The organism is Amycolatopsis coloradensis (assembly GCF_037997115.1).
Lineage (GTDB): Bacteria > Actinomycetota > Actinomycetes > Mycobacteriales > Pseudonocardiaceae > Amycolatopsis > Amycolatopsis coloradensis_A.
The window spans coordinates 7,166,875-7,223,955 of record NZ_CP150484.1; the positions used below are offsets into that span (position 1 = coordinate 7,166,875).

Here is a 57,081-nt window from a genome sequence, read left to right on the forward strand (position 1 = left end):
CGTGGTTCGACCGCCGTCTCGGCATGGACCGGCTCACCGGCTGGCACCGCTGGACCGGGTTCAGCCTGCTGTGGACGCTGCTGGCCCACTTCGTCTTCATCGTCTTCGGCTACGCGCAGGTGGAGGACAACGGCGTGGCCGACGAGTTCGTCACGATGGTGACCGAACTGGAGGGGATTCTGCGCGCGGTCGTCGCGTTCGCGCTGATCCTGCTCGTCGGCGCCGTTTCCGCCCGGTTCGCCCGCCGCCGTCTGGCGTACGAGACCTGGCATTTCCTTCACCTCTACACCTACGCCGCGGTCGTGCTGGCGTTCAGCCATCAGATCGCGCTGGGCGGATCTTTCGCGTCGTCGCCGGGGGCTCGGGCCTACTGGTGGGCGGTGTGGGGCGTCGCGCTCGGTTCCGTCTTCGCCGGCCGGGTGGTGCTGCCGCTGGCGCGTAATCTGCGTCACCGGTTGAAGGTCGTCGCCGTCGTCCCCGAATCGCGCGACGTCGTCTCGGTGTACATCTCCGGCAGGCACCTCGACAAGATGCCCGCACGGGCGGGCCAGTTCTTCCTGTGGCGCTTCATGACCCGGGATCGCTGGTGGCAGGCGAATCCGTTCTCGCTCTCGGCCGCGCCGGACGGCCGAACCCTGCGGCTGACCGCGAAAGCCGCCGGTGACGGCAGCGCGTCCCTGCGGTCGCTGAAGGTCGGCACGCGGGTGTTCGCCGAAGGGCCGTACGGCGCGTTCACCACGATGCACCAACAGAAACCGGACGCGTTGCTCGTCGCGGGCGGTGTCGGGATCACCCCGATCCGCGCGCTGCTGGAGGAGATCTCCGGCCACGTCGTGGTGCTCTACCGCGTCCGCGACGAACGCGACGCCGTCCTCCTGCCCGAGCTGACCGGGCTGGCGCGGGCGCGCGGCGCGGTCGTCCGGGTCCTCAGTGGACCGTCCGATCAGGCCGGTCCGGTCCTCGGCGCACCCAATCTGCGGCGGATGGTGCCGGACATCATCGACCGGGACGTCTTCGTCTGCGGCCCGCCCGGAATGACCTCGGCGACGCTGCGCAGCCTGCGGCAGCTGCGGGTGCCGTCCCAGCAGGTCCACGCCGAACGCTTCAGCCTCGCCGCCTGAGTCAGGGAGACCCGATCATGAAGAAGACCATCGTCGCCGCCACGGTCGCCCTTTCGGCCGCCGGCTTCCTCGGTGTCTGGCTGTACGAACCCGGTCCGCTCGGCTCGGAGACCGTGGCCGTCGCCGCGCCCGTGCCGTCCGCTGTGTCTAGTTCGGACGGTGGGGCGTCCGAAGGCGCCGAGCGCACCGTCGACGGTTCGGTGGAGAGCAACCGGTACGGCACCGTCCAGGTGCGGCTGGTGATCTCGGCCGAGGACAGGATCTCCGAAGTCCGGCTGCTGCAACGGCCGACCAGCGGCCGCGGGGTCGCCGCGATCCCGATCCTGCAGGAGGAGACGCTGACCGCGCAGAGCGCCGACATCGACACCGTCTCCGGGGCCACGTCGACGAGCGAGTCGTACGTCAAATCGCTGCAGGCGGCGCTGGACGCCAGATGAACCACATAGAACAGGTGATGGGGCTGCCGGTCTCGGTCGACGTCCGGGCGGGCGGTGACCTCGTCGACCACGCGATCGACGGAGTTTTCGGCTGGCTGCGGGAGGTCGACGCCCGGTTCAGTCCGTTCAAGGCCGGCAGCGAGGTCTGCCGCTACGACCGCGGCGAACTCGCGACTTCGGAACTGAGCGCCGACCTCCTGGAAGTCCTGTCGCTGTGTGATCACTACGAACGGTTGTCCGGCGGGGCGTTCACCGCCCGGCTCCCCGGGCGGCGGCTCGATCCGAACGCGGTGGTGAAGGGCTGGGCGGTGCAGCGGGCGGCGTCCCTGTTACTGGCCGAGGGCTTGGACGTGTTCTGTCTCAACGTCGGAGGGGACGTCGTCACCGCCGGCGAACCGGAACCCGGCCGCGCCTGGCGGGTCGGCATCCGGCATCCCGAACGGCCCGGCGCGGTCTGTGCCGTGGTCGAATCGTCCGGTGGCGCGGTCGCGACCTCGGCGGAATACGAACGCGGCGCGCACATCCTGGACGGCAGGACCGGGCGCCCGCCCGTCGGCCTGCTGAGCGTCACGGTCGCGGCCGACGACCTCGTCACCGCGGATTCCCTCGCCACGGCCGCTTTCGCGATGGGGACCGAGGGGATCGCCTGGGTCGCCTCGCAACCGGGGTGCCAGGTGCTGGTCATAGACGCGGAGCGGCAGGTGCACCGGTCGCCGGGGCTTCGGCTCGCTTGAACGGCGTGTCGGTTTAAACCGTTGGCCGGGCTTCGCGGGCTCAGGCAGACTGCGGCGTCATGACCTCTGTCGTACAGAACTTCTTCTTCGACTGCGCCGACGCCTACGAACTGGGCCGCTTCTGGAGCGGCGTCGTCGGCAAGCCCATGGCCGACGACGACGTGCCCGGCGATCCCGAGGCGATCATCGAGATGGACAACGGTGTCACGTTGTTCTTCGGGCAGGTCCCGGAGCCGAAGACGGTGAAGAACCGGATCCACCTCTGCCTCACGCCGGACATTCCGCGCGACGAGGAAGTGGAGCGCCTGCTGAAGCTCGGCGCGACCCTCCTGCACGACCGGCGCAATCCCGACGGCACCGGCTGGGCCGTCCTCGGAGACCCCGAAGGCAACGAATTCTGCGTTCTGCGCAGCGCCGCCGAAAAGGCCGCCACCTCGTGACGGACTACCTGACCGTCAACCGGGCGAACTGGGACGAACGCGCTCCGGCGCACGCCGCTTCGGCGGACTACGGCTACGACAAGTTCGTGGCGGATCCCACGCACCTCAGCGGCGTGGTCACCTTCGACCGGCCGCTGCTCGGCGACGTCTCCGGTGCCCGGGGAGTGCACCTGCAGTGCCATATCGGCACGGACACGCTTTCCCTTTCCCGCCTCGGCGCACGGATGACCGGCCTCGACTTTTCCGCGCCCGCGCTGGAGATCGCGCGACGGCTGGCCGCCGAGACCGGCGCCGGGATCGACTACCACGAGTCCGATGTGTACAGTGCCGCCGATGTGCTGGGCGCCGGGGAGTTCGACCTCGTCTACACGGGGATCGGCGCGCTCTGCTGGCTGCCGGACATCGCCCGCTGGGGACAGGTCGTCGGCGCGTTGCTGCGGCCGGGCGGGCGGCTGTTCATCCGCGACATGCACCCGATGCTGGGCACCCTCGACGAGACACAACCGCTCATCACGCCGCGCTACCCGTACTTCGAGCAGGCCGAACCGCTGGTGTTCGACGAACCGGGGACCTATGTGGACACCGACGTCTCGTTCCAGCACAACCGGACGCACGAATGGAACCACGGGCTCGGCGAGATCGTCACTTCGCTGCTCGACGCGGGGCTGACCCTGACGCGGCTGGTGGAACACGACAGCGTGCCATGGAACGCGCTGCCCGGGTTCATGACCCTGAACGAGGCGACCGAGGAATGGCGGCTGACCGAGGATCCGCGGCGGCTGGCGGCCAGTTTCACCATAGAGGCAGTGAAGGGGCGGCGGTGAGCATCGGGGGTCGTGAGTGGTAAGGACGGTTAGAACCGTCCTCACCACTCACNTGCTCTTCCGATCTAACCGTCCTTACCACTCACGAGACTTTGGAAGAATGTCCTCATGAGCGTCTCCCCTGAGAAACGGCCCCTGGTCGCCGTCGCCGCCCTGGGCGGCACCATCTCGATGGTCCCCGGCGACGGCGAGGACCACGCCGTCCCCCGGCTCACCGCCGCCGACCTGCTCGGCGACCTGGGCGAGAACCTCGAGATGGACGTCCGCGCGGAGACGCTCGCGGGGATTTCCAGCGCGTCGATGGATTTCGCGACCCTGATCAGGACAAGGGACTGGGCGGCCAAGGCCGTCGACGAAGGCGCCGAAGGTGTCGTCGTGGTCCAGGGCACGGACACGCTCGAAGAGACCGCGTACTTCTTCGAACTGACGTGGGCTTCCGAGGCGCCGATCGTGATCACCGGCGCGATGCGCAACCCCAGCCTGCCCAGCGCCGACGGCGCGGGGAACCTGCTGGCCGCGTTGACCGTCGCCGCCGATCCCCGCAGCCGGGGCCGCGGCTCGCTGGTCGCGTTCAACGACGACGTCCACGCCGCGCGCTGGGTGCGCAAGGCGCATTCGAGCCATGTCGAGGCGTTCTCCTCGAATCCCGCCGGGCCGCTCGCGCTGCTCAGCGAGGGCTTGGTGCACTACTTCCATCCGGTCGCCGCCCGCCCGGCGGCGTTGCCGCTGGAGAACGCGGACTTCTCCGGGCTGGTGCCGATCGTCGAGAGCGGTGTCGAGGACACCGGCGAACTCCTGGAAACGCTGGTCAAGGCCGGAGTGAAGGGCGTGGTGCTCGCCGCGAACGGCGCCGGGCACGTTTCGGCGGGGTCCGCCGACGTGATCGAGCGGGTCCTGCCCGAGGTGCCGATCGTGGTCGCCGGCCGCACCGGCGCCGGGCCGACGTTCCGCGGCACCTACGGCTTCCGCGGTTCCGAATCGGATCTGATCGCGATGGGCGTGACCATGGCCGGCTGGCTGGATCCGCGCAAATCCCGGCTCCTGCTGCACACCCTGCTCGCCACCGGCGCTTCACGAGACCGCGTCGAGGCCGAATTCCGGCTCCGGGGCGACCTCACCTGATTCGGCGTTTCGTCCTCTGAATGCGGTAGTTGCACGCGCAAGGAACGCATTCAGAGGACGAAACGCGGGAAGTGTCAGTCCCGGACCGGGCCGGAGACGGGGTCCAGGTGGTACGGCCGCATGGCGCGGGGCCGGTGCCGGTAGACGTGCACGCTGACGGCGGGATCCGGGCCGTCGTTGCGCACTTCGTGGACGTAGCCGGGACCGAAGACGCGAGACTGGCCTTCCGACAGCGAGTGCAGCTCGGTGACGGCCCGCCCGTCGGCGGCGCGCCGGGCGACGGTCTCGCTCAGCTTGCCGCTGACCACGGTGAACGCGCCCGCGGCGAATTCGTGGTCGTGCAGGTCGGTGCGCTGGCCGGGCAGCCAGCTCATCAGCCAGATCTCCTGCAGTTCGTCCGCGTCGACGAGCGCGGAAAAACGCTCCTCGGGGTCATAACGCAGCAGGTGCCGCCAGCGGTCACGGTCCGCGGCGAATTCGAGCGCGACGCGCACCGGGTGGCGCAGGGCGGGGTTTTCGGGAACGACGAGCGTGTTGTCCGGGACGGCGAACATGAAGATGTCCTCGCAGAAGGAAGAAGGAGTCGAGCTGGGCCGGGGCGGGGTTCACCGACAACAGCGACACGCGACCACGCCAAGACCCGAGCGGTCCCGCGACACAGTCATCCCACGTGCGAACATGCGCTCAGCGAACCAGCGCGGAGCCCGCCGGTCAACCGATCCCACTCCGTGGACGGCGCCTCAGGACCACTCGTGCTTCTGCGACCGTCCGAGCAGCTCGGCTCCCGCGCGCCGCGGGTCGACCCCTTCATGGCACACGCGGTGCATCGCGTCGGTGATCGGCATGTCGACACCGAGCCCCATCGCGAGTTCCCGGATCGACGTGCACGATTTGACGCCCTCGGCGACCTGACCGCCGGTGGCCGCGAGCGCCTGTTCCAGCGTCTCGCCCCGGCCGAGCCGCTCGCCGAAGGTCCGGTTGCGCGACAACGGCGACGAGCAGGTCGCCACCAGGTCGCCGACGCCGGCGAGCCCGGCGAAGGTCAGCGGGTCGGCACCCAGTTTCGCGCCGAGCCGGGCCATCTCGGCCAGCCCGCGGGTGATCAGGGTGGCCACGGTGTTCGCGCCGAGCCCGAGCCCGGCCGCCATCCCGCAACTGAGCGCGATGACGTTCTTGCACGCCCCGCCCAGCTCGCAGCCGACGACGTCGGTGTTGGTGTACGGACGGAAGTACTGGTTGAAGCTCGCCCGCTGGATCGCCTTGGCGTTGTCGTGGTCGGTGCAGGCCAGCACCGCCGCCGCCGGCTGCCCCAGCGCGATCTCCTTCGCCAGGTTCGGCCCGGACACGACCACGATCTGCCCGGCGTCGACGTGGGCGATCTCGGCGATGACCTCGCTCATCCGCTTGAGCGTGCCCAGTTCGACGCCCTTCGCGAGGCTCACCAGGATCGCGTCGGACGGCAGCAGACCGGACCACTCCGACAGATTGGTCCGCAACGTCTGGCTCGGCACCGCGAGCACCACGGCCTGCGCGCCGTCGAGGGCCTCGGCCGGATCCGCCGTCGCGGTGATCCGCTCCGGCAGTTCGATATCGGGTAAATAGGACGAATTGCGGTGCCGTTCCCGGATGTCGGCCGCGACCTCGGGCCGCCGGGCCCAGATGGTCACGTCCCGTCCGGCGTCGCCGAGCACCTTGGCGAACGCCGTCCCCCACGATCCGGCGCCGAGCACGGTCACCCGCTGGACCTCGGCCATCAGGCGTCGTCCTCCGGCTTCTTCGCGGGCGGTTCCTCCTGGCGGATCTCCGCGAGCAGCGCGGTGATCTCGGTCATCATCAGCTCGGTGACCTCGCGCAGCTTGGACGCGCTGCGGGTCGAACCGTTCTTGTAGGCGGAAAGATCCATCGGCTCGCCGACCAGGTGCGTGATCTTCTTGCGCGGGAACGGCGTGAACTTCTTCGTGTAGCCGTTGAAGATGTGGTTCGTGCCCCAGCGGGCGATCGGGATCACCGGCACGTCGGTCTCCAGCGCGAGCCGCGCGGCCCCGGTGAACGGCTTCTTCGGCCAGCCGTCCGGATCTTTGGTGATCGTCCCCTCCGGGTAGATCACGACGACCTTGCCGTCACGCAACGCCTGGTGGGCGGCCTTGAGGCTGTCGCCGGCGGCGGCCGAACCGCGGGAGACCGGGATCTGCCCGGCTCCGACGAAGATCTTGCCGAAGACCGGCGCCCTGGTCAGGCTCTCCTTGCCGAGGAACCGCGGCACCCGCTTCTGGCGGTGCACGAACACCGCGTCCACCGCCGGGTCCATGTGGGACACGTGGTTGAGCAGGAGCAGCGCGCCGCCTTCGCGGGGGATCCGCTCGGCGTTGCGGTAGACCCGCTTGCCGATGGCCGTCGCCGGGTAGAACAGTGCGGCGGCGATGCCAACCCAGATGCCGCCCTTCTCACGCCGGGCCAATTCGTCCTCCTCGAAGTCACACGTGTCGTCCCAGGCCATTGATCCTGCCGCGCGCGTACGAGCGCGGTCCAGGGAGGGTCGGGTAAGAATGCAGACGTGGACAGTGTGGGTATCGACCTGATCGTGCCGATGAAACGCCCCGCCCAGGGCAAGTCGCGGCTTCGCGGCGCGGTCGTGCCCGAGCGGCACCCCGAACTGGTGCTGGCGCTGGCCTACGACACGTTGTCCGCGGCGACCTCGGCGGACGGGGTCCGCCGGGTGCTGGTGGTCGCCGCCGACCCGGCGTCGGTGGCGGATCTCACCGAGCTGGGCGTCGAGATCGTCACCGAACCGTCGCGCGGCGGATTGAACGCGGCCCTGCGCCACGGCGAAGAGCTGCTGCGCCGGGACTCGCCGTCCGGTCTCGTCGGCGCGCTGCAGGCCGACCTGCCCGCGCTGCGGGCCGAAGACCTCACCGCCGCACTGGCCGAGGCCGCCGGACATCGGGCGTTCGTCGCGGACCGGCAGGGAACGGGTACGACCCTGTTGCTCGCGGGGGCGGGCCGCGCGCTGGCACCCCGGTTCGGCGCGGGTTCCGCGCGGGCGCACACCGCATCCGGTGCGACCCCGCTCACGATCGCCGCGGAATCGCTCAGGTCGGACGTGGACACCGCGGATGATCTCGCTCACGTTCGCACCCTGGGTGTCGGAAAGCGCAGTTCAACGCTGTTGGGAATACCCTGCGTGGTGATGTGACGAGAGTTCACCCTGGCGACCCGCGCGCGGCGCACATAATCGCCCCGAGTGGTGAACAATGAAGCCCGTGAGCACAAATGACGGCGGCACCCCGAACTCGGCAAGGAAGCGGAAGACCTCCACCGCGAAACCGGAACCGGACAGCGGCACGGCGAAACCCGCCAGGGCGAGGAAGGCCTCACCCGCCGCGAAGACCTCCCCGCGCGCGACGCGCGGTGGTTCGGCGAGCCGTCCCGCGCAGGAGTTCCGCGCGCTGCCCGCCGCGCCTCCCGCGGTGACGTCGGCGCCCACCGCCGTCGAATCCCTGCCCGACGACCGGTACTTCAACCGTGAGCTGTCATGGCAGGACTTCAACGCGCGCGTGCTCGCGCTGGCCGAGGACGAGTCGCAGCCGTTGCTCGAACGCGCCAAGTTCCTGGCGATCTTCGCGTCCAATTTGGACGAGTTCTACATGGTGCGGGTCGCCGGGCTGAAGCGCCGCGACGAGACCGGGCTGCCGGTCCGCAGCGCGGACGGGCTCACCCCGCGCGAGCAGCTGGCCTACATCGCCAAACGCAACCAGGACCTGGTCGAGCGGCACACGAACGCCTTCGAACTGCATCTGCGGCCGCGGCTGGCGGCCGAAGACATCCGCATCGTCGGCTGGAACGACCTGGCCGGCGCCGATCAGCTCCGGCTGTCCAACTACTTCAGCGAGCAGATCTTCCCGGTGCTCACACCGCTGGCCGTGGATCCCGCGCACCCGTTCCCCTACATCTCCGGCCTTTCGCTCAACCTGGCCATCACCGTCCGGGACCCCGAAGCCGGCACGGAGCGGTTCGCGCGGGTCAAGGTGCCGAGCAACGTGCCGCGCCTCATGCGGATCGAGCAGCAGCCGCGGGAGAGCCGCACCGCGACGTTCCTTCCGCTGGAGGAACTGATCGCCGCCCATCTCGGCGAGCTGTTCACCGGGATGGAGGTCACCGAGCACCACGCGTTCCGGGTCACCCGCAACGCGGACTTCGAGGTCGAAGAGGACCGGGACGAGGATCTTCTCCAGGCGCTGGAACGCGAACTGGCCCAGCGCCGGTTCGGCCCGCCGGTGCGGCTCGAAGTGGCGCAGGACATGAGCGAGCACATGCTCGAACTGCTGCTGCGCGAACTGGAGGTCGACCCGCGCGACGTCGTCGAGGTCCCCGGTCTGCTGGATCTCACCTGTCTGCACCAGTTGTCCGGTGTCGACCGGAAGGAACTCAAAGACCGCCCTTTCGTTCCCGCCACGCATCCGGCGTTCGGTGAGCGCGAGACGCCGAAGTCGGTGTTCGCGACGTTGCGCGAGGGCGACGTCCTCGTGCACCATCCGTACGACTCGTTCTCCACCAGCGTCCAGCGGTTCATCGAACAGGCCGCCGCGGACGACAAGGTGCTGGCGATCAAGCAGACGCTGTACCGCACCTCCGGCGACTCACCGATCGTCGACGCGCTGATCGACGCCGCCGAGGCCGGCAAACAGGTCGTCGCGCTGGTCGAGATCAAGGCACGGTTCGACGAACAGGCCAACATCACCTGGGCCCGCACACTGGAACGCGCCGGCGTGCACGTGGTCTACGGGCTCGTCGGGCTGAAGACGCACTGCAAGGTGTCGATGGTGGTGCGCCAGGAGGGTTCGACCATCCGCCGCTACTGCCACATCGGCACCGGCAACTACAACCCGAAGACCGCGCGGCTGTACGAGGACCTCGGCATCCTGACCGCCGACCCGACGATCGGCGCGGATCTGACGGATCTGTTCAACGTGCTGACCGGGTACTCCCGCCAGGACACCTACCGCAACATCCTCACGTCGCCGCACGGGATCCGCCGCGGCATCGTGCGCGCGATCGGCGAGGAGATCGAACTCGCCCGCGCCGGCCAGACCGCCGGGATCCGGATCAAGTGCAACTCGCTCGTCGACGAGCAGGTGATCGACGCGCTGTACCACGCCTCGCAGGCCGGGGTGCCGGTCGACATCGTGGTGCGCGGGATCTGCTCGCTGAAACCGGGTGTGGAGGGACTGAGCGAGAACATCCACGTGCGGTCCATCCTCGGCCGCTTCCTGGAACACTCGCGCGTCTTCACCTTCCTCGCGGGCGGCACGCGGTGGATCGGCAGCGCGGACATGATGCACCGCAACCTGGACCGCCGGATCGAGGCGCTGGTGCGGGTCAAGGATCCGAAGCTGACGGCGCAACTGGACTACATCTTCGAATCCGCGTTGCATCCCTCGACCCGGTGCTGGGTACTGAACTCGACCGGCGAGTGGAGCCCGTTCCCCGCCTCCGGCGACGACGTCCGCGACCACCAGGTCGAGCTGGCGAAGCGGCACGGGGCGGCGGGATGAGCGGGGTCATCCGAGCGGCGGGAGCCGTTCTCTGGCGGCGTGACGGGGACCGGATCGAGGTCGCGCTGGTCCACCGGCCGCGCTACGACGATTGGTCGCTGCCGAAGGGAAAGCTGGATCCGGGCGAGACCATCGCGGGCGCGGCGGTCCGGGAGATCGAAGAGGAGACCGGATTCGAGGCGGTCCTCGGCCGCTATCTGGTCCGGACCGAGTACACCGTCGCGGGAGTGCCGAAAACGGTCGACTACTTCTCCGCGCACGCCGTTTCCGGTGCTTTCGCGCCGAACGAGGAAGTCGACGAGCTGCGCTGGCTCGACGCGGAGGCGGCGGAGAAACTGCTGACGCGGCACGAGGACGTCCGGGTGCTGCGCGAGTTCTCCGCGCTGCCGCCCGAACTCACCACGGTGATCCTGGTGCGGCACGCCAAAGCGGGTAAACGCGACGAGTGGAACGGCGACGACGACCTGCGGCCGCTGTCGGACGCGGGCCAGCGCCAGGCCGAAGCGCTGCGGTCGCTGCTGCGGCTCTACGCGCCCGGCAGAGTGCTCTCGGCGCCGCGGCTTCGCTGTGTCCAGACGGTGAACGGGCTCGCCGAAGACCTCGGAGTCGAGATCCGGCACGAGCCGCTGCTGTCGGAAGAGGGCTACTGGCCGGACCCGGTGCTCGGTGTCGCGCGGCTGCTGGCCATCGCCGGTGACGGCGGGACGCCGGTGATCTCCAGCCAGGGCGGGGTGATCCCGGACGTCGTCAGCGCGCTGGCCGACCGCGACGGCGTCGACCTGACCGCCGCTCGTGGCGGTGTGGTCCCGTCGAAGAAGGGTTCGTTCTGGGTGCTGTCGTTCCGGCCCCCGACCGGACAGGACGGACCGGTGCTGGTGGCGGCGGACTATTTCGCGTCGCCTTTGCCCACGCCCGCTCCCGCCCATCCCTGAAGCCGGATCACGCGTGCTTGTGGGCGGATGTGAGTGTTCCGCTTCCAAGCACGCGAGTTCGGTCTTCAGGCACGCGAGTTCGGCGTCCAGGCACGCGGCTCCCCCACGTGGGTGACGCGCCTACTCCGGCAGTGTCGATGCGAACCGGAGCTCATCGCTCCACTGTGGAGCCAGCCAGCGGGACGACGCGTCCATCGGAGTGACAGGGAAAAGCGCGGCGAAGCGGATTCTTTTCCGCGGCTTCGCTCACCGGTACGAGAATCGCATCACATTCCCCGCAGAGCGGCCGCGGATCCCTAGCGGGACAAGATCCCCGGAGATCGCGCGCGGGCGCGTCAGAGCCGATCACGGCCCCGGAAATGCGGCAGGGCCCCGCGCCGTGCGCGGTGATCGGCCTATCCGAGCAAGAGGTCCNCCGCCAGGACGACGCCACCGGCACGGCCCGATTTCCAGGTCCGCTCATCGCAGTGGAACGGACCGCCGTTGGCTCACTCCTGAGGAGAGAGCTTACTTCTTCTTCGCGGCAGCCGAAGTCCGCTTGGCCGGAGCCTTCTTCGCGGGAGCCTTGGCAGCGGTCGCCTTGGCGGCCGGCTTCGCGGCGGCCTTGGTGGCGGTCGCCTTCTTGGCCGTGGTGGCGCGAGTCGTGGCCTTGGCGGCGGTCTTCGGCGCGGCCTTGGTGGCGGTCGTCTTGGCCGCCGCCTTGGTCGCGGTCGCCTTGGCGGCCGGCTTCGCGGCGGCACGCGTCGTCGTGGCGGCGGCGCGGGTCCGCGTGGTCGTGGAACGCGTCGCGGCCGGGCGGCTGGCGGCCGTCCGGGTCGTCGTCGCGCGGGTGGTGGTGGCGCGGGTGGAGGTGCCGGCGGTCGCGCGCTTCACAGCGGTGGCCTTCGGCAGCTTCTTCGAACCACTGATGACGTCCTTGAAGGTCGTGCCGGCGCGGAACGCGGGCACGTTGGTCTTCTTGACGCGAACGGTCTCACCGGTGCGCGGGTTCCGCGCGGTGCGGGCGGCGCGGGCGCGCTTCTCGAACACACCGAAGCCGGTGATGTTCACCTTCTCGCCCTTGTTGACCGTCCGGATGATGATGTCGACAAGGCCATCGACGGCCTCCGACGCGACCTTCTTGTCGCCCAGGCGCTCCGACAGCGCCTCGATCAGCTGGGCCTTGTTGGCCATTCCAGTCCTCCAAGAAGAACTACTTGTACACGGCCCCGTCGGCCGACTTAGCGCACACGGTATTACCAATGCAGCACAAATTCCAAACGACGCGCGGAAATTTCCCTTGTCTCGGGGGCTGTTCCGCCTCCCGAGGGACCCCTTCAGGGCCTCTCGAGGTGCCGTTCGGTGTGGTTTCGGGGCTGGTGTGGAGGACCCCGGCCGGGGTGCGGATTCCCTGCTCAGCAAGGGAATCCGCCCCCTTCGGACCGCCTTAGGAGGAGGCCGCCGGGAGGGTCACCGGCTTCCAGGAGGGGCGCCGGGTCTCGAAAGTGTCGATCTCCTCCGCATGGCGGAGTGTCAGGGCGATGTCGTCGAGCCCTTCGAGGAGCCGCCAGCGGGTGTAGTCGTCGATCTGGAAGGGCGCGGTGAAGTCCTTGGCTCGTACCGTCTTCGACTCGAGGTCCACCGTGACCTCCGTCCCGGGCTCGTTTTCGAGCAGCTTCCACAGCAGTTCGACGTCCGCCTGCTCGACCTGAGCGGCGACAAGGCCCTGCTTGCCCGAGTTGCCGCGGAAGATGTCCGCGAACCGGGAGGAGATCACGACCCGGAATCCGTAGTCCATCAAGGCCCACACCGCGTGCTCGCGGGAGGAACCGGTGCCGAAGTCCGGGCCCGCGACCAGGACCGACCCGTGCTTGAAGGGCTCCTGGTTGAGGATGAACGACTCGTCGGAACGCCAGGCGGCGAAGAGCCCGTCCTCGAAGCCGGTGCGGCTCACGCGCTTGAGGTAGACCGCCGGGATGATCTGGTCAGTGTCCACGTTGGACCTGCGCAGCGGGACCCCGACGCCGGTGTGGTGGGTGAACGCGTCCATGTTGGGAACTCCTTCGCGGATGTCAGCGATGTCAGTGCGCGGCGGCGGGCTGGAGGTCTTCGGGGCTCGACAGCGTGCCCCGCACGGCCGTGGCGGCCGCCACGAGCGGCGAGACGAGGTGCGTCCGGCCGCCCTTGCCCTGCCTGCCTTCGAAGTTGCGGTTCGAGGTCGACGCGCTCCGCTCGCCCGGCTTGAGCTGATCGGGGTTCATGCCGAGGCACATCGAGCAGCCCGCCTGACGCCATTCCGCGCCCGCTTCGGTGAAGACCCGGTCCAGCCCTTCGGCTTCCGCCGCCTGGCGGACGCGCATCGAGCCGGGGACGACGAGCATCCGGACCGAGTCGGCGACCTTGTGCCCGCGCAGGACGTCCGCGGCGGCCCTCAGATCCTCGATACGGCCGTTCGTGCACGAGCCGAGGAAGACGGTGTCCACCGCGATCTCGCGCAGCGGCGTGCCCGGCTTCAGGTCCATATAGGACAGGGCCTTTTCAGCGGCGATGCGCTCGTTCTCGTCGCCGATGCGCTCCGGGTCGGGCACCTCGGCGCCCAGCGGGAGGCCCTGCCCCGGGTTCGTGCCCCAGGTCACGAAAGGCGTGAGCTCGTCGGCGTTCAGGTGCACCTCGGCGTCGAAGACGGCGTCCTCGTCCGTGCGCAGTTCGCGCCAGTTTTCGACGGCGGCGTCCCAATCGGCGCCCCGCGGCGCGTGCGGACGGCCCTTCAGATACGCGAACGTCGTCTCGTCCGGCGCGATGAGCCCGGCGCGCGCGCCCGCTTCGATGGACATGTTGCACACCGTCATCCGGGCTTCCATCGACAGCTTTTCGATGGCCTCGCCGCGGTACTCGAGGACGTAGCCCTGCCCGCCGCCGGTGCCGATCTTCGCGATCACCGCGAGGATGATGTCCTTCGCGGTGACGCCGGGGCGCAGCGCGCCGTCGACCGTGATCGCCATCGTCTTGAATGGACGGAGCGGCAGGGTCTGGGTCGCCATCACGTGTTCGACCTCGGAGGTGCCGATGCCGAACGCCATCGCGCCGAAGGCACCGTGCGTCGAGGTGTGACTGTCGCCGCACACCACGGTCATCCCGGGCTGCGTCAGGCCCAGCTGCGGGCCGATGACGTGCACGATGCCCTGCTCGGCGTCGCCCATCGGGTGCAGCCGGACGCCGAACTCCTTGCAGTTGGCGCGAAGGGTGTCGACCTGGGTGCGGGACACGGGATCCGCGATCGGCAGCTCGATGTCGATCGTCGGGACGTTGTGGTCCTCGGTCGCGATGGTGAGGTCGGGGCGGCGCAGTTTCCGGCCCGCCAGGCGGAGTCCGTCGAACGCCTGCGGGCTGGTGACCTCGTGCAGCAGGTGGAGATCGATGTAGAGCAGGTCGGGCTCGGCCCCCTCGCCTCGCCGCACCAGGTGCGACTCCCACACTTTCTCGGCCAGTGTCCGGGGCATTTCCGGCTCCTCACATGCGGTGAAATCGGTACTTCCCACCATCTGGACATCTCAAACTTCGGGAAGATAGTATCGGCTTGTGGGACAGCATAGCGGTATCGGAGTACTCGACAAGGCCGTGGCCGTGCTTCAGGCCGTGGCCGAAGATCCTTGTGGCCTGGCGGAACTGTGCACGCGGACCGGGTTGCCGCGCGCGACGGCGCATCGGCTCGCGGTCGGCCTCGAAGTGCATCGCCTGTTGCGCCGCGGCCCCGACGGGCGCTGGCGTCCGGGTACCGCGCTCGCGGAACTGGCGGGCGGTTCGACCGACCCGCTGCTCGACGCGGCGAGTTCGGTGCTGCCGAAATTGCGCGACATCACCGGCGAAAGCGTTCAGCTGTACCGCCGCGACGGCGTCCAGCGCGTCTGCGTCTCGACCGCGGAACCGCCGAGCGGACTCCGTGACACGGTGCCGATCGGTTCCCGGCTGCCGATGACCGCGGGCTCCGGCGCGAAGGTGCTCGCCGCGTGGTCGGATCCGCACACCCAGCGCACGATCCTCACCGAGGCGGTGTACGGCGAGCGCACCCTGCTCGAAGTCCGCCGCCGCGGCTGGGCCCAGAGCGTGGCGGAACGGGAACCCGGTGTGGCGAGTGTCTCGGCGCCCGTACGGGATTCGACGGGCACCGTCGTCGCCGCCGTGTCGGTTTCCGGGCCCATCGAACGTATAGGGCGTAAACCGGGGGCGCGCTGGGCCGCGGACCTCCTCGCCGCCGCGGACGCGCTGCAGGAGCGTCTCTGAGCTCAAGACGAGTGAAGGCCCCCTGCGGCGCAGGGGGCCTTCACTGTTCCCGTCCCGAAAGGAAGGGCCGGATCAGAACTCGTCGGCCTTGGTGAGCTCGTGTTCGAAGGTGTCGGCACGCGTGACGAGAGCCTTCAGCGGGTGTTCGAACTCGTTGACCAGGTTCAGGTCGACCAGCGGGATCGTGTGCTTGAGCAGCGCGACACCGTCCACCACCGCCGCGCCGCCGACCGAATCCCCGCCGGCCAGTTCGAGCAGGCGCCGCAGATCGATCTTGTCGGCCCAGCCGACCGGAGACGAGATCTCCACCCACTCCGCGCCGTCGTGGTCGGGCAAGTGGTGCAAGGACACCTGCTGGCCGCGGCCGTCGCCGGTGTCGACCCGGAACCGGAGCCAGTCGTCCCGCTCTTCGAGCACCTCGTACCGCGTCCGGACGAAATTGATCACGCCTGCCCAGATGGACACCCTCGTCACCTCTCGGTTTCGCCGCCTCGTGCGCTGTCGAGCATGGCACATCCGGGGCACGTGGGGTGTCGACGGTCTCATTCGGGCGGGGTTCCGGGGCGGGCCGGGAGCGGCCGCGGGTTGCGAAAGCCACTTTCGCGACGTCGAAGGTTGCGAAAGAGGCTTTCGCGACCCCTAGGGCACTCGATCCGTGGGTGCCGAAACGGCGGTTTCGCGTGACTGGATGGACGGCACGCGTGATCGGACGGACGACAAGCGTGACTGGATGGACGACACGCGGCGCGGCCGCGTTCGCGCCGAGCCGCCCGCCAGGACACACGTGTCGCCCTCCCGTCACGACAGCTCCGCTGTGATTCCCGAGGCGCTGGGGACACGTGGGCGAGCACTCCGGTGGCCTACTGAAGCGGCGCCATGCGGTAACCAGACCCCCGCACGGTGTGGATCAGTGGCGGGTCCTTGAGCTTCCGCCGCAGCCGCGCGATCACGACGTCCAGCACGTTGGACGCCGGATCCGCCATCTCGTCCCACGCGTACCGGATCAGTTCCCGCCGCGAGACCGGCCGCCCGGTCGCGGCCATCAGCCGCTCCATGACGAGATACTCCTTGCGCGTCACGGTGAGCAGCACGCCCGCCCGGGAGATCTGATGCCTGCCGGTGTCGAGTTCGACGTCGGCGCACCGCAGGACCACCGCCTGCCCGGCCATGTCGCGGCGGCACAGGCTGCGCACCCGCGCGATCAGTTCCGGCATCGCGAAGGGTTTGACCAGGTAGTCACCGCCGCCGACGCGCAGCCCGTCGATCCGGTCGGCGACGCTGTCGCGCGCGGTCAGGAACAGCACGGGCATCGGCCATCCGGCGCCGCGCCGGTTGCGCACGTAGGCCAGCGCGTCGCCCGAAGGCAGCATCCGGTCGAACACCGCGCAGTCGTAGGCGTTCACCATCAGCGCCTCGTCCGCGCCGGGGAGGTCGGCGGCGGTGTCCACCGCGAACCCGTCCCCGCGCAACGCGAATTCCAGCGCCACCCGCAAGTTCTCGTCGTCCTCGGTCACCAGCACCCGCACACAAGAACGTTAGCGCGTGATCGCGGCCTCCACGTCGGCCACGTGCAACCCGCGCAGTTCTTCGACCGCGGGCATCCGGCCCAGCAGCCGCAACCGCTGTGACTGAGCCGTACGCGCCTTCTCGAACAGCAAGCGCGCGTCCCGGGCGTTGCCGAAGTTGACGTCGCCGGAAACGCGACGGAAGTGGCCGGTGAGCACGGGACCGGCGGCGGGATCGAGTTCGTAGTCGCCTGCCGACGCCATCCTCCCGAAGATGGCGAGCAGTTCGTCGGGGCTGTAGTTCTCGAACTCGATCGTCTTGCCGAAGCGGGACGCGAGACCGGGGTTGGCGGCGAGGAAGTCGACCATCTCGCCGGTGTACCCGGCCACGATCACGGCCACTTCGTCGCGATGTTCCTCCATCAATGGGACCAGGGTGTCGATCGCCTCCTGGCCGAAATCGCCACCGGAGCCGGCGAGCCGCGTCAGCGTGTACGCCTCGTCGATGAACAGGACGCCGCCCTTGGCCTCCTCGAACACCGTCGCGGTCTTCTCCGCGGTGTGCCCGATGTACTGCCCGACGAGATCCCGGCGGGACACCTCCCGGAACTGGCCGACCGGCAGGACTCCCAGCGCCTTCAAGAGTTTGCCGTAGATCCGCGCGACCGTCGTCTTCCCTGTGCCGGGCGCGCCCGCGAAGATCAGATGATGCCCGGCCGCGCCGACGGGCAGCCCGGCCCGGCGGCGCCATTCGTTGACCTGCAACTCGTCGACCAGCGAGCGGACCTCTTCCTTGACCCCGGGAAGGCCGATCATCGCGTCGAGTTCGGCGAGCATCTCGTCCAACGCGTTGTCCCCCACCGTGCCGGGGTCCGCTGCCTCACTGATCGTCGGCGTCGCCCCTTCGGCGATCGCGATCCCCGGTTCCGCGGTGTTCGAGACCCGGCACCCGGAGATCTCGCCGCCGCAACCGGCAGCGAACGAGATCCCCGGGCCCCGGGTGTCGGTGACCGTGCACCGCTTGAGGACCGGCACCCCGTGGTGCGCGACGGCGATGCCTTCGTGACCGGTGTGCGAGACGGTGCAGCCTTCGACGACCGGCCGGGCGTACTGGTAGACGTAGATTCCCCTCAGCCCGCAGCCGGTGACCGTGCAGCGGACCACGACCGGATCGGCGCCCTGCCCGAGGGTGATGCCGTCGCCCGTCACGTCTTCGACGGTGGTGTCCTCGATCCGCCCTGGCGAGCCGTCGACGAGGATCCCCTGTTCCGCCCCCGAGATCACGCAACCGCTCACGGTGAACGCCGTCGTGCCGCGGATCGCGATCGCCGGGCCGCGTCCGCCGGAGACGGTGCAGTTCCGGACCGCGAGTTCCGTGTCGTCGGCCTGGATCGCGGACGCGTCACCCGCCAGGACTTCGATCCCTTCGAGGACGAGCGCCCCGCCGGTGCCGCGGAAAACGGGCCGATCCGCGCCACGGCCGTCGACGACGACGGTGGCGCCGTCCGCCGCGGCCAACGTCACCCGGAGGCCGGTCAGTTCGACGGTTTCCGCGTATTCACCGCCCGCGATGGTGATGACGGCGCCGTCGGACGCTTCCGTCAAAGCGTCGCCGATGGTCGGGTACGCGCCTGGCCGCTGGGCCACCAGAAGGACACGGCCGGGAGTCGAAGTCGTCATCAGCCCGCCTTCGCCATCAGCCAGCCGCGGTCGACGGCCTTGGCGCCCGCCTGGAACCGGCTGCGGGCGCCGAGCCGGTTCATGATGTCGGCGACCATCCGGCGCACCGTGCGCACGGAGACACCGAGACGCGCGGCGGCGGATTCGTCGGTGGTGCCGGAGAAGAGCAGCGTCAGCAGCTCCTGCTCGCGGCAGGACAGGATCGAAGCGTTCCCGGTGTCCGGGAGGTCCAGCGGGACGAGCGGGGCGGCGGCCTGCCAGATCCGCTCGAACAGCCCGACCGTCGCGGTGACCACGCCGGGCAGCCGGAACACGGCGGAACCGGCCTGCCTGCCTTCCGCCGGGAGAACGACCGAGGTCCGGTCGATCACCAGCGCGTCCATCGGCACCTCGGCGTCGGTCCGCACCTCGGCGCCCGCCCGCGACATGCGGTTGAGCGCGCCGGACATCCTCGCGGAGTCGGGGAAGAGCACCTTGTGCCGCACGCCGGGGCGCACGCCTCCGAGCGCCATCCGCTGGAACGCGGTGTCCGTTCCCGTGCTCATGACGAGCACCTCGCCGGTCGCTTCCGCGAGAAGCTCGCCGAGCCCTGCCCGGTCGCCGCCCGGGCCCGTTCCCGTGACCAGACTGAGCTGGCCGGTCTGCACGGTCATCGCAGGTACCTCCCTCTTCCCCCGGCGCGGTGCCGCCGACGACGTCCTGTTCATGCCAGTTCCCCGCCGTCCGGGCGGCCGCGGGCACCCGACGCGTTAGCGTTCAGGGGCTCCGGGAACTGCATGCGTCTACTTTCGCTGTCCGAACATGAGGTTTTGATGACACGGGTGATGGTCGTCGAAGACGACGAGAATCTGCGGCTCGCGCTGGTCACGCAGCTCCGCGCGGCCGGCTTCGCCGTCGACGAGGCGGGTGACATCGCGACCGCGGACCGGCTGCTGCGCGGAACGCACCACGACTGCGTGGTGCTGGACCGGATGCTGCCGGACGGCGACGCCATCTCCTACGTCCACATGCGACGGCAGCTGGGCTGGCGGGCGCCGGTGCTGTTCCTCACCGCCCGCGACGCGCTCGCCGACCGGGTGGCCGGGTTCGAGCACGGCGGCGACGACTACCTCGTGAAGCCGTTCGTGATGGCCGAGCTGACCGAGCGGGTGGCCAACCTGTGTCACCGGTCGGCCTTCGACCGGCCCTCGGTGCTGCATCACGAAGACCTGGTGATGGACTGCGCGCGGCGCGAGGTGCGCCGGGCGGGCGTGCTGCTCACCTTGACCAACAAGGAGTACGCGGTGCTCGAATACCTGCTGACCAGGGCAGGCCTGCCGGTGCAGCGAGCCGACCTGATCGAGCACTGCTGGGACGCGCAGGCCGATCCGATGTCCAATGTGGTCGATGTGGTGGTGAAGCGGTTGCGCCGCAAGCTGAAGGAACCCGAACTGATCCACGCCGTCCGAGGCCTCGGCTACCGGCTGGGCACGCGGTGAACACCCACTCCTCGGCCGATCGGCTGCGCAAGCTGCGCTGGACGCTGACCGCGTTGTTCACCGTGATGAACACCCTCGGGCTGGTCGTCTTCGCGTGGCTGCTCATCGCCGAGGACGGTGATCAGGGCGAGGAACGGATCGACGCCGCGCTGACCCAGGTCACGTCGTCGGTCAGCAGGCTGGTCGCCTACGACGGCACCGTCGGCTTCGGGCTGGTCAACACCGACGTGCTGAACGACCGCTGCCCCCAGTTCGCGATCCTGCCCGGTGGGGCGCCCGCGTTCCAGCCGCACTTTTCGCGGGCGGACTGCGTCCCGATGAGCGCACAGCTGGTGAACGGCCTGGCGACCGAGGCGGTGAAGACCGGCAAGCTGGTGCAGGGGCATCAAAAGGCGACCGACGGCGCCATGGTCAAGGTCCGCGCCGAACCGCTGCGCGACGGCGACGGCAGGACGTTCGCGGCCGTCGTCGCGGTGCAGTCCACCGAGGCCGAAGACGCCGCGCACACGCGGTTCACGTTGCTCGTGATCGGCGGCACCGTGCTGCTGGTCGCGGTACTGGGCTTCGCGGGCCACCTGCTGTCCGGCCGCTCGATCCGGCCCGCGGCCGCGGCCTTGCAGCAGCAGGAGGTCCTGCTCGCCGAAACCGCGCACGACCTCCGCACCCCGGTCGCCGCCCTGCGCGCGCTCGCCGAAACCGCGATGGCCAACCCCGCCCAGTCGGCGGAACTCCTGCCGCGCACCGTCCGGCTCGCCGCGAGAATGGGCGGGATCATCGACGACCTCCTCGTCCGCGCCCGGCTCGCCGCCGGCGTGGAACAGCTGAGCATCCAGCCGATCTGGCTCGATCAGCTGGTGGTCGGCATCGTCGAGGACACCGCGACCGAAGGCGCCGAAGTCACCGTCACCGCCGCGCCCACCAAGGTCAACGCCGATCCCGCGCTGCTGCAACGGGCGATCGGCAACCTTCTCGACAACGCCATGCGCTACGGCCGCCACCCGGGCTCGAAGGCGTTCGTGCACCTGACCGTCGCCGGCGGCACCGTGACCGTCGCGGACCACGGCCCGGGTATCGACACCACGATGGCGGGCGACGCCTTCGACCGGTTCGCCAGCACCGGCGGATCGTCGGGGCTCGGGCTGTCGATCGTGCGGTGGGTCGCGCAGGCGCACGGCGGCACCCTCGCGGTGTACAACGCCGACGAGGGCGGCGCGATCTTCGAACTGCGGTTCCCGGTCAGCCCGAACTGAGCGTTCTCTTCGAGGGTAAGGCAAACGTGGCGTGACCGAGCCTCTGCGGTGAAGGCCCCTTCGCTGTGGCCAAAGCCCAGAGGTCACCTTTCCGATGTGGTTCTGGGCTGGCCGGCAGGACTCTGATTGTCCACAGAGGATGCTTTCCTGTGACGAAATGCCTGCTTCAAGGCCATATGCCCGTTGTGACGAGGGGGTCGTGAGTGGCAAGTAGGGTTCTAACCCTCTTTACCACTCACGACCCCCGCACCGAACCGGGCAAATCGCTCAACTCGGGCACAGGCACCACGGAAAACGTCCCTTATGGACAGTCAGGAGGGTGCCTCTTCGACGAGTCCCGTCCCTACCACCAGCTCGCCACATTCGCCTTACCCTCACTAACCCGGCTCGACGGCGGTACCTCCCACCAGCGACTGGAACTCGAACGAGGGCGGCTCACCCGCGTCACGACGCGCGAACTCCTGCGCCCAAAGAGCGAAGGTCCGCATCCACATCGAGCGGAGGAGGGCGTGCTCTTCCGGTTCGAGGCGCCGCGACTCCTCCTTCGCCTTGTCGTAGACGGCCTGGATGGCGTCGTAGAGCGCGAAGACCGGCCCGTCACCGCGAAGGGCCCGTGAACGCTTGATCTCGGTGAGTTCGACGTAGCCGGCTTCGTCCAGCACGGTGACGTCCTCGCCCATGGCGAACAGCACCTCGTGGACGTGCGAGGCGTCCTCGTCGATCCGTCCGGTCCTCAGATTCAGGAGGTGCCCGGTCAGGCCACCCTCCGGAGTCCCGTCGACCCGGTAGGTCAAGCCGTGGTAGCGGAAGAACATCGGCAGTTCGTCCGCCAGCGGGTTTTCACTCACGGTCTTTCCCTTCGTCGCCTTCACGGCCGTCTTCGTCGTCCGCGGTCATGCCACGGTTCGTCGCCTCCTGGAACAGTTCCCGTTCACGCCTGAGTATCAGTGCTTCGATCGCCGTCTCCTCCGGAGTGACCGCGCGGCCCTGTTCCCTGCTCACGGCAGCGAAATCCCGCCGCACCTCGTAGAGGCTGTGTTCGTAGCGTGCCACTTCGTCGATCGACTTCAGATGCAGCCTGAATTCGGCGATATGCCCGCTCGACAGGCGCACGGACATCTGGATGTCCCGATACCCGCTCTTCTGTGGTCCGGCGAAGCGGTCTTCCAGGTAGACGATGCTGATCGGCGACCCCTCCGAGGCCAGCCGGGCGTGCAGGATCGCCAGCGCCCGGTAGACGTCGGCGACGGTGTCGAACCGCACCAGGGCACCGACCACGTCGGTCAGCACGGAACCCGTGCCGTCGTCCTTCGCCAGCTTGTCCGACGCGCGCACCCGGCTCTTGACCTTGTCCCGGTACTTGGCGATCCCACCCGCCTCCGCCGCCAGCCAATCCGCCAGCTCGTTCAACTCGTCCTGGTTCGAGCGCCACGACTCCTCCAGGCCGGTCAGGAACTCGTTCTGATAGGCGCGAAGCTGCTCCGGCGTCGAACCGGCGGGTGGCGCGTAGCCGAACTGGCCAGGCTGGACACGCCGCTCCTGCTCGGGGATCCCCGACACCGCGTCCTCGACGGCCTGGCGCTGGAATTCGGTCAGTTCGAGCGGACCGGGCCGCGGTGTCTCGCGGTGTTCCCGGAGAATGTCCTCCGCGCCCCTGGTTTCCAGTTCGGCCAGCGATTCCAGGACGATCTCGATGGCTTCCGGATACTGGAGCACGTTTCCCAGCGTCTGCGGCCTGGCCAGCAGGGAGTTCAGCAGGAATGGCGTCCGGAGAAGCGTTTCGACGAACTCCGGATGCCGCGGCAGCAGCTTGGCGATCGCGTCGCCGATGTGCAGGGGGACACCGTCGACCTTGATCCGCGAGTCCGGATCCCGCCGGCTGATCTCGTTCCCCCGGTGGAGCGCGTCTTGGACGTCCGCACGGCCGAGAAATTCAGCCGTTTCGTCCCGGCCGGGGTTGATCACCGCGTCCAGGGAGCTCGGCGTCCCCGCGCTCTCGGGCCCGGATTCCGCCGACGGCAGGTTGCCCGGCGCCGGGACCTCGACCGGCGCCGACGCTCCGGGAGTGAACCTGGCCCACCCCTTGCCGCTGGGGAATCCGTGGACCCGCAGCGATCCGTCCGGCATCACGTCCAGCCTCGCCATCGGCGCGATCACTTCGGCACCCAGCGCGTCGGCGTACCGCTGCGCCCAGCCGGACGATCCGGAATGGCAGGAGTTCAACTGGACCGGCCGCCCGGGTGTGTAGTACGGACTGGCCAGTGTCGCCTCGGCCACCTGCTCGGGGCTGAGCATGAAGATCTCTTCGATGGCCCGCATCTGCTCTTGGGTCAGCCGGCTGTCCACGATCAGGCTGAGGCCGGGGATCGGGTGGCCGTTCCCGCTCCCGTGCAAGGTGACCACGTAGGCCCGCGTGCCGTCCGGGCGCTGGGCGATCATCACCCGCATATGCGCGTTGCGGGTGGTCATGTCGTCGCCGATCGACATCCCGCCAGGCGCGTAGAGAACGCCCTCGCCGGTGACCACGGCTCCGTCCCACGGCCCGGGGGCCACCCTCCGCCGGGCTTCGATCCACCGCGAGCCACCGACTTCGTCGTGCCGTGACGCGCCCATCGTGGCGGGGCCGGGCGAGTCGCCGAAGGTGATCTCCCCGGTATCCGGATCGATCCGGGCGGTCGTGAACCGGCCGTTCGGATGACGAGGTGGCAGGCCTTGCGGACGACGACGTCGGGGGCCCTGTTCGTCGGTGTTCCGCGGGCGGATCACGTCGGACGGCCCGCTCTTGGGCGGTTTGAGCTCGAGGGCGCTGTCGATCGTGTTCGGGATCCCGAGGAGCCGCACGGCGAGAAGGATCCCCATGAGGATCCGGCGACCGGAGGACAACACGGGGGCGTTGGCCGCTTCCATCGCCCGTTCGATCGCGTCGGGTTCGTTCGGGCTCGCGGGCAGCTCGCCCGGTGGCCCCGGCAACGGGCTCGGGCGGGCTCCCGGCGGCGCGGCCGGATCCCCCGGACGCAGTGTCTCCGTCTCGAAGAGACCGCGGGCGAACGTGGTGCCACGGTGGACCCTGTCCTGGCCGGGGGTGCGGTTCCCGGTGTTGAGGTCGTAGTCGTGCACGACCACCGGCTGCCCGTCCACGACGAGATCGAGCGTGAGGTTGGGGACCACCCACCCGGAGTAGTGCGAGGGTCCGCCCCGTGCCCGGCCCTGTCCGTCGAGGGAATACGACGGCGAGGTGCGCAGCCGGAACCGTCCGAAGTGGTCGCCGAGGATCTCCTGTTCCCTGGCGGCGACCTCCTCGGCGAAGATCTGCTGGATGAAGATCCCCCTCAGCGCGGGGGTCATCGTGCCGTTCCTGACGTGTTCCACGATCTTCCGTGCCCGCTCGGACTCGGCGGGAACGAGTCCCTCCGCCAGCTTCGCGAATTCGCGGGCCGCGTGGTCGGCGGTCTCCTGCACCGCGGACCGGATCCGTGAGCGGACCCAATGGGCCTCCAGGATCCTCGCGACGTCGCGGACCCGGACCGGCCGCGAATCGGCGGGCAGCAAACCCTGTTCGAGCAGGATCAGGCGGAGGTCGTTCCACGCCAAGCCCGCCTCGGCCATCAGCGCGCGGAGCGCGGTCTCGCTGCGGAGACTGAGGAGCAACTGGCTCCGCGTAAAGGTGTGCTGGGGCAACGGGTGTTCGTGCCGGGCCGGATTGCCCGGGTGGTAGAACCGCTCCGCGTGCGATGAAGGGGGCACCGGCGGCCCCGGCGGTGGTCCGGGCGGGGTGCCCGGTGGCCCGGCGGGTGGCGACATGTCGACGTCCACTTCGCCGGTCCCGAGGCTGAACCGTGCTCTGCCTCGCCATGGCGGGCTCTCGGGATCGTCCGGCGGCGGGCCCGGCCTCCCGGACTCGTCCGGGCCCGTCTCTTCCTCGTGGCGTTTGCGGATCAGTTCCACGGGGCCGCTCTTGGGCGGTTTGACCTCCATCGCGCTGTCGATCGTGTTGGGCAGGCCGAGGAGCCGGACGGCGATGAGCACACCCATGAGGAACCGCCGCCGGAGCGAGATCGGGCCGGCGGCCTCCGCCTCCATCGCCCGGCGGATGGCCGCCGGATCCTCTTGTCCGGCAAGGGTTTCGTCGGGAAGCGGATTCCCGGGAGCGGCGGGTGGCAACCCCTGGGGTCCCGGCGGGTCCGGGGACGCGGCGGCGGATGGCCCGTCCGGATCCCGCCGGGCGACGACAGTGAACCCCAATGCGCTCCAGTGGAGGACGGCGTCGGCTCCGGCGGCGATCGCGTCGTCGACTTCGCTGGTCAGTTCATTGCTGAACACGGCGATGACCAGTGCGCCGGGACCGGCGTCGCGCCGGTGTTTCCCGACCTGTTTGACGATCGACGTGTCGCTGTTCGCCCCTACGTTCTTCACCTCGAACCGGACCTCGACGCCGCTGTCCTCCAGTACTCCGTGGACGTCGATGTCGGTGTCACTGGTCTTGATGCCGAGCCCGGTGATCCGCAGGCCGGTCAGCCCCAATTCGGCGAGCTGGTCCGGGGTGAGTTCGGTGAGCGCGAGAGCGACCCGGAGCTCGCCCTCGAGACCGGTGAGATTCGCTTGGTCACCGTTCAGCTGTTCCCGGGTCGCCGGATCACCGTCAGCCAGCAAGCCGAGGGCACGCTTCAGATGCTTGCGGACGTTTTCGCCGATCTTGTCGAGACCGGGCACACCGTTGACGGCCAGATGATCGAGGATCTTGCGGAGATGGGTCTCCAGCGTCAACGGCAATTCGGCGTTCTTGCCCTCGGCCTCGGCGGCCTCCACCAGTTCCGCGCTGAGCCCGCCGAGCTTCCGCAACTCGGTTTCGGCCACCGTCCGGCCGTAGGGACGAGGTTTCTTTGCCGCCACTTCGCGTATCGCGGCGCCGGCCCGGGTGGTGAACACCTCCAGCGGTGTCACCCGCGGCACCCCGGCCGCCCGGTTCGCCAGCAGGGCCCGGATCTGTTCGGCGTACAGGGCCTTGAGCTGTTCTCCGAGTGGAAGGGTGCTCCGGTCACGAGGAATCAGTTGCGCGAGAACACTCTTGAGAAGGCCTTCCAGCTTCCTGCCCGCGACGGCCGGGCCCGCCTCGCGGACGGCTTCCTGGACGTCCGGCGGCAGAGCGTCCCACACCTCCTCCACTTCGGGCGACAGGTCATCAGGATGTTCCGGTGGTGTTTCCTCGCTCTCGTTCCGCGGCCGGCCGTTGTTTTCGCCGGACGCTCGCGGTGACCGGGCCGGAACGAAAACCGGCGCCGCGGGAAGGACGGGCTCTTCCCTCGGGGGCGTCGGTTCCGCCGGCTCACCTTCGGCGGGATCGTCGGGGTCGTCCGGTGGCCCCTGCTCATCGGGAACCTCGGCGGGCAGTACGGGCACGTCGGGCGCGGGCTCCGACGGCGCGTCGAGCGGGGCGGCGTCCCCGTCCTGGCCGGGCTCCGTCTCCGGCTCGGACCGGTTCGGTTCGCCTTCCGTCGGTTTCGCGTGGGGAGTCCTTCCCGGAACGTTGGCCGGGCCCGGCTGCGCCGGGTTGGCCGGTGCGGAAGTGCTCTGGCCGGATCCGCCCTGGGCCGAACCCGGTTGAGCGGTGGCGGTCGAAGCTTGGGTATGGCCGGGTTGGGCCGTCGTCTGGGTGGAAGCCGCCGGCGTCGAGGCCCCGTGCCCGGACGAGGCTTGTGCCGTACCGGACTGTGCCGAATCTGGCGTCGCCGACGACACGGATGTCTGGTGCGCCGGCGTGCTCGTACCGCTTCGGGACGTGTGCTCCACGGCGGAAGCCGAGGACGAGTGGCTCGACGCCGCCGTACCGGCGCTCCTATCGCCGGCTGAAGTGTCGGCCGTCCGGCTTTCACCGCCGCTGAAGGCATCGGCGCCCCGGCCGGGTCCCGTCGCCGCTCCGGCGGATTCCGAACCTGTCGATGAGGTCCCTGTCGGAGTCGACGCACCCGGATGAGCGGCACCGGTCTCCTGGCCCTCGCCGGTCGCCTGCGGTGAACCCGCTTCCCCCGCGACCCCGGCGGAGGCACCTTGCCCCGCACCGACCGAGGCGGTTTCCGGGGCCATGACCGAAGGCGGAGGCGGACCACCAGGAGGATTCCCGGTCTTCGCCACTTCTCCCGGCCCGGTGGACACGTCTTGACCGAAGACGGCGTTGTGCGCCTGCACACCGGCGAGGTGAGCGTTGCCTCGAATGGGGCCGATCGCACCCGAGGTGAGCCAGTTCTCCTTGATCGACTTCTGGTAACCGGACAAGTCGTCCAGCGCGCCCCAGTTCCCGTTCACCATGTTCTCCGCCGCGTAGCTGGAGATCGGTGAGGAGATCGCGTTGGTGGTGAAGGAGCTCACGGCGGTCGAAACGTGCTTGCCGACCGGGTTGTCCAGCGCGTTCTTTCCGACGTCAGTCTTGCGGATCCCCTTGCCGAGCAACGCTCCGGGCGTTCCGACCACGGCGCTCACCGGTGCGCCGACCGCGCCCGCGACGGCGTTGGTGAAGCTTTCCTTGGCGTTGAAGCCGTCCTGGTACCCCTGAGAGATGTTGAGACCCTGCTCGATACCGTTCGTGACGACCTCGTCGGCCGCCTCCTTGATCGGGATCAGCGCGATCTTCCCGGCCTTGGCCGTCCAGTTGCCGAGACGCCCACCCATGCTCGCGATCTTGACCAGTCTCGCGAGCCTGAGCGCCATCCTGGACGCGAACAACCACGGACCGCCGGGAATGGCGAACGTCAGGGCGAAGTCCACCGCGGCGTGGATCAGTTCCGATCTGATCTGGTTCCGCGCCCGCGCGACCTGCTCGCCGTACTGGTGGCAGAACTCCCCGATCCGGCGCATGCTGACGGCGAGGTCCTCGTAACCCTCGCCGCCGCCTCCGTACTGGCCCTTGTTGACCTCACGGATGAGGGCGTACATGTCGAAGCCGTTGGCATCCGGCCACGTCTCCTTGATCCGCTCACCCGCTCTGGAGGCGGCCCCGACCGCCAAGTCGAGGGCGTCCGCCCCCGCGATCCACGCGTCGCCGAGTGCTTTGGCCGTGTCCGGATCGTCCGGTGGCCAGATGTCGTCTTTCAGCCCGCCCGCCGCGTTCCACGCGCTGACGGTCCAGTCCCACAGAGTGCCGCCGATACCGGCGGCCGCCTCGCCGACGCCCGAGAACGGGAGATTCGCGGCCGGATAGGACATCGTTTCGCCCGCTCAGGTCCCGAGGATCTGGGTCGCCTCGGTCTGACCGCCCTCGTAGACGTTCGCGCCGGTTCTTCCGTTGGTGGCCACGTTCCCGTAGTTCACCGTCACGGAATCGGCGCTCTTGAGCAGGAGAGGGGTGTTGGTCTTGCAGTCCTGGAACATCTCCCCCATCTTCCCGCCGCCCAGTTGCTTCGTGAGGTCTTCGATGGTCGTGCGCAAGGGCGCCCACTTGGTCTGGAAGCCGGATCCCGCCGCACTCAGCGCGTCCAGTTCCCGCCTTGTCTCCTCGAGGTAGATGTCGATCCGGCCATCACCGTTGCGGTCCGTCGCCACGCGGCTCACCGCCCGCCGGCGCGCTCGTCGAGCCGGTGCAGCAACGGACCGAACCGCAGGTCCGTTCCCTCCGTAGCAGACTCCTCCGGCAGGAATCGCGCGGCGATGGCCAGCCCCTTCTCCTGCGAGTCCGCCGCCGCACGGTGCACGGTCTCGGTGATGCTCTCGGCCAGCGCGGCCGAATCCAAGGTCCGGTAGACACGAGGATCCAGCCACAGCTCGATCAGCTCTCCCGCGCCGCCGACCGTCACACTGATCAATCCGTCGCCGGAATCGGCGGTGGCACGGATTCCGGCCATCCGTTCTTGCATCGCCCGGACGTCCTCGGCAAGCCGCTCGTAGTCGGCGTACATGTCCGCCCCGGAAAAATGCGCTTCCACGGCCCCTCCTAGATCGCTTACGAGCCAGTCTCGCGACCGAACGGGGCCCGAACGACCCGGTGGCCGGTTGCGGCCACGGATCCGTCTCCGGCCATGACCGGATCGACGATGACGGAATGAGACGACTCCGGGTGTCCGCCGTCGCCGCCGTGGTGGCCGCGACGGCCGTTCAAGCCTTCGCCGGCGCGGGGGCGGCGCACGCGGCGCCGCCGCCCGGCGCCTGCCGGGATCCGGAACCCGCGCGAGCGGCGGTTCCCACTCAGCCATGGGCGCAGCAATCCCTTGCTCCCCAACGCGTTTGGCCGCACAACCGCGGCGCGGGAGTGCTGGTGGCGGTGGTCGACTCCGGGGTCGACGCCGACCATCCGCAGTTGGCCAGGCCGGGCAAGGTGCGCGCGGGCCGGGATTTCTACCTCGCCGGTTCGCTGCCGGGAGCGTTCGACTGTGTGTCACACGGCACCGGGGTCGCGGGGATCATCGCCGCCGATCCGGTGCCCGGTATCGGCTTTCACGGGATCGCGCCGGACGCGGAGATCCTGCCGGTGCGGATCAGCGACCGTGACATCGGCAGCCAGGGCGAGTCCTTGCGGATCGATCCCCAGGTGGTGGCCAACGGAATCCGCTACGCCGCCGACCAAGGCGCCAAGGTGATCAACCTGTCCCTGGCCGGACACGAGGATTTCGCCGTCATCCGGGACGCGGTCGCGCACGCCGTGGCCAGGGACGCGCTCGTGGTCGCCGCCGCGGGCAACACACAGCGCGACACGGCTTCCGAGATCCCGTCCTTCCCCGCCGCCTACGACGGGGTACTCGGTGTCGGTGCCGTCGACATCGACGGGGCGAGGATGTCGGGTTCCCAGATCGGCCGGTACGTGGACCTCGTCGCGCCGGGCGCCAAGGTACTGGCCTCGACGCGGGCGGGCGGGCACGCGTATGCCGACGGCACCAGCTACGCCGCGCCGTTCGTTTCCGGCACCGCCGCTCTGGTCAGGTCGGCCTGGCCGAAGCTGTCCGCCCCCGAGGTGGCGCGCCGTCTGATGGCGACCGCGAGCCCGGCACGCGGCGGCCTCGGCAGCCCGGCGTTCGGCGCCGGCGTGGTCGATCCGTACCGGGCGGTCACCGATGGGCTGGACACCACCGGACCGGCCGTCCTGCCCGCGTTCGTCCCCGCGCCACCGGACCAGGCCCGGCTCGATCTGGCCGCCGCCAAAGCGGAGACCGCCACCTCGGCGAAATGGCTCACCGCCGCGGTATGCGGCGCGATCGTGATCGCCGCGCTCACGGCACTGGTGCTTCCGCGCGGCCGCCGTCGTGGCTGGCGTCCCGGCCGAGCGGCCCCCGTCTCCGCCCGGCCCAAGGTGGACGAACCGCCGGAACAGATCTTCCTGATCTCCGGGAGATGAGCGGATACCGAAGCCCCGGCGCGAGATCCGCGCCGGGGCTTCGCTTCGACCGGTTCACCGCTGGGAACCGACTGTCCTCAAGGGACGATTTCCGAGAGAACTGTGGCGGCTGACGTGGCGAGCCCCTGGTCGGGACTTGTGTCGCGAGCGAGCCGCACACGCACCACCACGTTTGCCTTACCCCTCAGTAACCCTCTTTGTCACTTACGACCACGCGGCGAAGGGCGCTTTACCCACGTCGCATGCGGTGAAAGTCCCCTTCAGCCACCCCGATACCGGAAAACCCGGGACGCTAGGAGTTGATGATGTTGCTGACCCGGCCTTCACAGGTCTGGCCGATGTGGGACACGCTGTCGTAATCGCGGCCGCTCTGGTTCATGCCGTCGACGTGGTAGCCGGTCCGCTTCTGCATCAGGGCGAACTGCTGGCCCATCTCCTCGGCGTTGTTCCCGCCCCAGCCCGCGCCGATGGTGTTGCGCATCCTGGCCACCTGGTCCTCGGCCGCCTGCCCGATCTGCGCCGCGGTGTTCTGGATGTCCCGGCCGGCCGTGTTCATGGCCTCGTAGACGATCTTGAAGTGATCTCCGCCGTTCATAGCCCGTCCTTTCAGACCTAGGGGTTGATGCCGCTGTCGATGGCGCCGCCGCCGGCGAAGTTCTGCTTGGCGAACGTCTGCACCGCGTCGCCTTGGAAGCCACTGGTGACGTTCAACACCGAACTGCCCTTCTCGACCAGTGACTGCGCGAAGGCATGCACGTGGCCGAAGATCTCGGAACGCCCCTGGTTCTCCGACAAGGCGGCGTTCTTGACGATGCCCGCGAGGCCCACACCGATGGTGTCCTGGTCCCGCCCCTGGTGGGTTTGGTGCAGGGTGAGCTGGTCTTGCTGGCTGCTGTCGGTGTGGTTGAGCAGGTTCTGCACGATCGCGAAGTCGAAATCGACCTCTCCGCCGTTGCCCATCACCCCTCCGTTCCTTGGATCACGTAGCTGACGTCGATCAGCTAACCCCCGGAGCGGGTGGATTCCACCGGCACGGCACGTTCCTGCCATCGCCCCCGGCGGAAGCCGTTGTTCGCGAACGATCGGCGAGTATGGCGACAGTCGTGGTGAAGAGGCCGGCCCGTAAACCGGCGCCGGAGATGCCCGCCGGTGAGCTGCTCCTGCAGGCTCCACCGGAGATCCCGGCCCCGCCGGGGCGGCAATGGACCCAGGTGCTCACGGTGCTGCCGATGGTGGCCATGATGGCCGCGATGCTGCTGATGTACTCCGGCAGCATGGCGGGCTCGATGCGGTTCGTCATCTTCGGGATGATGGGCGTCGGCATGCTCGGCATGGTCGCCATGAGCTTTCTGCAGGGCGGCGGCCCCAGCAAACGGGAAATGGGCCACGCCCGCCGCAAGTACCTGCGTCACCTCGCCCAGCATCGCCTGCGGCTGCGCCGTTCGGTGCGCGGGCAGCGCCGGACGATGGAGTACCTGCATCCGGACCCGGCTTCGCTGTGGTCGCTGGCGGCGAGCTACCGGCTGTGGGAACGGCGCAAGGACGACCAGGATTTCGCCATCGCCCGGATCGGGACCGGACCGCAGGCCCCGGCCGCCACACTCGTCGCCCCGGACACCAAACCGCTGGAGGAACTCGAACCCCTGTCCGCGCTCGCGCTGCGCCGGTTCATCGCGACCTACTCCACCGTCGGCAGGCTGCCGATCGCCATCGCGGTCAACGGTTTCAGCCGGATCCACCTGCGCGGCGATCGCGCCGCCGCACTGGGCCTGCTCCGTGCGGTACTCGCCCAGCTGGCCACCCTTCAGTCACCCGACGACGTACGGATCGCCCTCTGCGTGAGCGAAGACCGCCGCCCGGACTGGGAATGGGTCAAGTGGCTACCGCACGCTCTCCACCCCGAGCGCACCGACGCACTCGGCGCGCTACGGCTGGTGGCGCCGTCGGTCCAGGCACTGGAATCGATGCTGGAAGAGGAACTCTCCAAGCGGCCGAGGTTCGATCCGGAGGCCGACGTCCGTGTACCCGGCCCGCATCTGGTGGTGGTGCTCGACGGTGGCGCCATCGCCGGTTCCGATCACCTGATGACCGGTGGCGGCGTCGAGGGAGTGACCATAGTGGACCTGACGACCATGCCGCCGAGGGCCTTGGACCGGACCACGGTCGTCCTCGACGTGGACGCCGAGGGTGACCTGGTCAGTGAGACCAGCGGCGGCGAAGCCCCGCTCGGGCGCGCCGATTTCCTGGGCGCGGTCGCGGCCGAGGGGCTGGCCCGGCAGCTGGCCCCGTTACGGCTGACGGCCGGGCTGCGGGGTGACACCCCGATGAGCACCGAGCTCGGTCTCGCCGATCTTCTGGACCTGGGTGACCCGTACGAGTTCGACCCCGCCGACACCTGGGAGCCGCGGCCGAACCGGGACCGGCTGCGAGTGAAGCTGGGCATCCAGGCCGACGGTGTCCCGATCGAAATCGATCTCAAGGAGCCCGCGCAGGACGGGATGGGGCCGCACGGGCTGTTGATCGGCGCCACCGGCTCCGGCAAGTCCGAGTTGCTGCGGACCCTCGTGCTCGCCCTCGCCGTGACACATCCGCCCAGTTCGCTGAACTTCGCACTGGTGGACTTCAAGGGCGGTGCGACCTTCACCCGTCTCGACACCCTCCCGCACACCAGCGCGGTGATCACCAACCTCGCCGACGAGTTGCACCTCGTCGACCGGATGACCGACGCGATCAACGGCGAGCTGATCCGCCGCCAGGAACTGTTGCGCGCGGCGGGCAATTTCACCTCTCTGCGCGAATACGAGAAAGCGCGTGCCGCGGGAGCCCCACTTCCCGAGGTGCCGACCCTTCTGGTGATCTGTGACGAGTTCTCGGAGCTCCTGTCGGCCAAGCCGGACTTCATCGACATGTTCGTCCAGATCGGACGAGTCGGCCGTTCGCTGGGCGTTCATCTGCTGCTGGCCTCGCAACGGCTCGAAGAAGGCAGGCTCCGCGGGCTGGAAACCCATCTGTCGTACCGGATCGGCCTGAGGACCTTCTCCGAGATGGAGAGCAGGGCGGTGCTGGGCGTCACCGACGCGTTCAAGCTGCCGCGGGCACCCGGGCACGGATTCCTCAAGGTCGGCACCGACCAGATGGACCGATTCCGGTCCGCTTACGTCTCCGGCGTCTATCAGCGCTCCACAGCCGGCGGTGTCGCCCCTTCCACCGGGGAACAGCTGGTGCTGCGGGAATACACGACGAGCTATCTCGGCGCCGAGATCGACACGGGTGAAGGGGAGCCGGAAGACCAAGCGCCGGAGAACGACGCCGCGGTCGGCGAGACCCTGCTGGACATCCTGGTCGACCGGTTGGCGGGCCAAGGTGTGCCCGCGCATCAGGTCTGGCTGCCGCCGCTGGCGGAATCGCCCACTTTGGACGGTGTGCTGCCCGGGCTGGTCGCCCATCCGCAACGAGGTCTCACCGTGGACTCGACCACGATGGCGGGGTCGCTCCGGCCGGTGCTCGGCACCGTGGACCGGCCGTTCGAACAACGTCGCGACCCGCTGGTGCTGGATCTCTCCGGCGCCGCGGGCCATGTCCTGGTCATCGGCGCACCGCAGACCGGGAAGAGCACCACGGTGCGCGCGCTGATCACCAGTCTGGCGCTCACGCACACTCCCCGCGAGACACAGTTCTACTGCCTCGACTTCGGCGGCGGCACCCTGGCTTCGATCGCCGGGCTGCCGCATGTCGCCGGTGTCTGCGGCAGGCTCGACACCGGTGCCGTGCGGCGGACCGTCGCCGAAGTCGCGACCCTGCTGGCGCAACGGGAGCGGATGTTCGCCGAGCATCAGATCGACGGCATCGTCACCTACCGGAAGCTGCGGGCCGAAGGCCGGTTCGCCGAGTACCAGCACGGAGACGTCTTCCTGGTGGTCGACGGCTGGCAAACGCTGCGAAACGACTTCCCCGATCTGGAGGAGACGGTCGGCGACATCGCCGCGCGCGGGTTGTCCTACGGCGTGCACGTGGTCGCGGCGTGCTCGCGCTCGTTCGATCTGCGGATGAACGTCCGAGACCTGTTCGCCAGCAGGCTGGAGCTGAAGATCGGTGATCCCATCGACTCCGTCATCGACCGGCGCGCGGCGATGAGCGTCCCGCCCGACGCTCCCGGCCGTGGAATCGCGATGAGCGGGCACCAGATGCTGGTGGCCCTCCCCAGGATCGACGGGGTGACGGACGCGGACGATCTGTCCAAGGGCGTGAGCGAACTCGTCGAGGCGGTCAAGGCCGCGTGGCCGGGCGCTCCCGCGCCCTCGGTGCGGCTACTGCCCGGCGTGTTCCCGTACGAGGAACTCCCCGCCGAGGACGAGACCACCGGAACCGAGGCGGGGCTCGCGGTCGGCATCCACGAGCACGACCTTTCCCCGATGCGGCACGACTTCGCCACGGACCCGCACTTCTTCCTGCTCGCCGACACCCAATGCGGGAAGACCTCCTTCCTGCGGACGCTGGCGCGCCNGCACTTCTTCCTGCTCGCCGACACCCAATGCGGGAAGACCTCCTTCCTGCGGACGCTGGCGCGCCGGATCGAAACCACCTACCAGCCCTCGGAAGCCCGGATCGTGCTGGTGGACCATCGGCGCGGGCTCCTCGGCGAGATCGGCGACGACTACCTTCTCGGCTACGGCACCAACGACTCGAACAGTGCCGGGCTGATGACCGAGGTCGCCGCCTCGCTGTCCAAGCGGCTCCCGGGGCCGGACGTCACCCCGGAGCAGCTGCGGGCCAGGAACTGGTGGCACGGGCCGGAGATCTTCGTTCTCGTGGACGACTACGACATGGTGGCCACCCACGAGAAACACCCGTTGATGCCCCTGCTGCCGCTGGTCGCGCAAGGCACGGACATCGGCTTGCACGTCGTGCTGGCCCGTCGTTCCGGTGGTGCCGGCCGCGGGCTGTTCGAACCCTTCCTCACTCGGCTGAGGGAAGTCGGGACACCCGGCCTGATGATGTCCGGCGACCGTGACGAAGGTCCGCTGCTCGGCGGGATGCGGGCCCAGGTGCTGCCGCCCGGCCGAGGCTGGCTGATCGATCGCCGCGGGCACAAGGGCTTGGTCCAGCTCGCGTGGCTTCCGCCCCGTCATCACTGAGGCATGACCGGAAGCTGCCGGAAGCCCCACCGGAACCCGGGGTGGTGTTTGGCTTTCGGTGAACGACTGGGTTTTCACCGCTGTTCCGGGAGGGAACATGGGAATCAACGCCTACCTGCCAGCCATCCAGAACTTCGTCGACACGGTCACCCGGCAGGCGCAAGGGGCGAGCCCGCCGAGCATCGACCGGCCCCTGAACGACGGCTGCGGCGGAATGGCGGAATGCGGGATCCTCGCCGACGCCGACCGGGACAGCACCGAGGCCCTGCGGAATTTCCTGACCGCCGCCGAGAAAGGTGTCTGGGGGTACGTCTCCATCGCACGGCAATGCCTGAGCACCTACCAGAACGCGAGCGAGGCCGCCGTCTGGGAGCTGACGAAGAGGTCGCGGCCGGACGAATCCCGTGTCCCTGTCGAAGGACTGGCGCCCACCACGCTGGGACCGAGCCCGCTGGCTCCCGTCACCCCCTTGCAGCCGGGCACGGGCACCCTGATCGACCTCATGCCGCATTGATTCCTGTGCGCCGACCTATCCGGGACTTTCGATGACCAGCAACTATGGCCTGACCGCCTTCGAAGACCAAGTGGAAATCCTTCGTGCCGAAATCGCGCACACCCGCCCCCGGCTCCAGGCCGCTAAAGCGATGTGGGAGAGCGCCGAGAGGTGGATCAAACGCACGCACCTGATGCTCCGGGGGGCCGCGAACGAGGTTTCTTCGGGCTGGCTGGACCGGCCAGGGGAAGAGTTCGTGGACCGGCTCAGGAACAACTGCACTTACTCGCTCGGATCGTGGACAGGACTGGAAGGGTTGTCCGGTAACGGCGCTGTCGCCTCCTTGGGGAGGATGCTGTTCGATCAGCCGGTCGACGGCGGCATCCTGGCATCGGGTGTGATCGCCCAGCTGGACATGGCCGACGCCCAGCTCGTGGTCGGCGCCTTCGTCGCGGCGGGTGAGATCTCCAAGGTCGAGCAGAATGCCGATTACAAACCTCAGGCCCAGGCGAACCTCGGCAAGAAACTCGACGAAATCGCGACGCAGTATCGGGTGACCGCCCAGGCGATGCTCGCCGCCCGCGGCCGCCCTTGGGACGGCCCGAGCGCCGAACCCGGCTCCGGCCTCCCCTACAACGGCGCGGCACCTTCGGCGACCGGAGTGGGCGGTCCGAACCAGAACGGCGCACCGGTCGACCCGGGTACGCCCGAAGTTCCGAGCGAGCCGAGCCCGCAGAATCCGCAAGACGACCCCAGCGCACTCGAACAGGCCACGGACGCGCTGAGCGCGTTGAGCCAGGCCGCGGAATCCGCGCAACAGTTGCTGGGCAACGGTTCCTCCGTGAACATGCCCGACCCGAACGCGATCGATCCCGGGGATTGGGCGCTGCCGCCTTACGACGGCTCCACCTATCCGGGGCTTGAAGATCCTCTCGGCGCGTCAGGGGGCTCGGGTATGCCGAGCCTGGCGGGCGGCGGCGGTTTGCCGGGTTCCGGCGGTGGGATGGGCGGGCTCGGCGGCATGCCCGCCGTCGCGGACCTGAACGGTGCGCCGGGAGGCGCGATGAACGGCGTCGGCTCGATTCCCGGGATCGCTTCCGCGGGAAGCTCCGGTTCCACCTCGGGTGCCGGAGGAATGCCGCCACCGATGGTGCCACCCAACGGTGGCGGGAGGAACTCGGCGGCAGGCATCAAACCGGGCGATGCGGAACACACCGGCTCGAGCAGGCAACGCGGGCCGAAGGGCGGTGTCACCCCCGGTGTCACGCTTCTCGGCCGGTCTCGAGGCGGCGGCACACGACCGGCCACGGCGCAACGCCGATGGGACACCGATAACGAAACCGTCCAGCTGCTCGACGACGAGCTGTGGCAAGTGCAGCAAACGACCGATTCGCACGGCAAACCGGCGAAGTACCGCGCCGGACACTGAGGAGGGGGCGTATGCCCGGAACCGAGATCAACGGCAACATCACCGCGATGAGCGCGGTGTCCCAGCAACTCAGCGCACCGGACCTGCCACCGTCACTGGCGAGGCTCGGCACCATGCCGAGCCTCGCCGGGCTGTTCGAGGGCATCGCGATGTCCGTACTGGACAAGGCCGCGACCGCCAGCATGAGCGCGTTCATGGGGAAAGTGACCGAGGACATCGCGACCTTCTCCGGCAAGGCCAGGACGGCCGCGATCACCTACAGCGCCGCGGACGTGGCCAGCGCGCTGGAACTGGCTGGCAAGGCGACCAAGGTCATCAAACAAGGCGTGGATTTCGTCAAACAGTCCTCAGCCGCCCAGTCCGGCGAAGGCAAACCGTCCACCACCGAACCCTCCGGCGAAGCCCCGCCGGCCTCCGTCTGAGGAGCCGAACCATGACCGCCGTTTACAACGCGTTCCCCATGGAAGTCCTCATGGGGATGATCCAAGCCGAACTGGCGAACGTGCCCGTCCTCCACGACGCGGCGAAGATGTGGACCGAAGCACGGGCGTGGATCGAGGAAGCGCAGGTACAACTCAACAGCCGGATCAGCGAACTCACTCCTGAATGGACGGACGACAACGGCCGTCAACTCCAGGAGAAGATGCAGCGCTCGGTCGCCGAACTGAAATTCTGGGGCGACCGCATCGACCTGGCCAAACCCGCGGAGACCTTGACGACGCTGGCGTCCGGGATCACGGAGACCCATCAAACGATGCTGGGGCTCGAGGCCGCGTACTCCGCGGCCGTCTCGGCGTCGCTCCTCAATCCGTTCGCCGCCATGGAGGCCCTGGCCATTCAGCAGGCCGCCGGGACCAAGATGACCCAGCTCGGCGGCGAGTTCGATCTGTCGATGCTGCAGGTGGTCGAGGCGTCCGGGATCAAGTCGCCCGACCATATGGTGCCGACGGTCGCCCCTTCCGCCGAAGGCAACACCCCGGCCGATTTCATCGCGGCCGCCCAGGCGGGTATGGACACGCTCAGCGAATTCCAAGGACTGGGCGAGTCACTGGGTGCCGGTGGCGGCAACTCGGACGTCTCCCTCCCGGAAATTCCCGGCTACGACGGCACTTCCGGCGTTTCGCTCGCCGGCCTCGCTCCGTCGCAGCCGTCGGCTGGCGCGCTCTCGCCGCTCGGAGGGCTGCCCGGCGGTTCCGGCTCCGCGCCGGTCTCGTCGGGAGTGCTGGGCGGTTTCGGCGTCGCGGGCGGTATGGCCGGGCTTCCGGTGGCGGCCAAGCCAGTCGGGGCGAAGAAGGCGCCCAGTCTCGCGTCCGAGGCCCTTCCGGGCACCGCTACGTCGTCCGGCGCGAAGGCGAGCGCCAGTCCGATGTCGCCGATGATGCCTCCCAACGCGGGCGGGCAGGCCACCGCGGGCACGTTGCGCCCCGGCTCGAACGACCAGCCGACGGGACGGAACGGCGCGTCGCGGAGGACGTCGTCCGGGGGAAGCGACGGCGTTCCGGCGAAGCTGCGCGGCCGGGCCGCCAACGGCAATCCGGACGCCGGGTTCACGCTGGCGCGCGGACGGCGGCCGGGTGAGTCGGAGTCGGGTTCGGTGCAGATGCTCGACGAAGACCTCTGGCGGCCGAACTCCCGCTGAGCTGCTGGGACGTGAAGGCCCCCTTCACTGCGCTAGACGCAGTGAAGGGGGCCTTCACGTNTCCCTGCCGGCACTGATGGCCGAGCCGCCGCCGGGACCGTCGATGTCGCTTCACTGCGCTAGACGCAGTGAAGGGGGCCTTCACGTCGTTCCGGTGCGGTTGGCCGCCCCGGTGGATGGCGTGCTTGAAGACGGAACTCGCGTGCTTGAGGAGCGAACACGCCGAGGCCGGCCCCGCATCGTGTGTTTCGGCCGGAAGCACGCGTGATCCGGCTCCAAGCACCCGTGTCCCGTGCCGGGACACGGGAATCCGGGTCAGCCTGCCAGGGTCTGGCGCCGCGCGGCGGCCGGGTCGAGGCTCGGGCCCTCGGGCAGCCGCGCGACCAGGCCGGCGGGAAGGCGTACCGGGCGCGCGGACGGGTAGCCGAGCATCTTCAGCACGTCGGGGGAAGCCAGCGGATAGCGGCGACCCATGTCGGTCACGACGGTCAGCGTTCCCACGGCAGCAGAAGACGAAGGCATCGCCTCGACGACGATCGCGCTGCCCGGCGGAACGTGGACGCGGTCCGCGAGCGGGGTCCCGGCGGCGGTCCGGCGGGCGGTGGTGGACATCGGGTCCGCGGCGGGCAGTGCGGGGTCGACGGTCAGCGCGGGCGCCGCGGAGCCGTCGCCGAAGGCGGCGCACACGGTGGCGTCCTGGTCGCGCAGGCGCGCGATGGCCGGACGGGTCGCGGGTGCCGCGCCGGCGTCGGCCCGGACCGGGTCCAGCTGACGGGACATGGTCGCCAGCGAAGGCGGCAGCGGCACGGTCTTCGGTTCGGTACCGGGATAGGCGGCGAGCATCTGGGCGCTCGCGCGCTGGACGTCGTACTGCAGTTCGGTGATGGGGCGCAAAGCGTCCCGCTCGGCGAGGTAGTGCTGCTGTCCGCCGCCGGAGGTCCGCACCATCAGCAGCATCCCGTTCCGGATGTCGGTCCGGCCGGGTACCGCGGTGGACACCTCACCCGCCGCCGCGACCGGGAGCGGGCCGATCGGCGTGCCTTCCGGGAGCACGTCGAGCCACGCCCGGCCCACCCGCGCCCACGGTTCGGCGATGAGCGCGAGCCCGGTGCCGACGGCGCCGTAGTCGTTGATCCGGTGCCGATGCCCGCGCCACACGACGAAACGGTCACCGGTCGACGTCGATTCCACCAGCAGCGCCTGGTCTCCCAGTTCCGCGCCGCCCGACGGCGACGCGCCCGCCAGCAGTACCGATTCCTCGATCCTGCTGCCCGCAAGGTCGCTCGCGGGCGCCGAGCACAGCGACCATGATCCGGTGAGCAGCTTTTCCGGGCCGGGCAAGCCGTCCGGCGCGTCGGCGATGCCGATCCGGGGTCCTCGCGGGACTCCGGCGAGCGAATCGCGCGAAACCCGTTCCGTGGTGCCGTGTTCGCCGAGCAGCAGCAGCGCGGACGCGTAGTTCGCGACGGGGTGCAGCCGTTCGTTCAGGTAGACGTACCGCGTCCCGCTCTCCTTCTCCACGATGACGGCGGCGTTCTTGCGCCAGGCGTTGTTCCCGCCCGGCACGATCATCCCGTAGACCCCGACGCACGCCAGCGCCACGATCGCCAGTGCGACACTGGCGAACGCGGCACCGGACGGCCGCCGGAACGGTGGCTGTTCCGGGTCGGTCTCCCTCGTCACGAGCGCGGAGATCGCGCGCTGCACCAGGAATTGGTACGCCTGCAGTTGATCCCGTTTGGACGCCATCGTTTCAGCCCCCCAGTCCGCGCACGTAGCCGTACAGGCCGAGCACCGAACACGCCACCGGGACAACGGCGATCGTCACCAGGATCTCGAAGTATTCGGCGATCCGGCCGAGATACGGGTTGGCGGCGCGGGTGCTCAGCACGACGCCGGAGGCGATCACGCCTGCCGCCACCGCCAAGGACAGCGGCCCGGCCAGGACGAGCAGCAGCGAACGGTCCGCCATGAGCGGGCCGGCCAGCAGGCACCCGGCGCCGAAGATCCCGGTCACCAGCACCAGCAGCCGCTGCCGCAGGATCGGGTACAACCGCGCCCGCACCAGGAAACCCGCCGCGAGCAGGGCGACGAGCACGACGGCGGCCTCGCTGTCGCTGCGGATCAGCTGCAGCTGGCAGTACATGACGACGATCGCCGCGCCGCCCAGCATTCCGGTGAGCAGCGCGTCCGCTCTGGCGACGGCGGCGTGCACGAGATCGAGCGGTGGCTGGGGATCGTCGCGAACCAGGTCCGCGGTCGACCGCGGCAGCACCGGCATCGGCACCCGGCCGAGCCGCAGCGCCAGCGGCGCGAACGTGGTCGAGAGCACGAGGACCCCGCCGCCGAGCACGGCCGCCGACCGGTACCCCGCCAGGTCGTCGAAGGTGGCCAGCCAGCCGCCGAGCACCCCGAGCAGACCGACGGTGGCGGCCCCCGCGAACAGGGCGGGCGCGGCGATCACCCCTAGATGGCCGACGACGGCCGCGAGCAGCAGCGCCGCGCTCGCCAGCAGCAGATGACCGGCGGACAGCGCGCCGATCGGGTCGTCACCCGCCAGCAGGAGACCGCCGCCGGCGAAGGCGAACGGAAGCGCGACGGCGGCGAGCACCGCCCCGGCACCGGCGTCGCGCAGCGCCCGCGCGAGCAGGACACCCGCGGCCAGCAGCAGCGCGGAGACCGCCAGCGCCCAGGACGCCGGTGACGTCCACGGCGGGCCGGCGCGCAGTACGGCGAGCAGACCGAAGGACATCGCCACCCCGCCGACGGCAAGGCCCGCCTGTCGCGTGTGCCGCGGCCCCCAGGCCTTGCCGGTGCGGCCGGAGCCGGTGGCGATCGCGTCCACCAGGTCGTCGTACTCGGGCTCCGGCCATTCCGCGCGGCGCGGCGTCAGATGGAGGATCTCCCCGTCCCGGACCCGGTGCGCGCCCAGCGTCCGGTCCAGATCGAAGGGTGTCCCGTCGGCGCGGCGCAACTGCCAGCCGCCGCCGGCGACCCCGTCGTCGGCCATTCCCTCGCCCGCCCGCGCGAGCAGGCCGGGGAGGATTTCGGCGACGGACGCGTGTTCCGGCAGCGCCATGTCGATGCGCCGGTGCGGAGTGGTGATGGTGACCCTGACCAGGCCGGCAGTCTGCATGGGAAAAGGGTCGGCCAGCGGCCCGCGCGCCGGGCCGCCGCGGCAGGAACCTGCCGCCGGGAAAGTACTCCGAATCGGGTCTTCTTGCGCGACAATGGGGTCATGAGCATCGAGACAGGAGTCGGCGGACCGAGGCTGCTCGCCCAGGGCCCCATCGCCACCGTGTACGCGGGCCGGGATCCCGCTACGGGCAACGACTTCGCGATCAAGATGTTCCCCGGCGCCTTCGACCGCGAGACCTCCGCGTGGCTGGAACGCGAACGGAAGGCGCTGGCCGCCGTGCGCTCGACGCGCTCGGTGCTGCAGATCGACGACGTCCTGACCGACGCTGGCGGCCGATCCGGAATCCGCCGCGAACTGTGCCCTGGTTCACTCGCCGGTCTGCTGGATTCCGGTGCCAGGCTGGGTGTTCCCGACGTGCTCGCGCTCGGCGCCGCGATCGCGTCGGCACTCGCCGCGGCGCACGGCACGGACGTCATGCACGGCGGGGTGAGCCCGCACAACGTGCTGTACCGCGCCTCCGGCGAATTCGTACTCGCCGATTTCGGGGTGGCCCTGCGTCGGCGATTCCCGCGCGACCCGATGTACGCGGTCGAGTACACCGCGCCGGAAACCCTGCGCGACGACACGCTTTCCCCCGCGTCCGACCTTTATGGACTCGGCGCGGTGCTCTACGCCGCGTTGACCGGCACACCGCCCTTTCCCCGGCACACCGGGCAACAGCCCGGTGAACGGATCCTCCAGGTGCTACGGGAACCGGTCGCGCCGATCCAGGACCCGGGCGTCCCGAGTGAGCTTTCCGCCACGATCTTTCGGTTGCTGGCCAAGGAACCGGCCGACCGGCCGCAGGACGTCGCGTCGCTGGCGCGGTTGTTCACGAAGCTGCGGCAGCCCGGCGGCGAAGTCGTCACCGGGGAACCTGTCGACGTACCGGCCGAAGAAGAAGACGCCGACGTCGAATTCGACGACTTCGCCGTGCTCCGGCAGCCCGCCGCCCCGTCGCCGGTCCAGGTGGTGCAAGCGCCACCCTCGGGCGGCCGGACCCTGATCCGCGAGTTCAGCGGTCCGCTCAAGACCGAGCGGCGGCTTCCCTGGAAGCCCATCGCGCTGGCGGGCGCCGGAGTGCTCGCCGCCGGGCTGGCCGTGGTGCCGCTGGTCCTCGGCCCGGCGGAGATCGGCGGGCAGGCCGTCCCGGTCGCGGCCGCGATCCCGCCGCCCGCACCGGCTTCCGCTCCGGCGCCGGACGTCAAACTGGCTCTCGCCCCGCCGCGCGACCAGAGCGATCACGTGCAGCTGACCTGGACCGCGGAGGGCGAACTGGACTTCGTCGTGATCATGGCGGGCGAGCGGCTCGAGACGAAACAGCTCGTCGCCCACCGCCAGCGCAGTCTCGACGTCCCGGTCGACCCGGCGCGCCGGTACTGCTTCCAGCTCAGGGCGACCGACGGCCGCCACATCTACACCACCGAGCCGGTCTCGATCCGCGGCGCCCGCTGCAACCCGTGAGCTGAAGGGGACTTTCCCCGCATAGGACGCGGCGAAGGGCGCTTTCCCCGCATGGCATGCGGGGNNNGCTCGAGTGCCGCCAGCACCCGAGCCGCGAACGGTCTGGTCGCCAGGCCCCGGCGTACCTCGCCGACTTCCTGCCACGCTCGCCGGACCGCGCCGTCGCCCACCGGGACGCCGGACCACAGCGTCACGTCCAGCACCTTGGCCAGCCTGGCGACCGGCTCGCGGATCCCTTCCCCGGCAAGCGATCCGGCCGATTCGGCGAGATCGCGCGGGGTCATCCCGATCCGGAACGGCACCCCGTGCGCGCGCAGCCGGTCACGGATCTCGTCCCAGGCGCCGAGCACCCCTTCCTCGCCGGTCCGGCGGCGGCGCCGTCGTGCGCGGATCACCTTCGCCGCCGGAACCCCCACGAGCCACAGGAGTCCGAAAAGGACGATCGCGCCGACGAGGGCGGGCCACCACCAGCTGACCCCCGCTTCCGCGTTCTGGTCTTCGGCGGAGTCCGGCTGCGTACCCGGCGGGAGCTGAGGCGGCCGCAGTTGCTGTTCGGCGGGCAGCTGGGCCCTCGCCTTGGCGACCGCCTTGCCGGGGCCCGCCTGGCTCCGGCTCGATCCCACGGCCGCGGCGGTGGGGTCGAGCGCGACCCAGCCCGCCCCGGCGACCGCGACTTCGGGCCACGCCAGGACATCGCGGTTCCGGACGACGTGCGTGTCGCCGTCTTTCTCGGCCGAACCGCGGAATCCGACGACGAGCCGCGCCGGGATCCCGCTCATCCGCGCCAAGACCACGTACGCGGCGGCGAACTGCTCGCTCGTCCCTCGCTTGCTCTCCAGCAGGAAGTGCCGAAGCTGCGGCCAGCCGTGCCCGGTCGGCAGTTCCTCCGTGCCCGTCGCGACCTGGTAGTTCGTGCTGAGGAACCGTTCCAGCTGCAACGCGGACTGGAACGTCGGGCGCAGGCCGCGCACGGCGTCCTTCGCCACTTGCTCGACGTCGGGCGGCACCGCGCCGAGTCCGCCGAGCCCGCCCGGTGCGCGCGCGTCGACTTCGCCGGAACCGAGATCGACCTCGGGTGACGACCAGCTGAGCCGGTAGTCCCGCACCGAGGTACTGGACGGCGATTCCAGCATCAGCGTGCCCGCGGACTGGTCCACCAGCGGGGTCAGACCGTCCACCCCGGTCAGATCCTGATGGCTCGGCAGCCAGGGTCCCGAAAGCCCGCGCACCTTGAGTTCGGCGCTGCCGCCCGCACCGCCGGGAGCGCCGTCCAGACCGGCGCCGAGCCGGTGGAGCCGGGAATCGGACAGCCAGTTCGCGCCGTCGAAACCGTTGAGCACGATCAGGCGCCACTGGTCGACCGGGGTGTCGCCGCGGTACCGGAACACCTCCTCGCCGGGCCGGATGAGCCGCTGGGCGATCTCGTCCAGCGGGTTGGCGACCCTGCTTCGCGGCGGCGGCGCGGCCTGGGTGTCCTTGAGCGTCAGCGGATCGCGGCCGACCGGATCGAGCACGGCGAACGCGACCGATCCGGCGACCAGGGCGACCACAGTGGACAGTGCGGGCCAGACCGCCGATCCCGTCACCCGCCAGGAACGCGGCACGCCGGGTGCCCGGCTCACGGACCGGACGCGGCGCCCCGACCACAGCAGGAGCCCGGCGGGCAGCGCGAACCCCAGCGCCGCCGCCACCGCGACGAGTCCCGTCAACGCCTCATACGCCTGCGCCAACCCGGCGACGGCCAGGCTGGGCACGAGCGCCACGAGCGGCTTCTTCAGTCGCAGCACCAGTTCAAGCCCGGGCACGACGGCGAGCAGCACCGACAGCGGCACGAAGAGCAGCTGTTCGGGGACCGGCAGCGCGGGCCAGGTGGACTGCAGCGTGAGCTGCCAGCCTTCGGTGAAGCCGCGCGCCAGCCCGCGCACCGAAGCGCCGGTCGGCAGGGCGGCGAGCGTGGTCGACGTCAGCACCGTCTCGATCAGCCCGAGCAGACCGAGCACCGCGACGAGCGCAGGCCGATAAGGAGTCAGCTTGGGGAACTTCGCGGTCAGTTCGGCGCAGCCGTACGCGATTAGGACGACCACGAGTACCGGCACCAGCAGTTCCGCCCAGCCGAACACGGGCGCGAACAGCATCCCGGCGACGCCTGTCGCGCCGAGCAGCCCGGCGACCGCGAGCCGATCGAACCGGGCGCTCATGCCTTCCCCACCAAGGAGTTCCATTGGGCCGCGGCACCGGTGGCGTCGACCGCGATGATCAGTCCACCGGAGCCGGCCGACGGCCTGAGGTCACCGAGCCGGACCACGGTGTCGGGCCGCCAGCGGGCCGTGTGGCCGAGATCGGCGTCCGGGCCGGTGACCACCACGAGCACCCCGCCGGGGCGTTCGGCGGCGGCGAGGACCGAGGGCAGCAACGGCGCGTCGTCCGCCGCGTCCTGCGTGACGAGCGCGAGTTCGTCCAGCAGCGTCCTCGCCGCGCGCACCCCGCTGTCGGTCAGCGTGTCCGCGCCGGCGGAGGTGATCAGGCGGCAGTGCTGCCCCGCCGACGCCGACGCGTAGAACAGGGAAGCCGCCACCTCGACGGCCTCCTCGAAAACGGCGGGCGTCATCGACGCGGGCCGCGTGTCGAGCACGGTGGTGAACCGGGGCTGGGCGGGGTCGGCGTACTCGCGCACCATGAGCCGTCCGGTCCTGGCCGTCGCCTTCCAGTGCAGATGCCGGACCTCGTCCCCGATCACGTACTCCCGCACCGCGCGCAGATCCGCCGAACCACGCAGTGGCGGGTCGGTGATCGGGCCTTCGTGGTGGTGCCTCGGGTGCCCGGCCTGCGCCGCGCGCACCGAGTGCCGTCGCGGATGCACCCACAACCACGCGGAATCCCCGACGGCCCGGTCTCCGCGAGCGAGGTCGAACAGGTCGGGCCGGTGCACGACGAGCGGGCCGACGCGCAGCTTCCCGCGTGTCGCCGTCGGGAGCTCGTAGTGGTACGTCGCTTCGGCGCCGGGTGCGAGCGGGCGGACTCGCAGTCGGTGCGTTTCGTTCCCGATCCCGTCTCCCGCGGCGAAACCGCCGTGCCGCCGCGAACCGGTGTTGCGCACGACGAGCGAGGCCAGCGCGGGTTTCCCCCGTTCGACCCGGTCCGGCTGGACGGTCCGGCCGATCTCCACCCGCGGCCGGAACCTGGTGGTGACCAGAGCGATCAGCACCGCACCCGCCGCGATCCCCGCGAAGGCACGGAAAAACGTGTACCCGGCCAGTTCGCCGAGGGCGTAGGACCCGGCGGCGAAGGCCAGCACGATGACGCCGCGGCGGGTGAGCCGCACGTCTACCTCCCCATCGCGGCCATGGGAGCGGCCGTCGCGCCCAGGAGTTCGTCGACGATGTCGGCGGTCCGCCGCTGGTTGAGTTCCGCGTCGGGGGTCAGTACGAGCCGGTGGTCGAGCACCGGATGCGCGACGTCCTTGACGTCGTCGGGGGTGACGAAGTCGCGGCCGAAGGTGGCCGCGAGCCCTTGCGCCGCCCGGATCAGCGCGATGCTGCCGCGCGGGCTCGCGCCGTAGCGGACGTCCGGATGCGACCGGCTCGCCGCGGCCAGCCGGACCGCGTAGTTGACGATCTCCGGTGCCAGATGGGACTTCCGGACCTCGTCGATGACCGACTGGACGTCGGCGATGCTCAGCACCGGCTTCAGCTCGTCCGGCGTCACCCCGGCGCAGTCGCCCATGACCACGCGCATCTCGGATTCCAGATCCGGGTAGCCGACCGAAATGCGCATGAGGAACCGGTCCAGCTGCGCCTCGGGCAGCCGGTAGGTGCCCTCCAGTTCGATCGGGTTCTGCGTGGCCACCACGAGGAACGGCCTCGGCACCGCCTGGCCGACCGAATCGACGGTGACGCGGCGTTCCGCCATCACCTCCAGCAGCGCGGCCTGCGTCTTCGGCGTACCCCGGTTGATCTCGTCCGCCAGCACCACGTTGGCGAAGATGCCGCCGGGGTGGAACTGGAAGCGTTCGGCGTTCTGGTGGTAGACCATCACGCCGGTGATGTCGCCGGGCAGCAGGTCGGGGGTGAACTGGATCCGGCTCCACCGGCCGCCGATGCTGGCGGCGACACAGCGCGCGATCGTCGTCTTCCCGACGCCGGGCACGTCCTCCATCAGCAGATGCCCTTCGGCGAACAGCGCGGCCACGGTGAGCCGGACGACCTCCGGTTTGCCGCGCACCACCGATTGCACGTTCTCGGCGATCTGCTCGTAGGCGACCCTGGGTGTGAGCGTCACAGAAGTTCCTTTTCCTTTCGTCGGCGCAGGCCGGCCAGTGCCATCGGGCCGAGCCAGACCAGCGCGCCGCCGTTCATCGACGGCACCCCGGTCCAGCTGTCCGAAGCCGTGCCCCCGGACGTCTTGATGGTGGCGGTCACCGTGATGGCTCCGCCGAAGATCACGTTGTTGATGGGCAGGCTGGTGGCACCGGAGCAGGCTTTCGAAGCCGAGCGGGCGCCGTTGAACTCCGCCTGGCAGGTCGCGGACGCGCCCTTCCCGTCTGCCCTGACCTCGACGACCAGGCCCGTCGTCCCCATCCGGACGGTGGAGATGGTGATGGTCGGCGGATCCGACGGCACCGGCACGGTGACCTTCCTGCTGCCGGTGGCGCCGGTGAGCGTGGAGCCCGAGCCGAACTTCGTCACCGCGCGGACCGTGACGGTCGCGGTTCCGGTGACCCCGGTGAATTCCGCGGACGTGCCCGAAACCGTGCGCTGGCCCTTGCCTGTCACGCTGACCAGGTAGTGCACCAGCGTGCCGCCGCGGAGGTCGGGCTGGGTCCAGCTCACCGAAACCTTGCCTGCCGCGGTGGCGTTCGCGGTGACGACCGGCGCCCCGGCCGGCCGGTTCGCGGGCCCCGGGATGACCGCCTTGGCGCTGGCGCCGGGGCCGATCCCCGCCGAGTTCTCCGCGACCACGGTGATCACATACGGGGTTCCGTTGGTCAGCCCGGAAATCGTCGTCCCTCGTGACGATCCGCCGACACGCGTGGATCCTCCGGTCCAGGTCACCCGGTAGCCGGTGATCCGCGCGCCGTTGTCCGCGGCCGGGCTCCACGAGACCTTGACCGAGCCGTCCCCGGACGACGCGCTCACCTTCCTCGGCGCGCCGGGCGGAGTCGCCTTCGCCACCGGCGGAGGTGCCTTCTGGGTATTCGGCGGAGCTTGTTGTTGTTGTTGCTGCTGCGGCGGGGGCTGGTCGCCGGACGGTTCCGGATCGGCCGACGGCGCGCCCGCCGTCTGGCTGCTGGCCGCCTTGTCGACGTCGACGTCGGCCACCGTGCCGTCGTCGCCGTTGACGACCAGGACGTGCGAGCCGTCGGAGCTGTCGACGTAGATCCGGTTGTCCTCGCCCTTGGCCAGCCTCGGCGCCGTTCCCTGGCCCGGCACCTTCGTGGTGGACCGGAGCTTGCCGGTGGCGTCGTAGGTCAGCACCTCGCCGCGGGTCTCGTCGACCATGGCGACGACGTTCGACGAGGAGAGCGGGCCGTTGAACCGGCTGCCCTTGGAGAGCTCGACCGAAATCGGCTTCGCGGACGGGCGATCCTGGTCGAGGCCGCTGATGTCGATGAGGTGGAGCTGGTTGCGCTCCGGGTCGGCGATGGCCAGCCGGTCGCCGACGGCGCTGTTGGCGACCTGTGCCGACGGCGAGAGCTTGATGCCGAGCGGAAGGCCGTCGCCGAGCCCGTCCGGGCCGACACGGTGGAGGCTGTCGCCGGTGGTGTCGAGCACGACCGGCTGGTCGCCGACGAGCGTGAGCCCGCCGCCGTGTCCGGGCGGGAGCTGCGCGGGACAGGTCATGACGGCGGCGCCCTTGGGCAGTTCGCAGACCGAGCCGTTGTCGACGCGGTGCGTCCACACCGTTCCCTCGGTCGTGGCGACCGGCCGGGACAGTGGCCCCCCTGCGGGCACTGTCGCGGCCGGGTCCCCGAGGCGCACGATCTGGCCGGCGTTGCGGTAGACCAGGTACGGACCGCCCGCGATCTCCAGCACGAACGGGGTTTCCGGCGCGGGCGGCGGCACGGACTCCTCCACGCTCAAGGTCGCCTTGTCGAACTCCGTGATGCGGTTCCGCTCGACCACGTAGCCGGAACCGTCCCCCTGCGCGACCTGGCTGCCGTTCGCGCCGGGCACGTCCGCGCGCGCGTCGACGCGGTTCGTCGAACCGTCGACGTGGAACGCGGACTGGGCGGCGTCGTTGTAGACCCAGTGACCGACCTGGACGAACTCCAGCCGTTCCGGGGTCGCCGCCTGTCCGGTCACGGCGAGGCCGACCAGCGCCAGGCAGCCCGCGACCACCAGCGCCACGGCCATTCTCGTCCTGGCCACCGCGCTGAACCGCTTCTCGGTGTTCACGCGATCAAGCTAGAGAGCGACCATGAAATTTCGATGAAACAGCCTGTCTCGCCACTCGCGGGCGCCGTGTCATCGAAACCTCATGTTGGCCGGGGCAACCTGAGGCGACACGGTTGAGGAGGCAGGACGATGACCGATCTCGGCGCGGCCAGGACGGGCGGGCGGTACCACGCGCCGCCCCCGCCGCTTCCCCAAGCCGCACCGGCCGCACCGCGGGCCGAGGCCATTCCCGATCCGCTCGCCTACGCCGCGCCGGCCGCGCGGGCCGCCGCCCGTGAGGCCGCGCTGGCCGCGCTCACCGCCGCTCGCCAGGCGGAGCAGCGACCGCGAGGATTCGCGGCGGTACCCGTACCCGCCGCGGTGCCCGGTGCGCCACGGCCGAATCCACCGGCGCCCGTCGCGGTGCGGCGGTCCGGACGGTTCGGCGGGATCGGCGTGGCGCAGATCGTGTGCTGGCAACTCGTCCTCGTCGCGCTCGTCCTGGTGGCGGGGCGGCCATGGCCGCTGGCGGCCGCGGTGGTCACCGCCGCCGTCGTGGTCCTCGCGCTGACCACCGTGCGGATCCGCGGCCGCTGGCTCTACGCCTGGCTCGGTTCGGCGTCCGGCTATCTGACGCGGGACCGTGACCGGGATCTCCGGAACGCGGGAGAGGCGGGCCGGGCGCTGCTGCGCCTGCTGTCGCCGGAAGCGGCGGGGACGGCGGGCGAGATCGGCGACGAGACGGTGTTCATGGTCAGCCGTGCCGACGGGATCACCGCTGTGCTGCAACCGAAATCGGCCGTACGCGAACAGCCGATGCCGTCGCCGCTGACCTTGCTGCCGCCGGCCCGCGAACAGGCGTCGGACGTCGCCGCACAGGTCATCCACCACGTCGGCGCGGACCGTTCACGGCCACCACGGGGCTGGGTCGCGTTGCAGGCGCTGCGCACCGTCGACGTCCACCGCGACGCGGATGTGCGGCAGGCACTCGGGAACACGGTCCGGCGGGTGCGGCGGCAGCTCCGTCGCGGCGGACTGCCGGTGCGGGCGCTCGCCGAAAACGAGGTCCTCGGCGTACTCGCCTCGCTGGCGCACGTCACGGCGGGCCGGGCGCGCATCCGCGAGGACTGGCGGTTCTGGCACAGCGGCCCGATCTGCCAGGCGACCTTCCGCCTCGACGGCTGGGACACGCTTTCCCCGGTGCTCACGGCGGATCTCTCGCGCCGTCTGCTCGCCGCCGCCCCCGGTTCCGCGGTGACACTGGCCGTGACCGCCCGCCGGAGCGCCGCCGAGACCGAACCGCGCGTCAGTGCCTCGATCCGGATCGCCGCCGCAGGAACCCAGGCGGTGGAACACGCGGTGCGGGACCTGGAACTCGCCGCCCGCCGGGGCGGGCTCACCCTGGACCGGCTCGACGGCAGGCACGCCAAGGGAGTGGCCGCCACGCTGCCGCTCGGGGTCAGTTGAGCGCGACGATCGCGGCGGTGAGCGCGGTCGCGTACAGCGTCCAGGCGAGGTACGGCAGCAGCAACGCGGCCGAAACCCGGGAAGACCGGCGGAAGTACAGAGCGGTGACGACGATCGCGACGTCGAGCAGGACGATGTCGGCGAGGGCGAGGCCGTAGGCGCCGGCCGCGAAGAACAGCGGCGTCCACGCGGCGTTCAGGACCAGTTGTACCGCGTACCAGGTCAGTCCCCGGCGGTCGCCACCCGCTTTCCAGTACAGCCAGCCCGACACCGCGATGGCGAGGTACAGAACCGTCCACACCGGACCGAACAACCACGCGGGCGGCGCGAACGACGGCCGTTCGAGTCCACTGTAGACAGAGCGGGCGTCGGCCGCGGCGAGTCCGCCGACGAGTGCGACCACCGCGACCGCGGCCAGGAACGGGAGGAACGCCAGCGGTGCGCGGAGTCGTCCTGGGATCGCAGTCATCTTTCGAGCGTAAGGCCACGAACACGCTCTCGCGCGCTCAAAACCCGGTCGCGTCCGCGCGGGCACGACCCTAAGCTCGTCCGCGCGATGAACGACGACACTTTCCTTGCCCACGTGACCGGCACGCTGGCCGCGCTTCCCTCGGTGCACGCCGTCACCCTCGGCGGGTCCCGCGCGCAGGACACGCACGGCCCCGGCAGCGACTGGGATTTCGCCGTCTACTACCGCGGCGGCTTCGATCCGGCCGACCTCCGGGCCGTCGGCTGGGACGGCGAGGTCTCCGACCTCGGCGCGTGGGGCGGCGGCGTGTTCAACGGCGGCGCCTGGCTCACGATCGACGGCAGGCACGTCGACGTCCACTACCGCGACCTCGGCTCCGTCGAGCACCATCTCGCCGAAGCACGGCAGGGCCGGTTCCATTGGGAGCCGTTGATGTTCCACCTCGCGGGCGTCCCGAGTTACCTGCCCGTCGCCGAACTCGCGGTCAACCGCGTGCTGCGCGGCGACCTGCCGCGGCCGGACTACCCGGAAGCGCTGCGGGAAACGGCCCCGGCGATGTGGCGAGGCCGCGCCGAACTGACCCTGCGTTACACCCGTGGCGCCTTCGTCCCGCGCGGGCAGGCCACGGAGGTCGCGGGCGCGCTGGCCACCGCCGCGATGGAGACGGCGCACGCGGTCCTCGCGGCTCGCGGAGAGTGGGTCACCAACGAGAAACGGCTGTTGCAGCGCGCGGGATTGCGCGAGATCGACACGGTCGTCGCGGGTTTGCGCGCGGACCCGGACGCCCTCGCCAAGGCGCTGGACGACGCGGAGACGCTGCTCCGGACGGCCACCTGAACCCTGTGGCGCGCGTCACGGAATGACCGGCGATCGTCAGCGCTACAGAGAGATAAGACCCGTTCCGTACCAAGGGAGTGACATGTCCGCCACCGCCACGCCGGAAGAAACCGCTCTGGCCGTCCCCGCTCTCGACGACTTCGACTTCCCGCTCACCGATGGTGCCGCCTGCCGCATCGACGACCCGGACTGCGAAGCCTGCCAGTAGGGTTGCGGCCGCGTGTCCGTGAAGGCCTCCTTGCCTACCTTCAGGGTAGGGAAGGAGGCCTTCACGGCGTTTCGGGACCGAGTCGGCCAGCCGGGCCTCAGTTCGCTCGCCCGTCAACGGCCGCCACGATGAGCTCGGCGCACCGCCTGACCGGCAGGCCTCGTTCCCGCGCCATCTCCTCGATGGCCGCCTGCGCGGCCTGCCCGTGCAGGCCTTCCGCGGCAAGCACTTTCAACGCCAACTCGACGACGTCGGCGGCTGGCTGGGAATCGGGTCGGACCAGCATCGAAGACCTCCGGCTCGCTCGGCGAACGGCACCGGGTACCCACCCGGCGCCGTGTTCACACCCTCACCGCGAAGAGTTGCGATCCCTCCTGTCGTCGACGGCGGACCGCCGGACCTGCTCGGTGTGCATGCCGATCTCGCCGAGCCGTTCGGCGAACCCGGTGTGCTCGCGGGGCAGATGGGCGCGAAGGTCGGCCAGCGGCGCCAGAAGACCGGTGACGTCGTCCTCGCCGAGCACCGCGCTCAGCCTCTCGGCGCTTTCCTTGGCCTTGGCGTTCAATCCGTCCAGCGCGCCCGCCTGACCGGCCAGCTGCCGCAGGATCGCCGAGTTGCGCCGCGCCCACTCGGCCACCGCGCGATCACCCGCCCGCCGGTCTCGTTCCGCGTCGACCCGCGCCTCCCCCGTGCTCTCCCCGCCGTCGGACGGCCGCAACCGCAGGAACCGCCGCTCCGCCGCCTGACGGCTCGCGACCCCCAGCGCGGGGGCGAGCGCCGTCCAGCTGGTGCCGCCCGCGCGAGCGGCAGCGATCAGCTCCGGCTCCCAAGCCGCCAGTTGCTCACGAACCGTCTTCAACGCGACCAGCGCCGCCAGGAGCCTCTCCGGTTCCGAAACTCCGGAGCGGGCCTCGGCCACCACGTCGCGCACGGTGCGCACGGTCTGGGCGGGGTCTTCGTCCATGGGTGTCATCCAATCGACGACTTGATGGTTGTCATCGTTTCGATGACATGCTAGAACAGTAGTGCGTGTTGACACCAGTGACAACGACCCAGGAGGTGGAACCCGATGTTGATGCGCACCGACCCGTTCCGCGAGCTGGACAGGCTGACCCAGCACATGTTCGGCGCCGCGAATCCGGGCACCTGGTCCAAACCGGCCACCATGCCGATGGACGCGTACCGCGAAGGCGACGAGTTCGTCGTCTGCTTCGATCTTCCCGGTGTCACCGCCGAGGCGATCGAGCTGGACGTCGAACGCAACGTCCTGACCGTCAAGGCCGAGCGGCGGCCGTTCGCGGGGAAAGACGTCCAGATGCAGGTTTCCGAACGTCCGCTCGGTGTCTTCTCCCGCCAACTGTTCCTCGGCGAAGCGCTCGACACCGACAACATCGCGGCCGGCTACGAAGCGGGCGTGCTGACCCTGCGCATCCCGATCGCCGAGAAGGCCAAGCCGCGGCGCATCGAAATCACCGGTTCCACGTCGGACCGCAAGGAGATCCAGGCCTGAGTGTCCCGTCCGGTGCGGGCCCCGGGCCCCGCACCGGACGAGGCCGGGGAAAGAAAGGGAAGTCCTCGTTGCTCACCATGCCTGTCCGCCACCCGCACACCCGCGACGCCGTGTGGGGGTATCTCGCCGAAGTCACCGAGGTTCTCGGCGTCGGCCTCGAATCCTGCACCGTCGACCACGACAGCCCGGTCTCGGCGTACGTCGCGCTCGACGAGCGGCTCCCCACCCATCCTGAGCGCGACGTCGCGCTGCTGTGGGACGAGATCCACGGCTGGGCCGTGGCGATCGAGACCCACTCCGGCGAGGATCTCATCGTCCTCCGTTACCTGGGCGGGAAGACCGCCACCCCGCGTCCCTCCCAGGTCGCGCGCTTCCTCAGGGCCGTCCGCGAGGACGACCACAGCGTCGGGCAGCTCACCCCGCCGGATTTCGGCGTCCTGTTTGCCGCGCACGAGTGACCGCGGCTCGCGTCGGGTACCTCCGAAGGGCTTCGACCCGGAAGGAGTGAGCCGTGACCAGGATCGGCCTGCTGTACCCGACGCGGGACTGCGGTGAGGACGATTTCCTCGCCCTGGCGGGAAAACTGAGTCCCGACCTCACCGTGGACTTCGCCTATGTCCCGTGGGGCGACAACGTCGGCCAGGTCGATGACCTCGACGCGGCCGGAAAACACGAAGCCGTGCGCGAACTCGGCGCGCCGGGCCGGCTCGTGTCCGCCGCGCGGTTCGGCACGGCGCCGGACGTCGTCAGCTGGGCCTGCTCAAGTTGCAGCTTCACGCGCGGCCTCGACGGCGCGCTCGAACAGTCGCGCGTGCTCGGCGAACGGCTCGGTGTCCCGGCGCGCAGCACTTCGCTGGCGTACCTCACCGCGCTCGCCCACTTGGGCACCGGGCGCGTGGCGCTCGCCTCGGTCTATCACCGCGACACGACCGCGACTTTCGCCGGTTTCCTCGCGGAGGCGGGTGTCTCCACCGTTCATTCGGTCTCCGCCGACGCGCCTTCGGACCGGGCGCTCGCGGCCTGGGACGGCCGCCGCATCACCGAACTCGCCGCGTCGGCCGACCACGACGAGGCCGAAGCGCTGCTGATCCCCGAAACAGCCCTGCACACGACGCCGTTGCTCGAAGACCTCGAAACCGGCCTCGGCAAACCCGTGCTGACGGCCACCGCGGTGACCCTCTGGGATTCCCTGCGCGCGCTGGGCACCCCGCCGATCCGGCAGGGCCTCGGCGAGTTGTTCAGCCGCTGAGCCTGCCGCGCAGATCCTGCAGGATCTTCGTGAGCAGGCGGGAAACGTGCATCTGGGAGATCCCGACGCGTTCGGCGATCTGCGATTGGGTCATCCCGTCGAAGAACCGCATGGTCACGATCGCCCGCTCCCGCTCCGGCAGCCGTTGGAGCAGCGGGACCACGGTGTGCCGGTCCTCGATGTGCTCGAAGCGGGAATCCAGTTCTCCCACCACGTCGGACAGCGGAAGCGAACCCTCGCCGTCGTTGACCGGCCGGTCCAGGGACGACGTCTGGTAGCTGTTCGCGGCGAGCAGGCCTTCGCGGACGGTGTCGACGTCCACGTCGAGATGGGCGGCGAGTTCGGTGGGAGTCGGCGCGCGGCCGAGGGTCTGGGTGAGTTCCGTGGTCGCCCGCGAAAGCCGGGTGCGCAGTTCCTGCATCCCGCGCGGAACGTGGACCGCCCAGCCGGTGTCACGGAAGAAACGCCGCACCTCGCCCATCACCGTCGGCACCGCGTACGCCAGGAAATCCCCGCCCTGTCCCGGATCGAACCGGTCCACGGCCTTCATCAGGCCGATCCGCGCCACCTGGATCAGGTCTTCCCGCGGCTGCCCTCGTCCGCTGAACCGGACGGCGATGTGCTCGGCGACCGGCAGCAGTTCGAGGATCAGGCGTTCCCGCAGGCACTCCCGTTCCGGGTGACCGGCGGGTAAAGCGGCCATCTCGTCGAACCAGGGACGGCAATGGGAGTAATCGTCCCTGCGCCGTGAACGGCGGTCACGAGGAGCCGGGACCGCCTCTTCCCGCAGGACGACGTGATCGATGTCTTCCATGAGCGACGTAGCGTTCACCAAAGTCACCTTCGTCCTTTGTGGACCGACATGAATCCGCTCCCCTCGTCACCGTTTTGATACCCGGCGGGCGGGGACGGTAAACATCGGCCCGGCGCACCTCTGCCCTGGACGGGTGATCTTTCGATTGACCGCTGAGCCGAACG

Annotated in this window: 51 protein-coding genes (1 of these 51 only partly in view); 25 read left to right on the forward strand and 26 right to left on the reverse strand. The window is 70.0% G+C overall.

Going from position 1 to position 57,081, the window contains the following annotated elements:
- The 6 genes from LCL61_RS33290 to LCL61_RS33315 form a co-directional block, all read left to right on the forward strand.
- Positions 1-1,121, forward strand: the 3' portion of a protein-coding gene (locus LCL61_RS33290; protein WP_340683413.1) for a ferredoxin reductase family protein. 226 nt of this gene lie to the left of the window's left edge; the window shows 1,121 of its 1,347 coding nt (coding positions 227-1,347); its start codon lies beyond the left edge, outside the window; the stop codon is at positions 1,119-1,121.
- A 17-nt stretch (positions 1,122-1,138) separates the two neighbouring features.
- Complete coding sequence (locus tag LCL61_RS33295) at positions 1,139-1,558, forward strand: FMN-binding protein (RefSeq protein ID WP_340683414.1); 420 nt, start codon at positions 1,139-1,141, stop codon at positions 1,556-1,558.
- Positions 1,555-2,292, forward strand: a complete 738-nt coding sequence (locus tag LCL61_RS33300; RefSeq protein ID WP_340683415.1) for an FAD:protein FMN transferase — start codon at positions 1,555-1,557, stop codon at positions 2,290-2,292. Before LCL61_RS33295 ends, LCL61_RS33300 begins: the two co-directional genes overlap by 4 nt.
- 59 nt (positions 2,293-2,351) lie before the next feature.
- Complete coding sequence (locus LCL61_RS33305) at positions 2,352-2,732, forward strand: VOC family protein (RefSeq protein ID WP_016336439.1); 381 nt, start codon at positions 2,352-2,354, stop codon at positions 2,730-2,732.
- Positions 2,729-3,556, forward strand: coding sequence for a class I SAM-dependent methyltransferase (locus LCL61_RS33310; protein ID WP_340683416.1), 828 nt, complete (start codon positions 2,729-2,731; stop codon positions 3,554-3,556). The genes LCL61_RS33305 and LCL61_RS33310 overlap by 4 nt, the downstream gene beginning before the upstream one ends.
- Positions 3,557-3,664: 108 nt before the next feature.
- Entirely contained in the window at positions 3,665-4,678 is a 1,014-nt protein-coding gene (locus LCL61_RS33315; RefSeq protein ID WP_340683417.1) for an asparaginase, read from the forward strand.
- A 74-nt stretch (positions 4,679-4,752) separates the two neighbouring features.
- On the opposite strand, the gene LCL61_RS33320 is transcribed toward LCL61_RS33315, so the two are convergent.
- The 3 genes from LCL61_RS33320 to LCL61_RS33330 all read right to left on the reverse strand — a co-directional run bounded on the left by LCL61_RS33320 (position 4,753) and on the right by LCL61_RS33330 (position 7,175).
- A complete protein-coding gene (locus LCL61_RS33320) occupies positions 4,753-5,232 on the reverse strand; it encodes a cysteine dioxygenase family protein (RefSeq protein WP_340683418.1) in 480 nt (159 codons plus the stop codon).
- Positions 5,233-5,418: 186 nt separating this feature from the next.
- Entirely contained in the window at positions 5,419-6,432 is a 1,014-nt protein-coding gene (locus LCL61_RS33325; RefSeq protein ID WP_340683419.1) for an NAD(P)H-dependent glycerol-3-phosphate dehydrogenase, read from the reverse strand.
- Positions 6,432-7,175, reverse strand: coding sequence for a lysophospholipid acyltransferase family protein (locus tag LCL61_RS33330; RefSeq protein ID WP_340683420.1), 744 nt, complete (start codon positions 7,173-7,175; stop codon positions 6,432-6,434). Before LCL61_RS33330 ends, LCL61_RS33325 begins: the two co-directional genes overlap by 1 nt.
- 66 nt (positions 7,176-7,241) lie before the next feature.
- Here LCL61_RS33330 and cofC point away from each other — a divergent pair, with 66 nt between their 5' ends.
- The 3 genes from cofC to LCL61_RS33345 are packed head-to-tail and all read left to right on the forward strand — an operon-like array spanning position 7,242 to position 11,162.
- Positions 7,242-7,871 carry a 2-phospho-L-lactate guanylyltransferase gene (gene cofC / locus LCL61_RS33335; RefSeq protein ID WP_340688738.1) on the forward strand — a complete coding sequence of 210 codons (630 nt, stop codon included), beginning with the start codon at positions 7,242-7,244 and terminating at the stop codon, positions 7,869-7,871.
- A 58-nt stretch (positions 7,872-7,929) separates the two neighbouring features.
- On the forward strand, positions 7,930-10,230 hold the full coding sequence (locus tag LCL61_RS33340) for an RNA degradosome polyphosphate kinase (protein WP_340683421.1): 2,301 nt from the start codon (positions 7,930-7,932) through the stop codon (positions 10,228-10,230).
- Entirely contained in the window at positions 10,227-11,162 is a 936-nt protein-coding gene (locus LCL61_RS33345; RefSeq protein ID WP_340683422.1) for an NUDIX hydrolase, read from the forward strand. The genes LCL61_RS33340 and LCL61_RS33345 overlap by 4 nt, the downstream gene beginning before the upstream one ends.
- 507 nt (positions 11,163-11,669) lie before the next feature.
- On the opposite strand, the gene LCL61_RS33350 is transcribed toward LCL61_RS33345, so the two are convergent.
- From LCL61_RS33350 to leuC, 3 genes are all read right to left on the reverse strand, one after another.
- The gene (locus tag LCL61_RS33350; protein ID WP_126733599.1) at positions 11,670-12,335 is read right to left on the reverse strand and encodes an HU family DNA-binding protein; all 666 of its coding nucleotides are present in this window, start codon (positions 12,333-12,335) and stop codon (positions 11,670-11,672) included.
- 253 nt (positions 12,336-12,588) lie between these two features.
- Positions 12,589-13,191: a 3-isopropylmalate dehydratase small subunit gene (leuD, locus tag LCL61_RS33355; protein ID WP_340683423.1), complete on the reverse strand. Its 603-nt coding sequence runs from the start codon at positions 13,189-13,191 to the stop codon at positions 12,589-12,591.
- 31 nt (positions 13,192-13,222) lie between these two features.
- Positions 13,223-14,641, reverse strand: coding sequence for a 3-isopropylmalate dehydratase large subunit (leuC, locus tag LCL61_RS33360; RefSeq protein ID WP_340683424.1), 1,419 nt, complete (start codon positions 14,639-14,641; stop codon positions 13,223-13,225).
- A gap of 79 nt (positions 14,642-14,720) precedes the next feature.
- On the opposite strand from leuC, the gene LCL61_RS33365 reads away from it, so the two are divergent.
- Positions 14,721-15,422, forward strand: a complete 702-nt coding sequence (locus LCL61_RS33365; RefSeq protein ID WP_007031477.1) for an IclR family transcriptional regulator — start codon at positions 14,721-14,723, stop codon at positions 15,420-15,422.
- Positions 15,423-15,494: 72 nt separating this feature from the next.
- Here LCL61_RS33365 and LCL61_RS33370 read toward each other — a convergent pair whose 3' ends face one another.
- From LCL61_RS33370 to LCL61_RS33385, 4 genes are all read right to left on the reverse strand, one after another.
- Positions 15,495-15,887 carry a hypothetical protein gene (locus tag LCL61_RS33370; protein WP_340683425.1) on the reverse strand — a complete coding sequence of 131 codons (393 nt, stop codon included), beginning with the start codon at positions 15,885-15,887 and terminating at the stop codon, positions 15,495-15,497.
- A gap of 395 nt (positions 15,888-16,282) precedes the next feature.
- Positions 16,283-16,948, reverse strand: coding sequence for a response regulator transcription factor (locus LCL61_RS33375; RefSeq protein WP_340683426.1), 666 nt, complete (start codon positions 16,946-16,948; stop codon positions 16,283-16,285).
- 9 nt (positions 16,949-16,957) lie between these two features.
- Positions 16,958-18,607 (reverse strand): right-handed parallel beta-helix repeat-containing protein, encoded by a 1,650-nt coding sequence (locus LCL61_RS33380; RefSeq protein WP_340683427.1) that lies wholly within the window; start codon positions 18,605-18,607, stop codon positions 16,958-16,960.
- A complete protein-coding gene (locus LCL61_RS33385; protein WP_340683428.1) occupies positions 18,607-19,260 on the reverse strand; it encodes a helix-turn-helix transcriptional regulator in 654 nt (217 codons plus the stop codon). The genes LCL61_RS33380 and LCL61_RS33385 overlap by 1 nt, the downstream gene beginning before the upstream one ends.
- 159 nt (positions 19,261-19,419) lie before the next feature.
- Here LCL61_RS33385 and LCL61_RS33390 point away from each other — a divergent pair, with 159 nt between their 5' ends.
- Together LCL61_RS33390 and LCL61_RS33395 are read left to right on the forward strand one after the other, a co-directional pair.
- Complete coding sequence (locus tag LCL61_RS33390; protein ID WP_340683429.1) at positions 19,420-20,085, forward strand: response regulator transcription factor; 666 nt, start codon at positions 19,420-19,422, stop codon at positions 20,083-20,085.
- Positions 20,082-21,335, forward strand: a complete 1,254-nt coding sequence (locus tag LCL61_RS33395) for a HAMP domain-containing sensor histidine kinase (protein ID WP_340683430.1) — start codon at positions 20,082-20,084, stop codon at positions 21,333-21,335. Before LCL61_RS33390 ends, LCL61_RS33395 begins: the two co-directional genes overlap by 4 nt.
- A gap of 377 nt (positions 21,336-21,712) precedes the next feature.
- On the opposite strand, the gene LCL61_RS33400 is transcribed toward LCL61_RS33395, so the two are convergent.
- Genes LCL61_RS33400 through LCL61_RS33415 form a run of 4 tightly spaced genes read right to left on the reverse strand, consistent with a single transcriptional unit; the run spans position 21,713 to position 29,248 of the window.
- A complete protein-coding gene (locus LCL61_RS33400; protein ID WP_340683431.1) occupies positions 21,713-22,183 on the reverse strand; it encodes a hypothetical protein in 471 nt (156 codons plus the stop codon).
- Complete coding sequence (locus LCL61_RS33405; protein WP_340683432.1) at positions 22,176-28,532, reverse strand: hypothetical protein; 6,357 nt, start codon at positions 28,530-28,532, stop codon at positions 22,176-22,178. Before LCL61_RS33405 ends, LCL61_RS33400 begins: the two co-directional genes overlap by 8 nt.
- A 12-nt stretch (positions 28,533-28,544) precedes the next feature.
- Positions 28,545-28,868, reverse strand: a complete 324-nt coding sequence (locus LCL61_RS33410; protein ID WP_340683433.1) for a hypothetical protein — start codon at positions 28,866-28,868, stop codon at positions 28,545-28,547.
- 5 nt (positions 28,869-28,873) lie between these two features.
- Positions 28,874-29,248, reverse strand: coding sequence for a YbaB/EbfC family nucleoid-associated protein (locus tag LCL61_RS33415; protein WP_340683434.1), 375 nt, complete (start codon positions 29,246-29,248; stop codon positions 28,874-28,876).
- A 116-nt stretch (positions 29,249-29,364) separates the two neighbouring features.
- Between LCL61_RS33415 and mycP the strand changes: the two genes are divergently transcribed.
- Entirely contained in the window at positions 29,365-30,651 is a 1,287-nt protein-coding gene (gene mycP / locus LCL61_RS33420; protein ID WP_340683435.1) for a type VII secretion-associated serine protease mycosin, read from the forward strand.
- 292 nt (positions 30,652-30,943) lie between these two features.
- Here the strand turns inward: mycP and LCL61_RS33425 are convergent, their stop codons facing one another.
- A complete protein-coding gene (locus LCL61_RS33425) occupies positions 30,944-31,246 on the reverse strand; it encodes a hypothetical protein (protein ID WP_340683436.1) in 303 nt (100 codons plus the stop codon).
- Positions 31,247-31,263: 17 nt separating this feature from the next.
- On the reverse strand, positions 31,264-31,614 hold the full coding sequence (locus LCL61_RS33430) for a hypothetical protein (RefSeq protein ID WP_340683437.1): 351 nt from the start codon (positions 31,612-31,614) through the stop codon (positions 31,264-31,266).
- A 128-nt stretch (positions 31,615-31,742) separates the two neighbouring features.
- On the opposite strand from LCL61_RS33430, the gene eccCa reads away from it, so the two are divergent.
- The 5 genes from eccCa to LCL61_RS33455 all read left to right on the forward strand — a co-directional run bounded on the left by eccCa (position 31,743) and on the right by LCL61_RS33455 (position 39,347).
- On the forward strand, positions 31,743-35,786 hold the full coding sequence (gene eccCa, locus LCL61_RS33435; RefSeq protein WP_340683438.1) for a type VII secretion protein EccCa: 4,044 nt from the start codon (positions 31,743-31,745) through the stop codon (positions 35,784-35,786).
- Positions 35,787-35,883: 97 nt separating this feature from the next.
- Positions 35,884-36,300, forward strand: a complete 417-nt coding sequence (locus tag LCL61_RS33440) for a hypothetical protein (protein ID WP_340683439.1) — start codon at positions 35,884-35,886, stop codon at positions 36,298-36,300.
- Between the two features lie 31 nt (positions 36,301-36,331).
- The gene (locus tag LCL61_RS33445) at positions 36,332-37,708 is read left to right on the forward strand and encodes a hypothetical protein (protein WP_340683440.1); all 1,377 of its coding nucleotides are present in this window, start codon (positions 36,332-36,334) and stop codon (positions 37,706-37,708) included.
- A gap of 11 nt (positions 37,709-37,719) precedes the next feature.
- Positions 37,720-38,130 (forward strand): hypothetical protein, encoded by a 411-nt coding sequence (locus LCL61_RS33450; protein WP_340683441.1) that lies wholly within the window; start codon positions 37,720-37,722, stop codon positions 38,128-38,130.
- Positions 38,131-38,141: 11 nt separating this feature from the next.
- Positions 38,142-39,347: a hypothetical protein gene (locus LCL61_RS33455; RefSeq protein WP_340683442.1), complete on the forward strand. Its 1,206-nt coding sequence runs from the start codon at positions 38,142-38,144 to the stop codon at positions 39,345-39,347.
- Between the two features lie 315 nt (positions 39,348-39,662).
- Here the strand turns inward: LCL61_RS33455 and eccB are convergent, their stop codons facing one another.
- Together eccB and eccD are read right to left on the reverse strand one after the other, a co-directional pair.
- Positions 39,663-41,096: a type VII secretion protein EccB gene (gene eccB / locus LCL61_RS33460; RefSeq protein WP_340683443.1), complete on the reverse strand. Its 1,434-nt coding sequence runs from the start codon at positions 41,094-41,096 to the stop codon at positions 39,663-39,665.
- A 4-nt stretch (positions 41,097-41,100) separates the two neighbouring features.
- Positions 41,101-42,483: a type VII secretion integral membrane protein EccD gene (gene eccD / locus LCL61_RS33465; RefSeq protein ID WP_340683444.1), complete on the reverse strand. Its 1,383-nt coding sequence runs from the start codon at positions 42,481-42,483 to the stop codon at positions 41,101-41,103.
- A gap of 102 nt (positions 42,484-42,585) precedes the next feature.
- Here eccD and LCL61_RS33470 point away from each other — a divergent pair, with 102 nt between their 5' ends.
- A complete protein-coding gene (locus tag LCL61_RS33470; RefSeq protein ID WP_340683445.1) occupies positions 42,586-43,989 on the forward strand; it encodes a serine/threonine protein kinase in 1,404 nt (467 codons plus the stop codon).
- On the opposite strand, the gene LCL61_RS33475 is transcribed toward LCL61_RS33470, so the two are convergent.
- Genes LCL61_RS33475 through LCL61_RS33490 form a run of 4 tightly spaced genes read right to left on the reverse strand, consistent with a single transcriptional unit; the run spans position 43,941 to position 50,384 of the window.
- A complete protein-coding gene (locus LCL61_RS33475) occupies positions 43,941-46,211 on the reverse strand; it encodes a transglutaminase TgpA family protein (RefSeq protein WP_425341947.1) in 2,271 nt (756 codons plus the stop codon). The two genes, LCL61_RS33470 and LCL61_RS33475, sit on opposite strands and share 49 nt — an antisense overlap.
- Positions 46,184-47,311, reverse strand: coding sequence for a DUF58 domain-containing protein (locus LCL61_RS33480; protein ID WP_340683447.1), 1,128 nt, complete (start codon positions 47,309-47,311; stop codon positions 46,184-46,186). The genes LCL61_RS33475 and LCL61_RS33480 overlap by 28 nt, the downstream gene beginning before the upstream one ends.
- Before the next feature lie 2 nt (positions 47,312-47,313).
- Positions 47,314-48,267, reverse strand: coding sequence for a MoxR family ATPase (locus tag LCL61_RS33485; RefSeq protein ID WP_340683448.1), 954 nt, complete (start codon positions 48,265-48,267; stop codon positions 47,314-47,316).
- On the reverse strand, positions 48,264-50,384 hold the full coding sequence (locus LCL61_RS33490; protein WP_340683449.1) for a fibronectin type III domain-containing protein: 2,121 nt from the start codon (positions 50,382-50,384) through the stop codon (positions 48,264-48,266). The genes LCL61_RS33485 and LCL61_RS33490 overlap by 4 nt, the downstream gene beginning before the upstream one ends.
- A 129-nt stretch (positions 50,385-50,513) precedes the next feature.
- Between LCL61_RS33490 and LCL61_RS33495 the strand changes: the two genes are divergently transcribed.
- Positions 50,514-51,830, forward strand: coding sequence for a type VII secretion protein EccE (locus tag LCL61_RS33495; protein WP_340683450.1), 1,317 nt, complete (start codon positions 50,514-50,516; stop codon positions 51,828-51,830).
- Here LCL61_RS33495 and LCL61_RS33500 read toward each other — a convergent pair.
- Complete coding sequence (locus tag LCL61_RS33500; RefSeq protein ID WP_340683451.1) at positions 51,823-52,299, reverse strand: TspO/MBR family protein; 477 nt, start codon at positions 52,297-52,299, stop codon at positions 51,823-51,825. The two genes, LCL61_RS33495 and LCL61_RS33500, sit on opposite strands and share 8 nt — an antisense overlap.
- Positions 52,300-52,386: 87 nt before the next feature.
- On the opposite strand from LCL61_RS33500, the gene LCL61_RS33505 reads away from it, so the two are divergent.
- Entirely contained in the window at positions 52,387-53,136 is a 750-nt protein-coding gene (locus tag LCL61_RS33505) for a nucleotidyltransferase domain-containing protein (RefSeq protein WP_340683452.1), read from the forward strand.
- Between the two features lie 82 nt (positions 53,137-53,218).
- On the forward strand, positions 53,219-53,344 hold the full coding sequence (locus tag LCL61_RS33510; RefSeq protein ID WP_007031507.1) for a hypothetical protein: 126 nt from the start codon (positions 53,219-53,221) through the stop codon (positions 53,342-53,344).
- A gap of 97 nt (positions 53,345-53,441) precedes the next feature.
- On the opposite strand, the gene LCL61_RS33515 is transcribed toward LCL61_RS33510, so the two are convergent.
- Both LCL61_RS33515 and LCL61_RS33520 read right to left on the reverse strand, forming a co-directional pair.
- Positions 53,442-53,630, reverse strand: coding sequence for a hypothetical protein (locus tag LCL61_RS33515; protein ID WP_340683453.1), 189 nt, complete (start codon positions 53,628-53,630; stop codon positions 53,442-53,444).
- Between the two features lie 63 nt (positions 53,631-53,693).
- Positions 53,694-54,308, reverse strand: a complete 615-nt coding sequence (locus LCL61_RS33520; protein WP_340683454.1) for an HSP18 transcriptional regulator — start codon at positions 54,306-54,308, stop codon at positions 53,694-53,696.
- Positions 54,309-54,413: 105 nt separating this feature from the next.
- Here LCL61_RS33520 and LCL61_RS33525 point away from each other — a divergent pair, with 105 nt between their 5' ends.
- The 3 genes from LCL61_RS33525 (at position 54,414) to LCL61_RS33535 (ending at position 56,103) form a co-directional block, all read left to right on the forward strand.
- The gene (locus tag LCL61_RS33525) at positions 54,414-54,854 is read left to right on the forward strand and encodes an Hsp20/alpha crystallin family protein (RefSeq protein ID WP_340683455.1); all 441 of its coding nucleotides are present in this window, start codon (positions 54,414-54,416) and stop codon (positions 54,852-54,854) included.
- 77 nt (positions 54,855-54,931) lie between these two features.
- The gene (locus LCL61_RS33530) at positions 54,932-55,312 is read left to right on the forward strand and encodes a DUF6292 family protein (RefSeq protein ID WP_340688739.1); all 381 of its coding nucleotides are present in this window, start codon (positions 54,932-54,934) and stop codon (positions 55,310-55,312) included.
- A gap of 53 nt (positions 55,313-55,365) precedes the next feature.
- Positions 55,366-56,103, forward strand: coding sequence for a decarboxylase (locus tag LCL61_RS33535; RefSeq protein ID WP_340683456.1), 738 nt, complete (start codon positions 55,366-55,368; stop codon positions 56,101-56,103).
- Here LCL61_RS33535 and LCL61_RS33540 read toward each other — a convergent pair.
- Positions 56,093-56,917 (reverse strand): SigB/SigF/SigG family RNA polymerase sigma factor, encoded by an 825-nt coding sequence (locus LCL61_RS33540; RefSeq protein ID WP_425342076.1) that lies wholly within the window; start codon positions 56,915-56,917, stop codon positions 56,093-56,095. The two genes, LCL61_RS33535 and LCL61_RS33540, sit on opposite strands and share 11 nt — an antisense overlap.
- Positions 56,918-57,081: the final 164 nt, after the last annotated feature.

Excerpts from the sequence above, each read along its gene's own strand:
- LCL61_RS33350 (WP_126733599.1), bottom strand. The coding sequence starts at position 12,335 with ATGGCCAACAAGGCCCAGCTGATCGAGGCGCTGTCGGAGCGCCTGGGC.
- LCL61_RS33405 (WP_340683432.1), bottom strand. The coding sequence starts at position 28,532 with ATGTCCTATCCGGCCGCGAATCTCCCGTTCTCGGGCGTCGGCGAGGCG.
- LCL61_RS33295 (WP_340683414.1), top strand. The coding sequence starts at position 1,139 with ATGAAGAAGACCATCGTCGCCGCCACGGTCGCCCTTTCGGCCGCCGGC.
- LCL61_RS33510 (WP_007031507.1), top strand. The coding sequence starts at position 53,219 with ATGTCCGCCACCGCCACGCCGGAAGAAACCGCTCTGGCCGTCCCCGCT.
- LCL61_RS33440 (WP_340683439.1), top strand. The coding sequence starts at position 35,884 with ATGGGAATCAACGCCTACCTGCCAGCCATCCAGAACTTCGTCGACACG.
- leuD (WP_340683423.1), bottom strand. The coding sequence starts at position 13,191 with ATGGACGCGTTCACCCACCACACCGGCGTCGGGGTCCCGCTGCGCAGG.
- LCL61_RS33450 (WP_340683441.1), top strand. The coding sequence starts at position 37,720 with ATGCCCGGAACCGAGATCAACGGCAACATCACCGCGATGAGCGCGGTG.
- LCL61_RS33525 (WP_340683455.1), top strand. The coding sequence starts at position 54,414 with ATGTTGATGCGCACCGACCCGTTCCGCGAGCTGGACAGGCTGACCCAG.
- LCL61_RS33470 (WP_340683445.1), top strand. The coding sequence starts at position 42,586 with ATGAGCATCGAGACAGGAGTCGGCGGACCGAGGCTGCTCGCCCAGGGC.
- LCL61_RS33495 (WP_340683450.1), top strand. The coding sequence starts at position 50,514 with ATGACCGATCTCGGCGCGGCCAGGACGGGCGGGCGGTACCACGCGCCG.
- LCL61_RS33515 (WP_340683453.1), bottom strand. The coding sequence starts at position 53,630 with ATGCTGGTCCGACCCGATTCCCAGCCAGCCGCCGACGTCGTCGAGTTG.
- LCL61_RS33320 (WP_340683418.1), bottom strand. The coding sequence starts at position 5,232 with ATGTTCGCCGTCCCGGACAACACGCTCGTCGTTCCCGAAAACCCCGCC.
- LCL61_RS33445 (WP_340683440.1), top strand. The coding sequence starts at position 36,332 with ATGACCAGCAACTATGGCCTGACCGCCTTCGAAGACCAAGTGGAAATC.
- LCL61_RS33540 (WP_425342076.1), bottom strand. The coding sequence starts at position 56,917 with ATGGAAGACATCGATCACGTCGTCCTGCGGGAAGAGGCGGTCCCGGCT.
- LCL61_RS33425 (WP_340683436.1), bottom strand. The coding sequence starts at position 31,246 with ATGAACGGCGGAGATCACTTCAAGATCGTCTACGAGGCCATGAACACG.
- eccB (WP_340683443.1), bottom strand. The coding sequence starts at position 41,096 with ATGGCGTCCAAACGGGATCAACTGCAGGCGTACCAATTCCTGGTGCAG.
- LCL61_RS33330 (WP_340683420.1), bottom strand. The coding sequence starts at position 7,175 with ATGGCCTGGGACGACACGTGTGACTTCGAGGAGGACGAATTGGCCCGG.
- leuC (WP_340683424.1), bottom strand. The coding sequence starts at position 14,641 with ATGCCCCGGACACTGGCCGAGAAAGTGTGGGAGTCGCACCTGGTGCGG.
- LCL61_RS33305 (WP_016336439.1), top strand. The coding sequence starts at position 2,352 with ATGACCTCTGTCGTACAGAACTTCTTCTTCGACTGCGCCGACGCCTAC.
- eccD (WP_340683444.1), bottom strand. The coding sequence starts at position 42,483 with ATGCAGACTGCCGGCCTGGTCAGGGTCACCATCACCACTCCGCACCGG.
- LCL61_RS33500 (WP_340683451.1), bottom strand. The coding sequence starts at position 52,299 with ATGACTGCGATCCCAGGACGACTCCGCGCACCGCTGGCGTTCCTCCCG.
- LCL61_RS33345 (WP_340683422.1), top strand. The coding sequence starts at position 10,227 with ATGAGCGGGGTCATCCGAGCGGCGGGAGCCGTTCTCTGGCGGCGTGAC.
- LCL61_RS33340 (WP_340683421.1), top strand. The coding sequence starts at position 7,930 with ATGAAGCCCGTGAGCACAAATGACGGCGGCACCCCGAACTCGGCAAGG.
- LCL61_RS33315 (WP_340683417.1), top strand. The coding sequence starts at position 3,665 with ATGAGCGTCTCCCCTGAGAAACGGCCCCTGGTCGCCGTCGCCGCCCTG.
- LCL61_RS33455 (WP_340683442.1), top strand. The coding sequence starts at position 38,142 with ATGACCGCCGTTTACAACGCGTTCCCCATGGAAGTCCTCATGGGGATG.
- LCL61_RS33390 (WP_340683429.1), top strand. The coding sequence starts at position 19,420 with ATGACACGGGTGATGGTCGTCGAAGACGACGAGAATCTGCGGCTCGCG.
- LCL61_RS33530 (WP_340688739.1), top strand. The coding sequence starts at position 54,932 with ATGCCTGTCCGCCACCCGCACACCCGCGACGCCGTGTGGGGGTATCTC.
- mycP (WP_340683435.1), top strand. The coding sequence starts at position 29,365 with ATGAGACGACTCCGGGTGTCCGCCGTCGCCGCCGTGGTGGCCGCGACG.
- LCL61_RS33325 (WP_340683419.1), bottom strand. The coding sequence starts at position 6,432 with ATGGCCGAGGTCCAGCGGGTGACCGTGCTCGGCGCCGGATCGTGGGGG.
- LCL61_RS33505 (WP_340683452.1), top strand. The coding sequence starts at position 52,387 with ATGAACGACGACACTTTCCTTGCCCACGTGACCGGCACGCTGGCCGCG.
- LCL61_RS33300 (WP_340683415.1), top strand. The coding sequence starts at position 1,555 with ATGAACCACATAGAACAGGTGATGGGGCTGCCGGTCTCGGTCGACGTC.
- LCL61_RS33520 (WP_340683454.1), bottom strand. The coding sequence starts at position 54,308 with ATGGACGAAGACCCCGCCCAGACCGTGCGCACCGTGCGCGACGTGGTG.
- LCL61_RS33380 (WP_340683427.1), bottom strand. The coding sequence starts at position 18,607 with ATGACGACTTCGACTCCCGGCCGTGTCCTTCTGGTGGCCCAGCGGCCA.
- LCL61_RS33385 (WP_340683428.1), bottom strand. The coding sequence starts at position 19,260 with ATGACCGTGCAGACCGGCCAGCTCAGTCTGGTCACGGGAACGGGCCCG.